The organism is Streptomyces sp. OZ13 (genome assembly GCF_052068155.1).
Taxonomy (GTDB): Bacteria; Actinomycetota; Actinomycetes; order Streptomycetales; family Streptomycetaceae; genus Streptomyces.
In genome coordinates this window covers 683,299-739,268 of sequence record NZ_JBQHCZ010000001.1, presented here as the reverse complement: position 1 = coordinate 739,268, position 55,970 = coordinate 683,299, and the positions used below count along the sequence as shown (strand labels likewise).

Sequence of the window (55,970 nt, the reverse complement as noted above, 5' to 3'; positions counted from 1 at the left end):
TTCGGCGTCCCGCCGCCGGCCGTGTCGGTCTCCACCTCGACGGTGGCGATCAGTTCGGCGGTACCGGTCCGGTCGTCCAGCGTGGTCAGGGCCGCGTCGGTGATCCGGGCACGCGCGGTCCGGCCCTCCTTGGTCTTCGCCTCTCGCAGTTCCTCGCGCAACGGTCCGGTGGAGGCGTCCAGCCACCGGCGGAGCCCCGCTTCGGGCTTCCGGCCGTCGAAGCCGGTGAGGGTCTCGACGTGCCGCTTCCCTTCGGCGAGGACCGCGTCGCGGGAGGCGGCGAAGGCCAGCGACTCGTCGCCGTCGGCCCGTGCGTAGCTCCAGCCGCCGAACGCGCAGAACAGCAGGGACAGTACGACGGCTGCCCGGGCGGCGAGCCCCGCTCCGACTTTCCTCATGGCGCGACCTCCAGTCCCAGCAGCCCGCTCATGCCGGAGGCAGAGCCGGTCACCGGCGGCAGGCCGAGCGCCCCGGGCTGCGTCGCCCGTCTGTCGCCGTCGCCGGTGCCCGTACCGGACGCCGAGGACGCGGTGCCGGGCCGTGCGGGGTCGGGCACCGGGCCGCCGGAGGGCGCGTTCGCGCTGCCGCGGACGTTCTTGCCGCTGCTCGGCGGAGAGGTGCACCGTGCGGCGGTGTTGGTGGTGGCGGCCGGGGAGGTGTCGAGGCCGTTGCGGTAGACGGTGGAGCCGTATCCGTCGGTGCACGGCAGCGGTTCGAAGAAGGTGACCGACATGCCGAACCGTGCTCCCTTGCCGGTGACGGCGGTGGCTCCCGCGGCGGCGACCGCCGGCAGTTTCACCAGGAGTTCCTCGATTCCGTTCTGCCGGGTGACGGCGACCTCGGAGGTGGTGAGGAGGTTGGCCACGACGACGCCGAAGGCCGGGTCGAGGTCGCGGAGCAGCCCGCTGATCTGTCCCGCGGCGCCGGGTGCGGCGGCGATGAGCTCGCGCAGGTCGGTGTCCGAGTCCTTCAGTTGGGCCGCGAGTTCCCTGGCGCCGCCCGCGAAGTCCTTGAGTGCCCTGCCGTGTTCGATCTGGGTACGCAGTACGGTCTCCCCTTCGATCATCAGCCGGGTGTTGACGGGCAGTGCCTCGTCGGCGGCGAGGACGAACTCGTTGCCGTTGTCGAGCAGCACCTGGAGGTCGTCGCCGCGGCCGTTCAGTGCCGTCCCGAACTCGTCGACGACGGTGCGCAGGGATTCCAGGTCGACGGACGAGGCGAGGTCGTCGACGCCGGTGAGGACGTCGGTGACGGGTGCGGGCAGGCGGGTGGAGGCGCGGGCGATGACCGAGCCGTCCTCCAGGTAGGGGGCGTCGTCGCCGGCCGGCCGCAGGTCGATGTACTGCTCGCCCACGGCGGAGAGGTTGGCGACCACCGCTTCGAGGTCGGCGGGGATGCGCGGGGCGTCGTCCTTGATCCGCAGCTCGGCCTCCACGCCGTCCCGCGTGAGCTCGATGTCGCCGACCCGTCCGACGGACACTCCCCGGTAGGTCACGTTGGAGTGTGTGAACAGGCCGCCGGTCTGGGCCAGTTCGACCTTGACGGTGTAGTGGTCGCGCATGCCGGCGAGGTGGCCGAGGTCGGCGTAGCGGACGCCGACGAAGCCCAGGACCAGGACGGCGATGACCAGGAACGCGAGGTTCTTGAGGCGGATCGCGGTCGTGAGCATCAGCGGTTCCCTCCGTCCCGGCCGGTGGTGCCGGTGACGGCGGGGAGCGGCAGGGGCGTGGTGCCCCTGGCCCGCGCGGCGGCCGGCTCCTCGTCGTCGGGGACGAACTCGGGGATGATCGTCGTGCCGGGGGCGGCCGTCACATCGAGGTAGACGTTGAGGTAGTCGCCCTTCACCCCGCGCAGCACCTCGTCGGTGAACGGGTAGGTGAGCAGCACCTGGAGGGAGTCCGGCAGGTCCTGGCCGGAGTCGGCGAGCGCCTTGAGGGTCGGCGCGAGGGCCTTCAGGCTCGCGATGGTGTCGGCCTTGGACTTGTCGATCGTGTCGACGGCGACGGTGGACAGGGTGCCCAGCGCCCGCAGCATCGTGAGCAGCGAACCGCGTTGTTCCTCCAGCACCTTCAGTCCCGGACTCAGCCCGGTGAGGACGGTGCCGACCTGCTGCTTGCGGGTGGCGAGGGTGGCGGCGAGCCGGTTGACCCCGTCGAGGGCGGCGGTGATGTTCTCCTTGTTGTCGTCGAGGCTGGTGACGAGCGTGTCCAGTCGCTTCAGCAGGGAGCGGACCTTCGGTTCACGACCGCCGATCGCCTTGTTGAGCTCGGTGGCGATGGTCTTGATCTGGTTGACGCCGCCGCCGTTGAGCAGCAGCGACAGCGCGCCGAAGACCTCTTCCACCTCGGGGTTGCGGTTGGTGCGGCTCATCGGGATGGCAGCGCCGTCGGCGAGGGTGCCCTGTGCGGCCGCGGCCTTGGGGGGCGGGGTGAGCTGGATGTACTTCTCGCCGAGGAGGCTGGACTGTTCCAGGTGGGCGTAGGCGTTGGCGGGCAGCTTCACGTCTCCGGCGACCCGCATGGTGACCTTCGCGGACCAGTCGTCCCGGTTGAGCGTGATCCCGGTGACGCGGCCGACGGCGACGTCGTTCACCTTCACCGACGACTGGGGGACGAGGCTGAGCACATCGGCGAACTCGGCGGTGATCTCGTACGGGTCGCTGCCGAGGTCGGCCCCGCCTGGCAGGGGCAGTTGCTCGATGCCGGAGAACTCGGGCACCGAGCAGCCGGCTGCCGACAGGGTGAGTCCGAGTGTCAGCGCGAGGGCGGCGGCGCCGCGCCGGCGGGTCCGTGCGGCGGCGGGGCGGGCGGCCGTGCCGGCCGGGACGGTTCGGGGGCGGTTCAACGGGACTCCCCCTTCCTGTTCTCGGGGGTGCCGTAGACCGTGCCGACCGGCGGCAGCGGCAGGGCCGGGAGCGCCTTTCGCCGTGAACCGTCCACCGGCACGAGTCCGGCCGTGGACACGGTGTCGGGCGGGACGGTGATCTCGGGGCCGTAGCTGAGTTCGTTGATGTCGGCGCGGCCGTTGAGGGTGCGGTTCACCGGGTCGTACGCGTTCAGCGCGTTGCCGGCGGCGAGCGGGGCGGTGTCCATGGCCTCGGCGAGGGACGCCCGCTGGTCGACCAGGGTCCGGGTCAGCGGTACGAGCGCGTCGACGTTCTTCTTGAGGCTGCCGCGGTTGTCCTGGATGAAGCCCTTGACCTGGCCGAGCGCCGTGCCGAGTTCCTTGAGCGCGGCGCCCAGATTCTCCTTGTCTTCGGCCAGGAACCCGGTGACGGAGGCCAGTTGTTTCTCGGCCTTGCCGACGTTGCCGTCGTTCTTCTTCAGCATGGCGGTGAAGGACTGGAGGTAGGACAGGGTGGCGAACAGGTCGCCGCTGCTGCCGTCGAGGGTCTTGGCGGCCTTGCCGAACTGCTCGATGGAGTCACCGATGGCCTTGCCGTTGCCGTCGAGGTTGGCCGCGCCGGTGTCGAGGAGGCCGGCGAGCGCGCCGTCGGCGTTGGCACCCTCGGGACCGAGGGCCGTGCTGAGTTCGGTGATCGACGCGTACAACTGGTCCACCTCGAGGGGCATCGCGTTCCTCTCGGCGGGCAGCACCGCGCCGTCCTTCATCCGTTCGCCGCCGGTGTAAGCGGGGGCGAGCTGGATGTAGCGGTCGGCGACGACGCTCGGTGCCACCACGACGGCGTGCGCGTCCTTCGGGACGTGGACGTCCTCGTCGAGCAGCAGGGTGACTTTCACCTTGTCGCCCTCGGGCCGCACGGTGTCCACGGTGCCGACCTTCACTCCGAGGACGCGCAGGTCGGATCCTTCGTAGACGCCGGTGGCCCGGTCGAAGTAGGCGGTGATCCGGGTGGTTCCGGACTCCTTGAGGGCCATCGCCCCGGACGTCCCGGCGACGGCGACGACCGCCAGGCCCGCGCCGATGCCCACGATGCGCTTGAGGTTCATGATCCTCCGCCCTTCGCGGTCGGCTTCGGGGGCATGCAGCCGGTGGCCGGCGGTGTGCCGGCGGGCAGGTAGTTCTTGGGGACGAGGCCGCAGACGTAGGTGTCGAACCAGCGGCCGTTGCCGAGGGTGTTGCCGACGAGCCGGTAGTACGGCCCGGCGAGGGCGAGGGTCCGGTCGAGCTTCTCCCGGTTCTTCAGCAGGACGGCGGTGACCTTGCCGAGCGCGTCGAGGGTCGGTTTGAGCTGCCGCTTGTTGTCCTGGACGACTCCGCCGAGCTGGATGCCGAGGCTCTTGGTGCCGGTGAGCAGCGCGTGGATGGCGTCGCGTCTCGACCTGATCTCGCCGAGGAGGTCGTTGCCGTCCTCGAGCAGCAGTTCGAAGCTGCTCTTCTTCCCGTCGAGGGTCTTGGTGAGCTGTTTGCTGCCCTTGAGCAGTTCGGCGAGCTGCGCGTCGCGTTCGGACACGGATCTCGACAGTGCGGCGAGGCCGATCGCCGCGTTGCGGACGTTCGGCGGGGAGTCCTTGAACGTGTCGGTGATCGTCCTGAAGCTCTCGGCGAGTTTCGCCGTGTCGATCTTCCCGAAGGTCTCGCCGAGCCCGTTGAAGGCCTGGGTGACGTCGAAGGGCGAGGTGGTGCGGCTGCTGGGGATGGGTTCGGCGGGGTCCTGGGTGCGGGTACCGAGCGGGTCGACGGCGAGGTACTTGTCGCCGAGGAGGGTCTTGATGGCGATGGCCACGGTGCTGGAGTTGCCGATCCAGGCGTCCTTCACCGAGAAGTCGACCCTGACCCTGGCACCGGCGAGGGCCACGGCGGTGACCTCGCCGACCTTGACGCCGGCGATGCGCACCTCGTCGCCCTCGTCGAGGCCCGCGGCCTCCGTGAAGTCGGCTCTGTAGGTGGTGCCGCCGCCGACGAAGGGCAGGGCGTCCGCCTTGTACGCGGTGATGCCGAGCAGTGCGAGGACGACCAGGCCGACGAGGGCGACGGCGACGGGATTGCGTTCTCTCACGGACCGCCGGCGGAAGCGGAAGGTTTTCATCCGCGACACCTCGACTCGGTGATCCCGATTCCGGTGGGCGGCGGGCTGCCGTCCCACGTGGCGACGTCCGTGACCCTCGCCTCGCAGAGGTAGAGGTTCAGCCACGATCCGTAGGAGGCGAGGCGGGTGATGGCCTGCATCTTGGCGGGTGTCCGCTCGAGGAACTCCTCGATGCGGGGTGATCCCTTGTCCAGCTGCCGGGAGAGGCGGCCCAGCTCCGCGATGTCCTTCTTGAGGGGTTGCCGGCCGTCCTTCAGGAGGTCGGCGGTGACGGTGGTGAGGTCTGCCATGGCCGCGACGGCCTCCCCGAGAGGTTTGCGGTCGCCGGAGAATCCGCTGACCAGTTTCTGGAGGGTGACCACGAGTTCGTCGAAGCCCGCCTCGCGGTCGTTGACGGTCTTGAGGACGGTGTTGAGGTTCTTGACGACCTCACCGATGACCTTGTCCTTAGCGGCGACGGTGCCGGTCAGCGAACCGACGTGTCGCAGGATGCTGTCGACGGTGCCGCCCTCGCCCTGCAGCACCTGGACGATGGATCCGGCGAGGTCGTTGATCTCACCGGGCGACAGACCTTCGAACAGCGGCTGGAAGCCGTTGAACAGCTGGGTCAGGTCGAGAGCGGGGGTGGTGCGCTCCAACGGGATGGTGCCGCCCGCGGCGAAGGCGCGGCCGACCGGCCCCGTCCCCTGGTCGAGATCGATGTAGCGCTGCCCGACCATGTTGAGGTATTTGATCGACGCGGTGACCGAGGCGGGCAGAGTGCGGCCCTTCTGGACGTTGAAGGCGACCTCCGCGACCCGGCGCTCGACGACCTTGACCGACTCGACCTGTCCGACCTTGACTCCCGCGATGCGCACGCTGTCGCCGGGGACGAGTCCGGTCGCGTCGGTGAAGCGCGCCCTGTAGGGGGACGTCTCGCCGACCGAGGTGTTGGCGATGCCGAATGCGAGAGCGGTGGTGGCGAGGACCGTCACCACGATGAACGCGAGGGACTTGACCAGCGGTCCCGCGAGAGAGCGGCGTTTCACTTGAGCGTCACCTCCGCACCGCGGTAGACGGGACCGGTCAGCACGCTGCTCCAGTCGGGCAGCGCGTCCGGGGTCTTCTTCAGCTCCAGCGCCATCAGTTCGTTGACGAGCCGGTTCTCCTGCGGCGAGTTGGGCAGGCCGAGGCTCTCGGCGGCCGCCCGCGCGGCGGCGGGGGCGGGCCTGCCGGTGTAGGGGACGGCGTAACAGTGCGGTCCGCCGCCGCTGTCGTAGGCCGGGGTGTCCTTGCCGGGCACGTACTTGCCCAGCGAGGGCACGGAGGTCACGTCCACATGGAGCCCCGGCTCGTCGGTGCCCTTGCCGAGGGCCTTGTCCATGGCGGGTACGAACCCGGCGAGGGTGCGCAGGGTGCACGGGAAGGAGGACGAGTACTCGGCGAGCAGTTCGAGGGTGGGCCGGCCGGCGGCGGCCAGCCGGATCAGGTTGTTCCGGTTCTTTCGGAGGAAGGAGGTGAGGTCCTGCGCCGATGTGGTGGCCGCGCCGTACAGTCCGGCGAGCTGTGCCTGCTGGTCGGCGATGGTGCCGCTGGTGGTGGTGAAGTCGGTGAGTGCCTGGAGCACGTCGGGGGCGGCGTCCGCGTAGAGATGGCTCACCTCCACGAGGTGGGCGATGTCCCGGTTGAGCACCGGCAGTTGGGGGTTGAGCTTCTTCAGGTGTCCCTCGAGGGTGACGAGCGTCTCGCCGAGCTGGTCGCCGCGGCCCTGGAGTGCCTGGGAGACGGCGGTGAGGGTGGCGGACAGCTTCTCCGGCTTGACGGCGGTCAGCAGCGGGAGCACGTTGTCGAGGACCTGCTCCAGTTCGACGGCGTTGCTCGAGCGGTCCTGGGTGATGGTGTCCCCCGCGCCGAGCGTGCGCGCGGAGGTGGTGCGGGCGGGCGGCACGAGGGCGACGAAGCGCTCTCCGAAGAGGGTCGTCGGCAGCATCTGCGCGGTGACGTCGGCGGGCACCCGCCGGAGCTCGTCCCGGTCGACGGCGAGGGTCAGCCGGGCTCCGGTGCCGTCCGCGCGGATGTCGCGGACCTCACCGATGACGACGCCGCGCAGTTTGACCTCGGCGCCCCGGTGCATCTCGTTGCCGGCCGCACCGGTGAGGACGGTGACGGTGGCGTCGTCGGTGAACTTCTTGTCGTAGACGGCCACCGAGAGCCAGATGAGCAGCACGGGCACGAGCAGGAAGGCCACGCCCGCAAGCCGTCTTCTTGCCGTGTGCGCGGTCATCCGGCCACCTTCACCGTCGTGGTCGCGCCCCAGATGGCGAGCGAGAGGAAGAAGTCGGTGACGCTGATCAGCACGATGGCGTTGCGTACGGAGCGGCCGACGGCCACGCCCACACCGGCCGGGCCGCCGGAGGCGCGGAAGCCGTAGTAGCAGTGCGCGAGGATCACCATCACGCTGAAGATCAGCACCTTGAGGATCGACAGAAGGACGTCGTCCGGGGAGAGGAAGAGATCGAAGTAGTGGTCGTAGGTGCCCGCGGACTGGCCGTTGAACAGCACGGTGACCCAGCGCGAGGCGAGGTAGGAGCTCAGCAGTCCGATCGCGTACAGCGGGATGATGGCCACGACGCCGGCGATGATGCGGGTGGTGACCAGGTAGGGCATGGACCGTATGCCCATGGCCTCGAGCGCGTCGACCTCCTCGTTGATGCGCATCGCGCCGAGCTGGGCCGTGAAACCGGCGCCCACCGTGGCGGAGAGGGCGAGGCCGGCGACGAGCGGCGCGATCTCCCGGGTGTTGAAGTAGGCGGAGACGAAGCCGGTGAAGGCCGAGGTGCCGATCTGGTTGAGGGCCGCGTACCCCTGGAGTCCGACGACGGTGCCGGTGAACAGGGTCATGGCGATCATCACGCCGATCGTGCCGCCGATGACGCCGAGGCCGCCGCTGCCGAACGCCACCTCGGCGAGGAGGCGCTGGACCTCGCGCAGATAGCGGCGCAGGGTCCTCGGGATCCACAGGAGGGCCCGTACGTAGAAGATGAGCTGGTCACCGCCGCGGTCCAGCCGGCCGAGCACGGACATCGCTCAGCCCCCCTTCGGGGGGACGATCTGGAGATAGATCGCCGTGAGGACCATGTTCACGAAGAACAGCAGCATGAAGGTGATGACGACGGACTGGTTGACCGCGTCGCCGACGCCCTTGGGGCCGCCGCGGGGGTTGAGGCCGCGGTAGGCGGCGACGATGCCCGCGATGAAGCCGAAGATCAGGGCCTTGAGCTCGCTGATGTAGAGGTCGGGCAGTTGCGCGAGGGCGGAGAAGCTGGCGAGGTACGCGCCGGGGGTGCCGCCCTGCATGATCACGTTGAAGAAGTAGCCGCCGAGGGTGCCGACGACGGAGACCATGCCGTTGAGGAGTACGGCGACCAGCATGGTGGCCAGCACCCGCGGTACGACCAGGCGCTGGACGGGCGAGACGCCCATGACCTCCATGGCGTCGAGCTCCTCGCGGATCTTGCGGGAGCCGAGGTCGGCGCAGATCGCCGAGCCGCCGGCGCCGGCGATCAGCAGGGCGACGATCAACGGGCTCGCCTGCTGGATGACGGCGAGGACGCTGGCGCCGCCGGTGAACGACTGGGCGCCGAGTTGCTGGGTGAGCGAGCCGACCTGGAGGGCGATGACCGCTCCGAACGGGATGGACACGAGGGCGGCTGGGAGGATGGTCACACTGGCCACGAACCAGAACTGCTCGACGAACTCGCGTAGTTGGAAGGGCCGGCGGAAGATCGCCCGGGTCACCTCTGCGGCGAGCGCGAACAGCTTGCCGGTCTCGCGCAGCGGGGCGAGCAGCTTCGAGGGCGGTCTCACGGCCGGCACGCCGGCCCGCCTGTCGTCGGAGGGTGCGGGGGGACGCACCGGCGGCGGGGCGGTCATCCGGTGACTCCGCCGCCGGCCGGGCTGTAGCTCCGCGTGATCGCGGTGCGGGCAGCCTCCGGCAGTTGGGCCATCATGCCGAGCACCCGTTCCCTGCGGCGCAGCGCACCTTGGCGGACGGGCATACCGGGTGAGGGTTCGAGCTGGGGGACGACGGTCCGCGGCTGCCTCGCGCGGTCGCCGCCGGACTGCTGCTCCCTCGCGAGGGTGGCGGCGTCCTTCTCCTCCGACATCCCGATGGGGCCTTCGCGCCGCCCGCCGAGGAACTGGGCGACCACCGGTTCCTCGCTCGTCAGCAGCACCTCACGGGGCCCGAAGGTGACGAGGTTGCGGCGGAAGAGCATGCCCATGTTGTCGGGAACGGTGGCCGCGATGTCGAGATTGTGGGTGACGATCAGCATCGTGGCGTCGATCTGCGCGTTGAGATCGATCAGCAGTTGCGACAGATAGGCCGTGCGCACCGGGTCCAGACCGGAGTCGGGCTCGTCGCAGAGGATGATCTGCGGGTCGAGGACCAGGGCGCGGGCGAGCCCGGCGCGTTTGCGCATACCGCCGGATATCTCGCCGGGGAGCTTGCCCTCGGCGCCGAGGAGTCCGACGACCTCGATGCGCTCCATCACGATGCGCCGGATCTCGGACTCCTTCTTGCGGGTGTGTTCCCGCAAGGGGAAGGCGATGTTGTCGAAGAGCGTCATCGACCCGAACAGCGCGCCGTCCTGGAACATCAGGCCGAACAGCTTGCGCGTCTCGTAGATGTCGCGTTCGGGGCTGCCCACCATGTCGACGCCGTCGATGAGGACCCGGCCGCGTTCCGGTTTGAGCAGTCCGATGATGGATTTCAGGAACACGGTCTTCCCGGTTCCCGAGGGTCCGAGCATGACGCTGACTTCTCCGGCCGGGAGGGTGAGCGTGACGTCCTGCCAGATGTTCTGTTCGCCGAAGGACTTGGTGAGTCCTTCGACGACTACCTCGATTCCCATTTCACCTCCCGTTCGGTGGTCCGTGGGCAGCGGGCTGCACACAGGTGTCGAAAGTGGCGGAAGTGCACCGGGCGCCCGCACGTTACGTTCGGGTAAGCGGCCGGGGCAATGGCTGTGACCAGCGCATTCAGGCCGAACTCGGTGGTTTGTCACGCCATGACAAAGCGGCGGGGAAACCTTGTCCCCGGGTGCGTACGAGCGGTGACGCCGGCCCGGTCGCGGCCGGGTGATGCGGGAACGCGCTCATCGGGCGGACGGCTCCTCAGCTCCCCTGGCCGGGGAGCGGCGGAATCGTGGGCGGGCACTCGTTGTTCGGGCTGTTCGGGATGCACATGGGGCCCTGCCTCATGGCGATGACGTTGTCCGGCCCGGACAGTGACGCGCTGAACAGCTGGTCGAGGTCCTCACCGGCCGTACCGCAGCCGGAGAACTCGGGGATCGTCACGGTGCCTCGCATCGGTCCGCCCTTGAAGACGTTCTCGTAGTCGGGGAACTTGCCGTGCAGGACCACCCGGTAGGGACGTGCCGTACGGCAGGCGGGGCCGACGTCCAGCGGTGTGCCGTTGACCTCGACGTCGTAGACGCGCAGTGACTGGTAGAAGCCCGCCTGGGCGAAGTTGATCCTGTTGGGCGGTGAGCCGATGGTGCCGGTGGAGATGGTGACGGGACCGTTGGTGAACTCGACCTTCGCGGTGACGGGCTGGAACCCGAAGGTGAGGAAGGTCGATGTGGCATCGGGCAGCGGCAGCTCGCCGTACGAGTCGGCGCGGAAGTAGCTGCCGCCGGGCCGGGTGCCCGGCCGGGACACCGACCGGGTGACGGCCAGCACGTTGATGAGCCGCGGAGCGTCGGACGGGTCGTTGACGATCATCGCGCCGCCGAGCTTCTCGACGTTGGCGAAACCGACGGCGTACGCGCAGCCGAGCCGGCCGGGCAGGATGGTGACACGGGGCGGTTCGCCGCCGGGCGGGGGCTGGGGCACGAAGCTCTCGTCGATCCCGCCGGCCGGCATCTCCGTAGGGCAGGGGCTTGCCGGCTCGGACGGCGAGGGTTCCACGGCGATGTCCTGCGGCCGCACGGGTTGCTCGGCGGTGGGGGACGCGGCGGGGTCCGACTCCTGCGACGGGCCGGGGCGGTTGCCGCCGGGCACGGGCACGGGCACGGTCGCCAGCAGGGCGTCCTGTCCTTCGGCCGGCCGGCAGTCGATGGGGGCAAGCGCCGCCGGCTGCGTCTCCTCACCCGTCTGCGGCCGCAGTTCCAGCCTCATGGCGGCCGCGGTGAAGGTGATGTCGCCGGGGGCGGTGACGGTCACGGAGGGAACGGCACCGCTGTGTTCGAGCACCAGGTCTCCCGAGCCGTCCGGCACGGGGGCGGCCGGCGCGGCCAGAGCTTCCCAACCGGCCTCGGCAGAACGCCCTTTCTGCGCGACCAGCACGGTGAGATCGGCAAGACCGGCGACGGTGGTCGTGCCCTCCGGCAGCACGCCTTCGAGCGCGGCCGGCCCGATCGTCAGCCGCACGGCCGGTTCACCGGGCCGGACGGGCCGGTTCACCACACCCGCGTCGGGATAGGAGCCGGAGATCTCGGCGGTCACGGTATGCGTTCCCGACGGGAAGCCGCAGTCGTACGCCACACTCACATCGGTGTCCTGCGCCCGGGCGGCAGAACCGGGACCTGCCAGAATTCCCGCGACCAATCCGGCGGCGCCGAGAAAGGCGACACGGGAAATACGAGGAGGACGTTTTACAACGCCCGTCATGGTGCCCCCCATTGACTGGTTTTCGGCTTTGTTGCCGGGGAAATCGATCCGCTCCCGAGATCGCCGCGGGAACCCCGTCCCCCGGTGGACCGGGGCACGGGGCGGGCCGCGCGGCTGCGGACGGGGGTCAGTCCGGGGAGATCGTGTGGCCGCCGGAGACCGCGTAGACGGCCTCGTACAGCGCTTCGTCGCCGTCGTTGATCAGGCCGAGGCAGTCGGCGTTGGAGGCGATCAGGCTGCCGCCGTTGATCACCAGTTGCTTGGTGTCGTTCTTGTAGTGGCCGGTGACGGTGCCGGCGAAGTCGGCGGTGCAGCCGGAGCCGCTGATGCTCGCGTCCACGCCGCTGATGGAGCCGTCGACCGCGTTCGGCACCGCGCTGACGCCGGTGGCGTTCAGGCTCCACGGGAAGTTCTTGCTGGTGACGTCGAACGGGATGCCGATGACCGAGCAGTCCTCGAACGTCAGGCTTGCGATGGAGCCGATGCCGTCGCCGGCGTTGCCGGAGCCGGAGACGAGCGAGCCCGAGGCGCTGGAGGAGGCGCAGTCCAGCGTGGCGGCGGGCACCGTGAGGGTGGGGTTGGTCGCGACGGCGGTGAACGCTCCGCCGGGGGTGACCGTCCAGGTGACCAGTGACGTGGCCGAGGCCTGCGTCACCGTCATGCCGAGAGCGGCGGTCAGCGCCGCCGAGGCGATCAGGGCGTTTCTGGCAATTCTTCGCACGGGTAGTTCCCTTCAGGGGGATGGGCTTGCCTGATGGACCTTTTTCGGCCCTGGCGGACGGGCCGAAAAGCGTTGCGGCTCAGTTCTGGAACGCGGGTCGAATTCTCATGGCCACCCGGTCGTGCATCTTTCCGAAGTGACGCTACGAGCGGGTAACCGGCCGCGCAATACTGGTTCGGTAGATTCCCGCAACGCCGCTACCAGCCGGTATTTTCTTGTCGCCGGCGCCACAGGCCGCCCCGGATTCTTGTCGGGAAGTGAGCACTCCTCTCCCGGCGCCCCACGGCGCGCCGCCCGCTCCCCGGCCGCTTCGCGCCCATGCCGCCCCGCGCCGACCGCTGTGCAGGCGCTCCGCGCTGGACTATGTTCAGCACCCACGAAGTCGTCACGCCTGTCGGTCCGTGGGAGCGCTTCCCCCACAGCCCCCACCCCCACCGGACACCCGGAGATCGAGGGGACAACCATGCCGAGAACGACCACCCAGCCGTCGGACGCCGGAGAGCCGCTCGGGCCGCTGCCACAGGAGTTCGCCGCCATCATCCGGCCGGAACTGCCCAGCCTGATCCAGGAGATCGGCATCGAGGTGACCCGTGCCTATCCCGAGTACGGGCGATTACTCAAGGGCCCGTACGGGCAGGCCATCCAGATCGGCGTCGAACAGAACATCTCCGTCTTCGTCGACCAGGTGGCGTCCCCTTCGGCGCCGTCACCGCTGCGCGACGAGATGCTGCGCCGCTTCGGCCGGTTCGAGGCGTACGAAGGCCGCAGCCTCGACTCCCTCCACGGCGCCTACCGGCTCGGCGCCCGCGTGGCCCTGCGCCGCGCCAAGCGGATCGGCCGGCGCTACAACCTCTCCCCCACCCTGATGCTGAGCTTCGCCGACGCCCTCTTCGCCTATGTGGACGAGCTCGAGGCGCTCACCAGGGAGGGCTATCTGGAGGTGCAGGCGAGGACGGTCGAGCAGGAGGCGACCGTCCGACGCAGGCTGCTGCACCTGATCATGGCGGGACCGCCGGTGCCGCGCTCCGCGATCACGGAGCTGTCCGAGCAGGCGGGGTGGCCGCTGCCCGAGAAGGTCACCCTCGTCGCCCTGCGCACGTCGCCGGAATTGGCCGGAACGGAACTCGACAACGATGTCCTCGGGGAACTCGGCGGACCGCACCCGCACTTACTCGTCCCGGGACCGGTCGACGACCAGCGAAGACACACGCTGGAGAACGCGCTGACCGGCCACCGGGCCGCCGTGGGACTGACCGTGCCGACCGCCGAGGCCGCGGACTCGATCCGATGGGCCCGCCGGCTCCTCGACCTCATCGACTCGGGTGTCGTGGACGACGCCCCCCTCACCTTCTGCTCCGACCACATGCTCACCCTGTGGCTGCTGTCGGACCCCGCCCTGCTGAACCAGCTGGCGGAGCGCGAACTCGCCCCCCTCGCCGGGCTGACGCCCACCCGCCGCAACCGGCTGATCGAGACCCTGCGGATCTGGCTGGACACCCGTGGCACCGCCGCCAGGATGGGCGAGCTGCTCGATGTGCACCCGCAGACCGTCCGCTACCGGCTGCGCAATCTCGAATCCATCTTCGGTGATCAGCTCACCGACCCCGAGAGCCGGTTCGCGACCGAGGGGGTGCTGCGCGCGTTGCACTTACGGGAGCGCCGCGACCGCGGCACGCGCTGAACCCTTTGCCCCGCTCCGTGAACGGCGTGCCCGTGACTGTTCCGGACCGCAAACCCGACCGCCGGTCCACGCGGGCCGCGGGCGGCGCAATGTGATCGATGAAGGCGACCGGAAGGCTTCGTCCGCAGCGGGTGATCACCGGGCACCCGTCACCGGCGGCGGGCCGCGGGAGGGCTCGTCGGGGCCGGATGATCTCCCCGTCGGGGATGTCCGGGCCGAGTGTGGCCAGTGTCACCCTCGGGCCCGCGGCCGAGGGACCCGGCGCGGGCCGCAGGCCCGTACTCCGGCCGGCGCCGCGGGCGGGCATGACGCTGTGCGCGGAGTCTACAATGGCCTGACCTGCGCTTTCGCACTGCTGATCGCGGGGATTCCGGGCCGCGCAGGAGGCCGCGCAGATCCACGGAGGGCGGCCGCCGGCCGCCCGGACCGCCGGAGCGGGCACGTTCCGGCCGTGGCCGGAACGTGGCGGCGGAGTGACGCGAGGGGCCCGTTGCGGCACCTCAGTGATCAACCAGCTCGCCGTTCCACCCACTTGAGCTGCGCATTCGGCCGCCGAAGCCCCGATTCCGGCCGCCGGCGTCCTTTTTGCGCCGCAAGGCCGTCGATTCGGGTGCTTCGGCGGCGTTCGCGTAAGGTATGTCGGCGGTGCCGCCGGGGGCGGACGGCCGGGCGAAGGGTGCGGTGCGTGCCTCTCGTACGGCGTCCTTCGTCCCCCTGAGCAGCGCCGCCGGGACGCGGTCGACTCACTCCCGCGTAACGAGAGATCACGGGGCGACCCGTACGGTAAAGAAGGACTTCACGTGACCGCCTCCCCCCTCGTCCCGGTGCCGATCCCCGACCGCGTCGCGGCGCTGATCGGGTCCTGCATGCCGGTCCACATCCTCCAGGCGGAGATCGACGCCGAGTGCGCGGCGCGCGAGGTGAGCCTGTTCCGCGGGCCGCTGTGCGCGGAGGACCGGGCGGACCGGGAGCACGCGCTCGCCACACTCGCGCGGGCGAACAAGGTGCTGGCCGCGTACGACCCGCGGCTCACGGTCATGCCGCGCCGGCGGCGCTGACCGCCCGCGTCCTCAGTCGATGAAGGTGCCGTCGACGTACACCCAAGCGCCGTTCTCACGCTCGAAGTTGCTGTGCTCGTGCAGCTCGCCCCGGTTGCCGTGGTGGCGGTAGCGGGCGCGGAAGGTCACGGTGCCTCTCGAGTGGAAGGCGCTGCCGTCCGTGGTGGCGACGATCTCGAGTGAGGTCCACTGCATGCCCGGGTCCAGCTCGAGGTGCCGGGGCCTGGTCGACGAGTGCCAGGTGCGCAGCAGGTACGCCGCGTCACGGGCGACGAAGGCGCTGTAGCGCGAGCGCATCAGCAGCTCTGCCGTGGGCGCGGACTCCTCCCCGCTGTGGAACCGGCCGCAGCACTCCCCGTACGGGGCGGGCAGCCCGCAGGGGCAGGGCGACTCGGCGGTGAGGGTGGGAGGCGTGGTGCTTCTGGTGTGTTTGGTTCGTCGGGCCATGGCTTCATTTTCCAGCCATTGAGCAATGGCGGCGCACGCGTGGCTTCCGAGTCGTGGGGGACCTCCGTATGCTCCAGCGCCGGACGCGAAAGTTACCGTCGGTAAGGGGCTTCGGATGGATCGTTCCGGCACGTCACGGCGTACCGCTCGGCCTACCTCACGACGCACGTTCATGGCGGGCGCCGCAGCCGTGGGCGGCACCGCGGCACTGGCGACCGCCACGGCCTCCGGGACCGCGGCCGCCGCCGCGCCGGCCCTCTCCGTCGCCGTCCTCGGCGGCGGCGTCGCCGGGCTGACAGCGGCTCATGAACTCGCCGAGCGCGGGTTACGTGTCACCGTCTACGAGCGCCGGGCGCTCGGCGGCAAGGCCCGCAGCATGGACGTGCCCGACAGCGCCAGGGGCGGCCGCAGGCCCCTGCCCGCGGAGCACGGCTTCCGCTTCATCCCCGGGATCTATCACAACCTGCCCGATACCATGCGCCGCATCCCCTTCCCTGGAAAGCCGGGCGGCGTCCGGGACAACCTGGTCGCACCGGCCGAGATGTCGTTCAGCCGCACCGGCCGCGAGGACCTGCGCATCCCGCTCCCCTGGCCCGGCCACCGGCCGCCCGGCCTCACCCTCGACGACATCCGCCGCGCCCTGACCGCGATGCTGGACACGGCCCTCGGCATCCCCTTCCACGAGACCGCGTACTTCGTGAACCGCATGCTCGTCTTCCTCACCAGCTGCGACGAGCGCCGCGATCGGACCTGGGAGGCCACACCCTGGTGGGAGTTCATCAGGGCGGAGGAGATGAGTTACGACTACCGGCGCATCCTCGCCGTCGGGCTCACCCGCAACATCGTCGCGACCAAGGCCGAGGAGGCCAGCACCCGTACCGTCGCCACCCTGCTCGAGGCGTTCGTCCTCAACGCGCTGGGCCGCGGGGCCGACGGCCCGCTGGACCGCATCCTCGACGCCCCCACCAACGAGGCCTGGATCGACCCGTGGGTGACCCATCTACGGTCCTTGGGCGTGGAGTTCAAGGTCGGCTGGACCGTACGCGAGGTGACGTACGCCGCCGGACGGGTCACCGCGGCCGTGATCGAGAACCCGCGGGGCGGGCGCGAGTCGGTGACCGCCGACCACTACATCTCCGCGATGCCGGTGGAACACGCCCGGCGCACCTGGGGACCCGCGCTGCGCGCCGCCGACCCGCAGCTCGCGCGCTGCGACAAGCTGCGGACCGACTGGATGACCGGCATCCAGTTCTATCTGACCGAGCGCGCCCCGCTGCTCCACGGCCACCTCAACTGCATCGACTCGCCCTGGGCGCTGACCGCGATCCAGCAGGCCGCGCACTGGCCCGGCCGCGACTTCCCGGCCGACTACGGCGACGGCGTGGCCGTGGACTGCCTGTCGGTGGACGTCTCCGAATGGGACCGGCCCGGCATCCTGTACGGCAGGACCGCGAAGCAGTGCACCCGCACGGAGGTCGCCAAAGAGGTGTGGGCGCAGCTGAAGGCGGCGCTGAACGACACCGGCAAGGTGGTCCTCAAGGACAGCGCCCTGCACTCCTGGTTCCTCGATCCCGGCGTCGACGGCCTGGGCACCCCGCACCCCACCAACGACGACGAACTCCTCATCCACCCGGTGGGGACCTTCCACAACCGCCCGCAGGCCGCGACCCGCATCCCGAACTTCTTCCTCGCCGGGGACTACGTCTCGGTCGACATCGACCTCGCGACCATGGAGGGCGCGAACGCCTCCGCCCGCGCCGCCGTCAACGCCCTGCTGGACAACGCCGGCTCCACCGCGCCGCGCTGCACGATCACACCGCTGTTCCGTGCCCCGGAGATGGAGCCCTTCAAACGGCACGACCGCACGCGCCACCGGCTCGGCCTGCCCAACGCGTTCGACCTCGGCTGACGCCTCCGCCCTCGGTGTGGAGGCGTCCGGTCTCCGACGCAGCCACCCGTAGGACCGGCCCGCCGGCGGCCGCCGAGTAGCGTACGGGCATGAAGCTCACCATTCTCGGCGGCGGCGGATTCCGGGTCCCTCTGGTGTACGGGGCACTGCTCGGCGATCAAGGAGAGGGGCGGGTCACCCGCGTCACCCTGCACGACGTGGACGGCGGCCGGCTGGACGCGGTGTCCCGGGTGCTCGCCGAGCAGGCGGACGGGCACCCGGACGCGCCCGAGGTCGTCGTGACCCTGGACCTCGACGAGGCCGTGCGCGGCGCCGACTTCGTCTTCTCCGCCATCCGGGTCGGCGGACTGGAGGGCCGGGCGGAGGACGAGCGGGTCGCCCTCCGCGAAGGCGTGCTCGGCCAGGAGACCGTCGGCGCGGGCGGCATCGCCTACGGGCTGCGCACCGTGCCCGTGGCCGTGGGCATCGCCCGCCGGATCGCCGCGCTCGCCCCCGACGCGTGGGTCATCAACTTCACCAACCCGGCCGGCCTGGTCACCGAGGCGATGAGCCATGTCCTCGGCGACCGGGTCATCGGGATCTGCGACTCGCCGGTGGGGCTCGGCAGGCGGGTGGCCAAGGTGCTGGGCGCCGACCCCGCGAGCGCCTGGATCGACTATGTGGGCCTCAACCACCTCGGCTGGCTGCGCGGCCTGCGCGTCGGCGGACGCGACCGACTGCCGCAGCTCCTCGCCGACGACGACGCGCTGTCCTCCTTCGAGGAGGGCAGGCTCTTCGGGCCGGAGTGGCTGCGGTCGCTGGGGGCCGTGCCCAACGAATACCTGCACTACTACTACTTCAACCGCGAGACGGTGCGCGCCTACACGGAGGCCGAGCAGACTCGGGGTGCGTTCCTCGGCCGCCAACAGAGCCGCTTCTATGCGGAGATGCAGCGCCCCGACACACCGGCCCTGACGGCCTGGCACCGTACGCTCGCCGAGCGGGAGGCCACATACATGGCCGCCAACCGGGACGCGGCGGGCGTCGGCGAACGCGACGAGGACGACCTGGAGTCCGGTGGCTACGAGAAGGTCGCGCTCGCCCTGATGCGGGCCGTCGCCCGCGACGAGCACACCACGCTGATCCTCAACGTCCGTAACCGCGGCACCCTTTCCGTGCTGGACGCCGACGCCGTCATCGAGGTCCCCTGCCTGGTCGACGCCGGCGGCGCCCATCCGGTGAGCGTCGACCCTCTGCCGTACCACGCGGTCGGGCTCGTCACCGCGGTCAAGGCGGTCGAACGCGAGGTGCTCGCCACGGCGGAGAGCGGCTCGCGGGCGGGCGCGGTGAAGGCCTTCGCGCTGCATCCGCTGGTCGACTCGGTGAGCGTGGCCCGCCGCCTCCTCGACGGCTACCGGGCCGCGCACCCGGGGCTGGCTTACCTGACTGCCCCGTAAGGCGGAGCGGGGCACCCGACCGGAGCAGCGCACTCCTTACGTACCTGTGACGGCACGGCGCGGACCTGCGATCCGCGGGTCCGCCCGCCGTAGCGTCGCAGCATGCGTGTACTAGTCACAGGCGGCGCGGGCTTCATCGGCTCGCACATCGTCACGGCGCTCACCGCGCGGGGCCATGACCCGGTGGTCCTCGACGCCCTGCTCCCCGTCTCCCGTTCCGCGGCACGTCCCCGGCCGCCCCTGCCGCCCGGCGGCGCGTGGATCCACGCGGACGTGCGGGACCCGGTGGCGGTGGCCGACGCACTGCGCGGCGTGGACGCCGTCTGCCACCAGGCGGCGATGGTCGGCCTCGGCACCGACTTCTCCGACGCGCCCGACTACGTCAGCTGCAACGACCACGGCACGGCCGTGCTGCTCGCGGCGATGGCTGAAGCAGGGGTCGCCGACCTGGTGCTCGCCGGGTCGATGGTCGTCTACGGCGAGGGCCGCTACGACTGCGCCCGGCACGGCCGGGTCCGGCCCGGTCCGCGCGCCGCGGCCGACCTCGCGGCCGGCCGGTTCGAGCCGCTGTGCCCCGCCTGCGGCGACGCGCTCGTCCCCGGTCTCGTCGACGAGGACGCGCCCGTCGACCCGCGGAACGTGTACGCCACGACGAAGCTGACGCAGGAACACCTGGCGGCGGCCTGGGCCAGATCGACGGGCGGACGCGCCGTCGCCCTGCGCTACCACAACGTGTACGGCCCCGGAATGCCGCGCGACACCCCCTACGCGGGCGTCGCCGCCTTCTTCCGGTCGGCACTCGAACGCGGCGAGCCGCCCCGCGTTTTCGAGGACGGCGGACAGCGCAGGGACTTCGTCCATGTACGGGACGTGGCCGAGGCGAACGCCGTCGCCCTGGAGGCGGTCCACGGGCGGCAGCCGGGAGTTCTCACCGCGTACAACACCGGCAGCGGCACCCCGCGCACCGTCGGCGAGACGGCGGCCGCGCTGGCCGCCGCGCACGGCGGGCCGGAGCCGGTCGTCACCGGCGAGTTCCGACTCGGCGACGTACGGCACATCACCGCCGACTCGGCACGGCTGCGCACCGAACTGGGCTGGAAACCCCGCGTCGGCTTCGACGAAGGCATGGCCGAATTCGCCGCGGACGGACCGGGGGCGGCATGCTGACCGCCGACGTCGTCCTGCCCTGTCTCGACGAGGGGGAGGCACTCCCCTGGGTGCTGTCCCGCATCCCGGCCGGCTGGCGGGCGATCGTCGTCGACAACGGCTCGACGGACGGCTCCGCCGAGATCGCCCGCGCGCTCGGCGCCCTCGTCGTCCACGAGCCCCGGCGCGGCTTCGGTTCCGCCTGCCATGCGGGGCTGCGGGCGGCGGAGGCCGAGTACGTGTGCTTCTGCGACTGCGACGCGTCGCTCGACCCGGGACTGCTGACCGGGTTCGTCCGGCGGATCGCGGACGGCGACTCGGACCTGGTGCTGGGGCGGCGGCGACCGCGGAAGCGGGGGGTGTGGCCGGCGCACGCCCGGGCCGGCAACGCCGCTCTGTCCCGCATGCTGCGCCGGCGCACCGGCTTGCGGCTGCGCGACCTCGGCCCCCTGCGGGCCGGGCGCCGCGCCGACCTGCTGGCCCTCGATCTGACCGACCGCCGCAGCGGCTACCCCCTCCAGATGGTGGTCCGCGCATGCGACACGGGCCTGCGGGTGACGGAGGTCGACGTCCCCTACCTGCCGAGGACGGGGAAGTCGAAGGTGACGGGCACCTGGCGGGGCACCTGGCACGCCGTACGGGACATGAGCGCGGTCCTGGCGGAACCGCCGCGTTCCCCGGTGAACGGCGGCACCCTGTGAACGGCACGCTGCTGGTGATCGCGAAAGCGCCGGTGCCCGGCCGGGTCAAGACGCGGCTCAGTCCCGCCTACACCCCGAAGGAGGCCGCCGCGCTCGCCGAGGCCGCGCTGCGGGACACCCTCGACGCGGTCCTCGCCACCCCCGCCCGCCGACGGATCCTGGTGCTCGACGGAGAACCGGGGGCTTGGCTGCCGCCTGGCGTCGAGGTCGCGCCGCAGTGCGGCGGCGGCCTCGACGCGCGGCTCGCGGCCGGCTTCGCGCTGTGCGGAACGGAGGGGCCGGCCCTGCTGATCGGGATGGACACCCCGCAGGTGTCCCCCCGGCTCCTCACCGCCGGGCTGGAACCGGGCCCCGGCGAGGCCGCGTTCGGCCCTGCGGAGGACGGCGGGTTCTGGGCGCTCGGCCTCGGCTCGCCCGCCCTGCACGGCCGGCTCGTGCTCGGCGTACCCATGTCGTCGCCCGACACGGGCGCCGCACAGCGGGAGCGGCTCGTCGGAGCCGGACTGACGGTGCGTGAACTGCCGACGCTACGGGACGTCGACACGCCCGACGATGCCCGTGCGGTGGCCACCACCGCGCCGCACACGCGGTTCGCCGCGGCGCTGGCCACGACGGTCGGAGCCGGCTCAGGAGCGGGAGCGGGGGCGCGGTGACCGCGCCGCCGTGGCAGGCCGACCCGTACACGGACGCCCTGCGCACCGGCCGCGGCCCGCTGTTCCTGCGCCGCCCGGACGGCCGGCTGCTGCCCCTGGAGGTCGAACGCTGGTGCGCGGAACCCGACGCCGCCGACCGCACGGTCCTCTCCCACAGCCACGGCGCCGTCCTGGACATCGGCTGCGGTCCCGGTCGCCTGGTCGCCGCGCTCGCCGCGCGCGGGCGGACCGCGCTCGGCATCGACCTCAGCCCGGAGGCCGTGGCCCGCACGATACGCATCGGCGGCAGCGCGCTGCGCCGCTCCGTGTTCGACCCCCTGCCGCGGGAGGGCCACTGGGACACGGCTCTGCTGATCGACGGCAACACCGGCATCGGCGGCGACCCGGGCGCGCTCCTGTCCCGGGTGGCCGAACTCGTCAGGCCCGACGGTCTGCTGATCGCGGAGGCGGCCCCGCTGGACGTGGACGAACGCACCGTCGTCCAGGTCTTCGACGGCACGACGGCGGAGGGCTCGGCGTTCCCGTGGGCCCGGGTGGGCACGGAGGCGCTGCTGCGGTACGGGCGGGCGGCGGGGTGGGGGCCGGAGGACGTGTGGAGGGCCGGGGGGCGACGGTTCGTGGCGATGCGGCGGGGGGCGGTGGCGTAGCGCCTGCGGCGGGCGTTTCCCCTACCCTCCCCTGCGGCCTGGCGGCCGTGGGGGTACCCCCACGTCCCGAACCGGGCTCCGCCCTGTCCCGGTACCGCGCTTCGCGGGTGCTCTCCCTCGCCGGAGGAGCTGATTTCGCGGACCCTCTCTGCCTGACCCGTCGGCAGGAGGGAACATCGGCCATGCACATCGCCGTTCGTGCGTGGCCGCCTCCGGGCGCGGCCCGCAGGAGACCACGCGAGTCACGGCGCCCAAGGCCGAGCTGCTTCCGGGGCGCGTCGCCCCAGCGGACGTCAGTTGGTGGCGGGTCCGCTCGTCACAGTCGCCCAGGAGCCGTCGTTCACCGCGTACACCGTCAGCCGGCGGTTGACCGTGTCGCCGTTCCCGTCGAAGGCGACGCGGCCCGTGACACCGTCGAAGGCCAGCCGCGCCACGGCCTGCGGCAATTTCGCCCGGGCGTCGCTGGGGAGGGTGCCGCCGTTGGCCGTCACGACGGCCTTCACCGCCTCGATGAGGGTCCAGGTCGCGTCGTACGCATAGTGGCCGTACCAGCCGGCCGCCTCCCGGTACCCCGCCTTCCCGTACCGGGAAAGGAAGTCCTGCCCTGCCGCCGACTCCTCGGCGGGCACGCCGATGTTGGTCGCCAGGTCGCCCTCGGCCTTCGGGTTCGCCGTGAGGTACTGCTGGTCGAAGATGCCGTCGCCGCCCATCAGGGGGACGTTCACCCCCGCCTGCTTGAGCTGCCGGGAGAGCGGCGCCGCGGTGTCGTAGTAGCCACCGAAGTAGACGGCGTCCGCGCCCGAGGACCGGACCCTCTCGGCGAGGCCCGCGAAGGCGCGTTCCGCGGGGTCGACCTGCTCGGTGCCGACGACGGTCCCGCCGAGCTTCGTGAACTCCGCCGTGAAGCCGGAAGTGAGGGCGGCGCCGTGGGCGCTGGCGTCGTCGACCACGTAGAGCTTGGTCTTCTTCGCCTCGCCATGCAGGTACCGGGCTGCGAACGGCCCCTGGTCGACGTCCGTGGCGACGGTACGGAAGTAGGTGGAGTGCGGACGGGTCTTGGTGCCCGCGGCCCAGTCGGGGCCCATCGTCAACACGGGGTCGGTGTTGCCCGGTGACACGTTGACCATGTCCGCCCGCGCGAGCGGTGGCACCAGGGCTTTGGCGACGCTGGAGTTGAGCGGTCCGACGACTCCCAGCACCTTCTCGTCGGACACGAATTGGGCGGCGTTGGACCCGCCCTTGGCGGGGACGGCCTCGTCGTCCAGGGCCTTGATCTCGAAGTTCACCCCGGGGACGTGCCGGGTTTCGTTGGCGGTCCTGGCCGCCAGGTCGGCCGAGTTCCTGATACCGACGCCCATCGAGGACAGCCCGCCGCTGAGCGGTGCGTCCACCCCGATCACCACCGTGACCGAGGAGGCTCCCGAGCCGCTGCCGGCCGCCCCGCCGCCGGGTGTGTCATCGTCCCGGGCGAGGGTCCAGGTCAGGACGGAGCCCGTGGCGAGCGTGGCCAGCGCCGTGCCCAGGACCACGGAGCGCCGGGTGAGGGCCCGCCGCCGGGCGGACACCCGCTCGCCGTGCTTCATCTCGGGCGTCGCCCCGAGCGTGACCGGGCCCTCGGCCGGGGACTCGGGCACGGGCGGGCCGGTCGGCCGGTCCGGCACGGGGCGCCGCGGGCTGCCGGCCGCGGACCCGGAGTCCAGGACGGTGGGGGTCCGCGGGGACGGCGTCGTCGATGCTGCCTGCTCCGGCGCGGTCGAAGCGGAACCGTGCTCCGCCGCGTCCGGTGCCGGTACGGGGGTCGCCCCCGTACCGGGCGTGGGTGTGGGAGCGGGCTCGGGTTCGGGCGCGGCGGACGAGTCGGCCCGGGGCGGGGAGGACCGCAGCACCGACGCCAGCATCTCGGCCGCTTCGGCGGCGCCCACGCGCTGCGCCGGGTCCTTGGTGAGGAGCGCGTCCAGTACGGGCGCCAGCGGGCCGGCGTGGACCGGGGGCCGATGGGGGCGGGTGAACACGGCCACGGCGAGGGCGTGGAGCCCCTCCGCATCGAACGGCGGGTGCCCCTCGACGGCGTGGTAGAGGGTGGCGCCCAGCGCCCACAGGTCGTTGGCGGGGGTCGGGCGCTTGCCCTCCAGCTGCTCCGGCGGCATGTACTGCGGCGTGCCGATGACGATCCCGGTGTGGCTCAGCTTGGTCGTGGCGTCCGCGAGGTGGGCGATACCGAAGTCGGTGAGGACGACACGGTCCTTGGTCAGGAGCACGTTGTCCGGCTTGATGTCACGGTGGATGATCCGCGCTCCGTGCGCCTCGGCCAGCGCGTCGAGCATGGCGGCGCCGATCTCGGCCACCCGCTGCACGGGCAGCCGGCCCCGGCCACGGATGGCGGCGGCCAGGGACTGCCCGCGGATCAACTCCATGACGATGACGGGGGCACCGTGGTGCTCCACTACGTCATGGATGGTGATGATCCCGGGGTGGCTGAGAGTGACCGCTGCGCGGGCCTCGCCGGTGAACCGCCGGAGCAGCGCGGCACGGTCGGCGTCGTCCATACCCGGCGGGAAGAGGATCTCCTTGACGGCGACCTCGCGTCCGAAGAGCTGCTGGTCGAGGCCGCGCCAGACCCGACCCATACCGCCCTGGCCGATGCGTTCGACCAGTTGGTACCGGCCCGCGATGAGTTCGGGATTCTGCTCGGTCACGCGCACACTCTAGGTCCTGCTGAGCCGATCAGGTGACGGAAGGACACCTTGATCACGCCCACTGTGCGCGGTGCGCTGGGGACCACATGTCCAGCGCCCTGCGAGGCGAGTGCGGGAGCCCGGCTTTGCCCCTTGGCCTGGCCGACCGTCTCCCTCGCGGCGGGCACCGCATCGCCGCGGAGGTAGTGCTCACCCCTCCCAGGGCGGTCCGCGGCGCTGACCGGCCGAGGCGCCGGCAGGCGAGCGCCGGCGGGAGCACGGCGCGGGCTGGTTCGCCCCGCGCAGCGGGCCGGATCAGCCGCCCGGGACCGCCCGCAGCGCCCCCGGCCGGCGCCCCGTCAGCGCGTCCAGCGCCGCCGCGGACGCCGCGTCCGCGGGCACGTGGACCAGCAGGCGCTGGTCGTCGTCCGCGGGCAGTTCCAGCGTCTCGTAGGCGAGCCGCAGCTCCCCCGCCTCCGGGTGCACCACACGCGTGACGCCGTTCGCCCGCGGGAGCCCCGGCAGTCTTTCCACCCGGCCGGTGAAGACCGTGCCGACCGTCACGGTCAGCTCGTCCGCCAGCGCCGCGATGTGCATGTCCGCGCGGAACGGCCCGTGTTTCAGCGACGCGACCTGTTCGTCGGCGACGAGTTCCCAGTCGGGGTAGGCGGCGCGGGCCCGGTCGTCGGTGAGGACGAAGCGGGCCGCGTTGGGCGGGGTGCCGTCGAGCATGCCGAGCGGGCCGAACAGCCGCTCGTACCCTTCGGTCCAGGCCAGCAGTTCGCTCAGCCGGTTGACGAGTACCGCGGGCGCGGGCTCGAGCCGTTCGAGCAGGGCCCGCACGGTGGGGCGGACGTCACGAGCCGGCCTCGCGCCGCCCATGCAGTTGAAGCCGGCGTCGGCGGACTTGGTGAGCCGGTGGAGGTGGATACGTTCGCCGGCCGAGAGCCGCAGCGCGTCGGCGAGCGCGGAGAGCACGGGCGGGGAGGGCCGCCGGTCCCGGCCCTGTTCGAGGCGGGTCACGTACTCGACGCTCACGCCGGCGAGCGTCGCCAGTTCCGATCGGCGCAGGCCGGGTGTACGGCGGCGGGGCCCGGCGGGCAGGCCCACGTCGGCGGGGGTGACCGCCTCGCGGCGCGTGCGCAGGAAGAGGCCCAACTCGTTGTCGCTCACCGTTCGAACGTAACAGCCCGGACCGTCGGGATGGTGGCCCTGTCACTACCAGTCTCGGCCCGGCCTTCCTCGGTACCGTCCCGGACGGCAGGTTGGGACGCGTCGGCCCCGAGGGGGGCCGGCCCCGTCCCTTGAGGAGTACATCCGTGTCCGAGAACAACGTCGAGAAGAATTCCGCGAAGAAGCTCGAGCTGGTGGTGGTCATCGGCAGCGTCCGCCAGGGCCGCTTCGGTCCCGTGGTCGCCGAGTGGTTCGCCGAGCAGGCCCGGCAGCACGGCCGGTTCGGTGTCGAGGTGGTGGATCTGGCTGACACACCGCTGCCGCTGGACCTGCCGCCCCTGCCGCCGGCGCTCCAGCCCGACATGGAGCGGCCGGCGGACATGGCCCCGCTGACGCGGCGGCTCGCGGCGGCCGACGCGATCGTGGTGGTGACGCCGGACTACAACCGCAGTTTCCCGGCGTCCCTGAAGGCCGCGATCGACTGGCACTACACCGAGTGGCAGGCGAAGCCGATCGGCTTCGTCGGCTACAGCGGCGGCAGCGGCGGTCTGCTGGCGATCGAGCAGCTGCGCCAGGTGTTCGGTGAGCTGCACGCGCACACGGTCCGCGACATGGTCTCGTTCCCCCGCTACTACGAGCTGTTCGCTCCCGACGGCACGCTCATCGACCCCGACGGCCCCACCGCCGCGGCCAAGACGATGCTCGACCAGCTCGACTGGTGGGGCTCCGTGCTCCACGACGCGCGCCGTGACCGTCCGTTCGGAGCCGCCTGACGGCGGCCGTGCCGCGCAGCCGCCGCAGGAGTACCACCGCCGCGGTGGCGAGGGCCACCGCGGCAAGGGACAGCAGCCAGTTGCGCGGATAGTCCAGTGGAAGGACCGAGGGGTTGTGCGGCGTTCCGGGGGCGAGGAGGACCGGCAGGGCGATCAGTGTCAGGCAGCCGGCGGTGACGAGCGCCCCGCGCAGCGGTCCCCGGCCGGGGAGCCGTGCGAGCAGCAGCCCGGCGGCGAGCACCAGCGGGGCGAGAAGGAGGTCGTGGAGGACGACCGCTCCCGCCAGCCAGAGGGCGACGTCCCTGGCCTGCCCGCCGCTGAGGAGGAGGAAGACGCCGACGCCCATGAGGGCGACACCGGCCGCCCCTGTCGCGATACGCATCACAGCACCTCGATCCTGCCGACCCACTTGGTCTGCCATACGCCGGGACGGTTGGGGGCGATGATCCGGGCGGGGAAGCCGTGGTCGAGGGAGAGGACCTCGCCGCCCAGGCGCAGCGCGAGGAGCGTGAGCGGGTCGTCGGTGTATCCGCCGCCCATCTCCATCACCCGGTAGGCGCCGCGCCGCTCCAGCGATACGACCCTCAGCGCGGTGCCGGGCGGTGCGCCGGCCCGCTCCACCAGGTCCTGGACACGTACGCCGGTCCAGCGCGCGGACTGGCTCCAGCCTTCCACGCAGGCGATGGGCAGGGTCACGGTGTGCTGGGGCAGTGCGGCCAGCTCGTCGAGGGTGAGCGTGTACGGGCGGGGGCCGGTGACGGTGAGCCGCCAGCCGGTGAGGTCCGGGACGCTCACGCGGGCCGCGACGGCGGTGCGGTTGACGGGCAGGCCCTGCGGTCCGTGGTCGGGGTGACGGGGCGCGAGGAGATCCAGGCGCCGCAGTGGGGTGAGGGACTGGCCGACGGTGGTGAGGGTGACCGCCCCCACGGCCGCGGCGAGGCCGGTGAGGAGGGAGCGCCGGTCCGGCCCGTCCGCGGCGGGCAGTTCGAGCGTTCCGGGCGAGCGCCGGCTCCAATGGTCTCTGATCTGCGGGTATTTGACGCGATGTGCAGGACGAGGGCGCCTGCCAGCAGCCAGGCCACCGCGAAGTGGACGGGCACGAAGGAGAACGGCCACGGGTACCACTGGGCGGTGTTCAGCAGTCCCGTGGTGAGCTGGAAGAGGGCCGCGGCGACCAGCACGCCCACCGACAGCCGTTCGAGGGCGTGCCGCAGGGACCGCAGCGCGGGCCGCACGAACAGCCTCGGATAGACCGTCCACAACTTGACGATCAGGAGCGGGACGGCCGCGATGCCGCTCGCGACATGGAGGCCCTGGTTGAGGCGGTAACCCCAGTACGGCCGGCTGGGTAGCGAGCCGGCGAGCCAGTCCGGCGGACGTTGCAGGTAATGGCTGATCACCCCGGTCACGAAGCACACGGCGATCGCCACGCCGAGCAGGCGGCCGACGGCGGTGGCCGTGCGGGCGTCGTGCAGCCTGCCGGTGAAGCTCGGCGGCCGGAGGGTGATCGGTGGTCGGATCCTCATGTCTTCCATGAGACCTCCGCCGGGGGCCGGTCCGAGGGATCCGACACCTTACGGAATGCGGACGTCAGGATGCGTCTCCCCCGTTCGGGCCGCTGACGCTGGAAGGCTGGTGACCGTGATCAACACGCGCTCGCTCACCGCTTGTCTCCTCGTCGCCTGCCTGACGGCCGTGCTGGCGGCGGCGGTCCTCGAGGACGGCTATGTCACCGATCCCGGCGGCCTCGCGTGGTGGTACGCCGCCTGCTGGCTGCTGTTCGCGGCGGCCGTCCTCGCCTTGCGCAGGATGCCCGTGCGGCACGCCGTGGCGCTGGTCGTCGCGGGTGGCGTCGCGGTCGCGGCGACGGGCCTGCTCGCCCCGCCGCGTACGAGCACCGACTCCTACCGCTACGCCTGGGACGGCAGGGTGCAGGCGGCCGGGATCTCGCCGTACGACCATCCGCCCGCCGATCCTGCGCTCGCCGGGCTGCGCGACGACTGGCTGTTCCCGCGCGGAGCGGACTGTGCGCTGCCGGAGCGGTCGCGCATCGACGGGCCCGCGGGCGAGCGGCACTGCACCCGGATCAACAGACCGCGGGAGCACACGATCTATCCGCCGGTGGCGCAGGGCTACTTCCTGGTCGTCCACGCGCTGTCGCCCGAGGACGCCCGGCACAAGGCTCTCCAGACGGGCGGCGCGCTCCTGGCGGTCGGCACGACCGTCGCGCTCGTGCTGGTGCTGCGCCGTCGCGGTGATCCGCGGCAGGCCGCGCTCTGGGCGTGGTGTCCGGCGGTCCCGGTGGAGGCGGTGAACAACGCGCACGCCGACGTGCTGGGGGTGCTGCTCGCGGTGGTGGGACTGTGGGTGGTGGTGCGCGGGCGCTTCGAGGGCGGTGTGCTGCTCGGCGCGGCGGTGGCGACGAAGCTGCTGCCCGCGGTGGTGCTGCCGGGCGCGCTGTCCGGCGTCCGGCGGTGGCGGGACGCGGCGGCCGTGCTGGTGCCGGTCGCGGCCGTGGTGGCGGTGACGTACCTGCCGCACGTGCTGCTGTCGGAGAGCTCCGTTCTCGGCTACCTGGGCGGCTACACCGAGGAGGAGGGCTACGACGACCCGTCGGCCCGCAACCGCTACGCACTGCTGCGGCTGGTGCTGCCGGACGCGTGGGCGCTGCCCGCGGCGCTGCTGGTGACGGCGGTGGTGATCGTGCACGTCGTGCGCCGCGGCGACCCGGAACGGCCCTGGAGCGGCGCCCTGGCGGTGACGGGCACGGTGTTCCTGCTGATGACGCCGGGATACTCCTGGTACGCGCTGCTCCTGGTGGCGCTGGTCGCGCTGGACGGCCGGTGGGAGTGGCTGGGCGTCGCGGCAGCGGGAGCGGCCAAGTACGTGTCGGTGCACCTCGACGGGGACAGCTCGGTGGTGGGCACGACGGCGTACGCCCTCGCGGCCGCCGCGGTGGCGGCCGGGATGCTGGTCCGGCGGCGGGCCGCGCCTGCGGGTGCTGTCGGCCTAGCGGGGGCCGCAGGACGGGAGTCCGGGCGCGTCGCGGTGGGCAGAAATGGGGAATGACCACCTCCGCCGAACGGTCCGAAGCCTCGCCCGTCCGCTCCCGCCGTGCGCTGCTGGCCGGTTCGGTCGGCAATTTCGTCGAGTGGTACGAATTCGGTGTCTACGGCTACTTCGCCACGATCATCGCCGCGAACTTCTTCACGCCCGAGGGCGGCAGCGACGTCGAGGCACTGGTGAAGACCTACGCGTCGTTCGCGCTCGCGTTCTTCTTCCGGCCGGTCGGGGCCGCGCTGTTCGGCCGGATCGGGGACCGGATCGGGCGCCGCCCGACGCTGATCCTGGTCATCGGCCTGATGACGCTCGCCACCACCCTGATCGGTCTGCTGCCGACGTACGCCACCGTGGGCGCCCTGGCGCCGTGGCTGCTCACCCTGCTGCGCATCGTCCAGGGACTGTCCGCGGGCGGCGAGTTCGGCGGGGCCGTGTCGTTGATGACGGAGTTCGCGCCGCCCGGCAGGCGCGGCCTGTACGGGTCGTGGCAGTCGTTCACGGTGGCGCTCGGCCTGCTCGGCGGCGCGGGAGCGGCGGCGCTGCTGGCGACCGTGCTGTCGGAGGCGGCGCTGAAGGACTGGGGCTGGCGGCTGCCGTTCCTGCTGACGCTCCCCCTCGGCGCGGTCGCCCTGTGGCTGCGGCTGCGTCTCGAGGAGACGCCGCGTTTCCGGGAGGCGGAGGCGGCGCCGGTCGCGCCACCGCCGACCCGGGAGGTCGTGCGGGCGATCGTGCTCGGCGCGGGCCGGATCATGGGCTGGGCGGCGGCCGGTTACACCTTCCTGGTGGTGCTGCCGTCGTATCTGCAGTCCAGCCTGAACGCGTCGTTCCGGGAGGCGCTGATCGCCACAGTCCTGGCGAATCTGGGCTTCGCGGCGTCGATCATCCCGGCGGGGCTGGTCAGCGACCGGGTCGGCCGGCGGCCGGTGATGCTGACGGGTGCGGTCCTGGTGGTGCTGCTGGCCCTGCCGCTGATGAACCTCCTTCAGGACGAGGGGGCTTCGGCCGCCGTCAAGGGCGCCGCGGTCTTCGCAGCAGGCGCCGTGGTGGGCCTGCTCGCGGGACCCGGGCCCGCGATGCTGGCCGAGATGTTCCCGACGTCGGTGCGCTGTACGGGACTCGGCCTGGCGTACGCGCTGTCCAACGCGGTCTTCTCGGGGTGCGCGGGCCTCGTCATCACCGAACTCATCAAACGGACGGGCAGTGTCGACATCCCCGCCTACTACGCGGCCGCCACCTGCGCGGTGAGCGTGTTCGCGCTCCTCACGCTGCGCGGCGACGATCACCGCAGGGCGCTGCGGTGAGGGTCGTCGGGCTGATGTCGGGGACGTCGTACGACGCGATCGACGCCGCGGCCGCCGACATCGTCCTGGAGGACGGCACGCTGAAGCTGTCCCCGCTCGGCCTGGTCCGGGAGCGGTACGACGACGAGCTGCGGGAGGCGCTGGCGGGAGCGCTGCCGCCCGCCTCGACCTCGCTGGAGCGGGTGTGCCTGCTGGACACCCGCATCGGGCAGGCGTTCGCCGTGGCGGCGGTCCGCGCGGACCGTGAACTGTGCGCGGGGCGAGCGGAGTTGGTGGCCTCGCACGGGCAGACCGTGTACCACTGGGCGGAGGCCGGGCAGGTCCACGGCACGCTTCAGCTGGGGCAGCCGGCGTGGATCGCGGAGGCGACGGGCTGCACGGTGGTGTCCGACTTCCGTCCGAGGGACGTGGCGGCGGGCGGTCAGGGCGCCCCGCTGGTCAGCCTGGTGGATCTGCTGTGGCTGCGCGGCCGGCCGGGCGTGCCGGCGGCCCTCAATCTGGGAGGGATCGCGAACGTCACCGTGGCGGCGGGCGGTGCGGGCGACCCGGTCGCGTTCGACACGGGGCCGGCGAACGCCCTGGTGGACGCGGCGGTGGTGGAGCTGACGGGTGGACGGCTCCGCTACGACGTGGACGGCGCGCTGGCCGCCGCGGGACGGGTCCATCAGCCGCTCCTGGACCGGCTGCTGGCGGATCCCTACTACCGGCTGCCTCCGCCGAAGACGACCGGCAAGGAGCTGTTCCACGCGGGCCACGTGCGTGAAGCGCTGGGCGGCGTGGGCCCGTTGCCGCCCGAGGACGTGATCGCCACGCTCACCCGGCTGACCGCGCGGACCGTGGCGGACGCGCTGCGGCCGCTGGGCGCGACCGAGGTCGTCGCGTCGGGAGGCGGCACGCACAACCCGGCGCTGATGGCTGCGCTGCGGGCCGAGCTGGCCGGAACACCGCTGCGCACCTCCGACGAGCTGGGGGTGCCGACCGCCGCGAAGGAGGCGTACGCCTTCGCCGTGCTCGGTTTTCTGACCGTGCACGGCGTGGCCGGCACCGTACCCGCGTGCACGGGTGCCCGAGGGGCGCGCGTCCTCGGGTCGATCACCCCGGGCGGCCGTGTTCCGGTGCTCGCGGTCCCGGCCGAGCGCCGGGTCGACTCCCTGGTCGTCATGGACCGTTGACGATGATGGTGCGGTGGGCCGTGGTGGTGCGGTGGGTCCGCACCACCACGGCCTCGGCGAGCGTGTTCCGGGCCGCCGGAACGCCGCTCCCGTTCCCGTACACCTGCTCCTGATGCCGTGCCGGCCTGCTGCCCCCGCGGCAGCAGGTCAGCCGACCAGGAAATCCGCCTTGCCCGCCTTCGCTCCCTGGATGAACGCCTCGATCTCCCCGGAGGTGTAGATCAGGGCCGGTCCGTCGGGGTCCGCGGACTGGCGCACCGCGACCCTGCCGTCGGCCAGCTTCATGGTCTCGACGCAGTTGCCGCCGTTGCCCCCGCTCCAGGGCTTGTGCCAGCCCTCCTCACCCAGCTCGGCAGCCGGCATTCCGTTGTATATGCGTTTCATTCACAGCTCCTTGCGGAGATCGTCGAGGATCTCCTTCGTGCGTTGTACTGTCGCGGCCTGGGCCGCCATGCGGTCCATGACCTCGAGGTGCGTGGCGACCTCGGGGCGCGCGTCGAGATAGACGGCACCGGTCAGGTACTCGCTGTAGACCATGTCCGGGAGTTCGGCCACCGCGAACCGGAAGAGGACGAAGGGTCCGTACGTGCCGGGGTGGTGGCCGGCCGCGAACTCGGCGATCTGCAAGGTGACGTTCGGCAGCCGTGCGCCCGCGAGCAGCTTCTCGATCTGGGCCTTCATCACGCCCGGTCCGCCGACGGGTCTGCGCAGCACCGTCTCGTCCATGATCACCCAGAGCTTCGGGGCGTCCGGGCGGGTCAGCAGGGACTGGCGCTCCATGCGCAGCGCCACATGGCGTTCGACGTCGTCCGGCTCCGTGTGGCCGATGGCTCCGCCGAGCATGATGGCCCTGGCGTAGTCCTCGGTCTGGAGCAGACCGGGCACGAAGTGCGGTTCATACGCACGGATGAGGCTTGCGGCACCCTCCAGGCTGACGTACATGCTGAACCAGTTGGGCAGGACGTCGTGGAAACGTTGCCACCAGCCGGGCTTGTTGGCCTCTTCGGCCAGCTCGACGAAACCGCGAGCCTCCTCGTCGCCGACCCCATAGGCGCCGAGGAGCAGTTGGACGTACGGGATCTTCAGCGCGACCTCGGCGGTCTCCATCCTGCGGATGGTGCCGGGGGCCACGCGGAGGACCTTGGCCGCTTCCTCACGTTTGAGGCCGGCGCGTTCCCGCAGATCCTGCAGGCGCTTGCCGAGAACGACCTGCCCCACGGTGGGGGCGGACCGCGGTTCACTCACTTCGAGACCTCCCCACGTGCTTGTTTGCGAGCAGTGTGCCATGGCACCCATTCAATGAATATGCCCACTCTGAATTTTTCATAGTGGGGGTTGCCAATGTGATGGTTGCAGCGGGAGAGTGGTCGTGTGAACCGTGACGCGCTCGCCACCGAGCTCCTGGACTCCCTTGCGGGGACCGATCTCACCCGGTATGCCTTCGAGTTGCCGGCGCGCGCCGAACAGGTCTCACGGGCAAGAAAGTTGGTCTCCGCGCGATTGGGAAGCTGGGGCGTCGAGGGAGACGCCCACGACACCGCCCTGCTCGTGCTCTCCGAGCTGTTCACCAACGCCATCGTCCACACCGGCGGCCATCTGGTCGGCTGCGAACTCCTCGTCGGCGCCGGCCGGTTGCGCGTGACGGTGCAGGACCAGGGCGCCACCACCACCGGCCCGCGCGTGTGCCACGGCGCGCAGGGCGAGCGCGGGCGGGGGCTGCTGCTCGTGGAGGCGGTGAGCCGCGCCTGGGGCACGTACGACGCCGCGCCGGGAGTCGGCCGCGTCGTCTGGGCCGAACTGCCCTTCATACCCGATGCCGCGTCCAGGGAAGGGGCGTCGGCGTCGGAGTGGCAGTGCTGAGGAACCTGGCGCCGCTCCTGTCCCGGGGCGTGCGCCACGACGACGCCGACCTCCTGAGCAGGCTCGAGGTCCCCGCCGCGCTCCCCACCACGCTGGGGTGCGACGCGGTCGGCGTCCCCGCGCACTACGGAATCCGACTGCTCGCCCGGATGCGGAGCACCGGCTGCGTGTTCGCCGACGGGGCCTGGTGGTGGTGGATCGTCCCCGCCGGCTCCGACCTCGACCTGACCTGGCCGCTGCCGTCCCACTACGCCCGCGGGGCGCGGGTGCCCGCCAGCGGCGCCCGGCTGATCCGCCGGCCGGACGGCCCGAGCCCGTACACGCCGCCCATCCCGCTGTACTTGATGGCCTGTCAACTCACCGGCACCGCGCCGCGTTGGCCGGCCGGCCTGACCGGTTCGGCACGGGGCTGAGCCGGACCGCCCGCGAGGTCCGCCGGGCCGCCGGGCGATCCGCCGGGATAGGCTTCTGCGCATGTCAGAAGCGAATACGGGCCCCGAACGGCAGGGCCTCACACCGCGCCAGGCCCGCCGTGTCCGGATAGCCCTGTCGGCCGCCATCATGATCGCGGTGGGTGCCACGCTGGCGCTGCGGCTCGGCAGCACCCACTCGGTGCTCACCGTGGGCTTCTACGGCATCGCCCTCATCCTCTCCGGCAGCGCGCTGGTCCTCAGCCGCGCCGGACGCACCCGGTGGGCCACCCTGGTCCTGGGCATCGGCGTGGCGGTGGCGCTCGTCGCGGAGTGGGCGATCGCCTCGATGCGCTGAACGACCGGCGACCTCCTGCCGAGGCCGGCCGCCTCGCCGAGGGCCGGGTTCGCGGCACGAACTCTCCGCCGACGCCCTGAGCGTTCCCCGGCATCGGCACCGTGCTCGGCGCCGGTTCCTCGCCACGGCCGGCGGCAGCCTGGACGAATTCCCCTCCCGGACGCCTTCACCGGCGTCGCCACCCGACTCCGGCCGATCGGCCGTACCGACCCGGCGGGCGATCAGCGACCTCGACCGTGCCGGTCTCGTCCGGCGGCCCGTGGAACCCTGCGCAGCCGACGACGGCCCGTCCGGCTCGGACACGGCGGCCCGTGTGGTCCAGGGGGCGGCACACGGGTCCTTGGCAATCTGTTCGGCGCGGTAGCCGAAGATCCAGCGGGCCCGGGCGCTGACGAAGCATGCGCCAAGGGCGATTCCGGCCTCGGCGCTCCCGCCGGCGAGGTCACCGTCGGCGAGCGCACGCCGTGCCTCTGCGCCGAACTCGACGAAGCGAACGCGTCCGGTGAAGGAGAGAGGTCGGTCGGTCGTCGCGGAGATGCTCGCCCAGTGCCCAGGGGGCTGTCCACGGCTTACGGCGTTCGGGCAGGCGTTACCCCCCCCCGTCATGTCAGAACGCGCGGAAGTCCTGGAAAGGAGGCTCGAACGAAGGGTCGGGCAAGCGGTACGCCTTGCACCGGGCCCCGTGTTCGCCCTGAGGTCCGACGCCGATCGCCTCGCCGGGAAAGGCCTCGGGGATCACCGTCCATCCCAGGTTCCGCTCGTAGTACTGCACCGCCGTGTGCACAGACGGCCACCAGTCGTCGTCGATGACAATCAGGCCACCGGGTCGGACGATCTTGCGCAGGAAGTAGAGATCGACGAAGACTTCGTGGAACCGGTGGCTGCCGTCCACGAAGGCCGCGTCGGCGACGAAGCCTTCGGTGAGGAGCTGGGGGAGCGCGATCGACGAAGGCGTGAGCATGAGCGCGGCGATCGGGTCCAGCCCTGCCGCGCGCAGCAGATCCCAGCCGGCGTTGGCGTACTCGCGTTCCTGGAACGGGTCGATGATGACGTGCCGGGGATGCGGACGGTCGACGGTCGTCAGCGCCTCGCCGATGGCGAGCGCCGAGCCGGCGTAGGCGAGACCGACCTCGACGACCTTCTCGGCCCCCTCGGAGACCAACAGATCACGCAGTTGGTCGCAGTGCTGCTCGGGCACCGAGACGGTCTCGAAGTCTCCCTCTCGGCCTCGTGTCCGCGGCGGCCCCTCCTGCCCGAGTCGGCGGCGCACCTCGCGGACCCGCGTCGCGCGTTCGTCCGTGTCGGTCATGCTGACCACTCCTCCGCGGTGGGACTGCACGTGACTCTCACCGTAGGAGGGGAGGCGAAACCTGTAGGGGATTTCGCTTCCGGGGAGCCGCGGCGACGGCCGGGGCCGTGGCCCGCCGGCGAGGCACCCGCCGACCGGGCGCGGAGGCCCGGCACCGGACCGGCGAGGCTCCGGCCTCCGGTCAGCCGCCGGAGACGGCCCGCAGGTGGGTCTTGCCCCGGCGTACGCCGGGCACCGCGCTCGACCGGTTCTCCCTCAGGACGAGCGTCATCCGGGTGTACTCCTTGTCCCGCAGGGTCGTCGGCGTCTCGTCGATGATCCTGCACTGGGTGCGGCCCCAGCGCGGGTCCGGATGGTTCACCGGCCGCACGGCTCCGTCGTGGTGGATCGCGAGCGCGCCCACGGCGCTCATCCAGTGCGGCAGCCCGCACCGGTAGGCGGCGTCCATGATCGGGTCGTCGGCGATGTCGTCACGAATGGCTTGAAGCGCATCGTCGTCGCCGTGCTTGTCGAGGGCCGCGGCCAGCTGCGCCATCAACGGCAGGCACCAGCTCGTCTCGTGCTCGCCGAGCACCGTGCGCGCGTCGGGGTGGAAGAGCACGAACCGCAGGAAGTTGCGGTCCGGCATGGCGGTCGGGTGGGGTCCGATGTCACGGAAGAGGGCATCGAAGGCGGGGTTGGTGTGGGCGACGTCCCAGTGCCGGTCGAAGAGCACGGAAGGCAGCGGCACCGCGTCCATCATCGTGGCGTAGTCCCGCAGATAGGCCTGCGTCTCGGGGTCCGAGGGCTCCTCCGGCCGCGACGGCGGCCTGGGCTCGGGCGGACGTACGGGCACCGGCGGCGGTACCGGCGCGGCGGGTCCGGACGGCGCCGGGCGGCGCGCGGGACGTGAGGGCGGCACGGGACCTGACGGCCTGACGGGTGTCTCCCCGCCGAAGGAGTCGTACGGCACCGGCACGTCACGGTCGACGGCGAGGCGCAGCAGCCGCCCGCCCTGCTGGTCGTTGAGTTCCAGGGCGTCGATCAGGGCGCAGAGCGTGTCCTCGGGCCACTGCCGGCCCGGGGTGCGTTCCCAGGTGGCGTAGGTGTAGGCGGTGATGCCGAGGCGGGCCGCGACCTCCTCGAGGCTCAGGCCCAGTTCCTCACGGCGTCGCTTGAGGGCGTCCCCGAGCCTCTTCGTGCGGGCCGTGGCCCGCGCGGCGCCGACGGGGCTGAGGCGTCCTTGGACACCCCGGCGTTCGACGCCCGCCTCATGTGTCATCGAGAACGCCACCCTTCTCGGAGCCGGCCGCAAGTCCCGCTGCGACAGCACCCTTTGGATCTTCACACCGCGTGGCGATCCTGCTACCGCGAACAAGGGGATGTCAACTATCGTGGCATTCCACGCCGCTGAGCGCTCAATTCGCGCCACAGCTGTGGCAAGACCTTGGCTGCCGTGACCTGAATAGGGTTAACTTCCGGCAGCCCCATAGGATGCGGGGCTATCTCGCGTGATCTAGGAGACCTACTGGTGACAGACGGCTTCTCGGTTCCGGGTCCGACGGCCACAGGCCCTCTGGCGGCATCGGTTGCCCGGGTCGCCGAACTTGCGGACAAGCTCGGAATGAGCCACAGCGAGGTCTTCGACGTCCAGAAGCTGTCCGAGGCGTCGGGGGTTCCCGCCGACGTCGTGCGGGCCCTCCTCGACGGACGGACGGCCGGCGAACCGGACCTCCAGGCACGTTTCCTGCAACGCTTCGACCTGCTGCGACGTACCCGGCTCAAGGCCAACGGCCGCCGGTACACCCAGCAGGAGATCGCCGACGGCGCGGGCATGTCGCGCCAGCAGGCGGGTGCGCTCATCAACGGCGACCGCCGGCCGACGATGGAGCACTGTGACGCGATCCAGCGCTTCTTCAAGGTGCACGCCGGGTTCCTGACCGCCGACGACGCCGACGCGCTCGACAGCGCCCTCCAGCGCACGGAGCAGAGTCTGCTGCACGACTACGCGGGCGACGGCGACCCGCTGGAGCGGCTGCTCCAGGACCACGGCGTACGCGGCATCGCCTGGCGCGCGGCGCAACTCCCCACCGACAAGCACCGGGACAAGGTGACCGAATGGCTCGACATGCTTCTGGAGAGCGTGAAACCGGCGCCTGACACGCCCACGGAGCCCTGATTTCCGGACAGGCTTGGATTTGTACGTGTCTCAACAGGTTCTGACGGGGAGGGGAGAGCGGTGAGCATAGGCAAAGAGATGCGCCGGCTGTGCGGCGAGCTGGTCGGCGGAATCGATCTGCCCGCACCGGCAGAACCCGCGGACCTCTACTCCGCCCTGTGCCAGGGCATGAGCAAACGCCGTGGCAGGCCCGTGCGTTACCGCATGGCGTCCTTCCCTCCGGGCACCGCCAGCGGGCTGTGGCTCGACATGGCCGAGCAGGACCTCGTGGTGATCGAGGAGCGCACCGCTCCCGACCACCAGCTGGTGATTCTCGGCCACGAGCTGTGGCACATGAAGGCCGGGCACTGCAGCCACCACGTCGAGGGCGCCGCCGTCGCCGCACGGCTGCTGTCCGACGAGGCCGACCTCCAGGCGACCGTCCTGAAGGTCGCCGCCCGCACCCGCTTCGACCAGGCCGAGGAGAACGAGGCCGAGAGCTTCGGCCTGCTGCTCGGCAGCAAGTGCCGTGCCTGGCTGGCCGGTTCGAACGGAAGGGGCCCGGTCCGGCGCGAGGGGCTGGCCGGCCGCATCGAGGCGTCGCTGGGATACCGCGGGCCACAGGGCTGAGGCGTGAACGGACCGGACTACTACATCCCCGCAGCCGCCCTCGGAATCGCACTCGCGTTCAAAATCCCGGGAATGCGGCGCGACTGGCGCGACCCGCTCCTCCGGTCCGTCTGCGCCCTGCTCGTCCTCGGCGCGTCCACCTTCTTCTTCGCCGCACCGCCGACCATCGCCGAGGTCAACCGCATCACCGGCGTCCCCAACATCTCGGCCCCGCTGGTCTACTGCATCCTCTCCGCGTTCAGCGCCTCCTGCCTGGTCCTCCTCGTCAACTGGCGCGGCGGGCCGCCCGAGGAGACCCGCCGGATCTCCCTGCGCTGGATGGGCGCGTACAGCATCGTCGTCGTGGCGCTCATCGTGCTCTTCGCCCTGGGCGACGCCCCGGTGGAACGCCTGCGGGACCTGGACACCTACTACGCCAGGACGCCGTACATGCGCGAGATGATCGCGCTCTACCTGGCCGCCCACAGCGTCGCCGCCGTGGGCATGACCGTGCTGTGCTGGCGCTGGTCGCTGAAGGTCCGCGGCTGGCTGCGCGGCGGGCTGGTGACCATCGTCGTCGGATCGCTGTTCAACCTCGCCTACGGAGTCACCAAGTCGTCCGCCGTCGGCGCCCGCTGGGCCGGCCACGACTGGGACCACCTGTCCACGCTCGCCGCGCCGCCGCTCGCCTCGGTCGGCGCGCTGCTGAGCGCCGTCGGCTTCGTGCTGCCGCTCGCGGGCCAGCGGCTGTCCGACAGCTGGCACGCCTGGGCCGCCTACCGGCGGCTCGGAACGCTGTGGCGCGAGCTGCGTTCCGCCGCCCCGGACCACAGCCCCTCGGTGCGGATCTCATGGCTCTCTCCGGTCGAGCTGCGGGTGACGCAGCGGGAGTCCGACATCCACGACGGCATGCTTCAGCTCGACCCGTACTTCGACCGCGTCCTGCGGGCGAACGCCTACGACCAGGCGGTCGCCGAAGGGGCCGACCGCAGGCAGGCGGACGCGATCGCGGACGCGGCGATGGTCGCCGCGGCACTGCGGGCCCGCGCCGCCGACCCCGAGGGGCGGATCGTCAGGTCGGCAGAGGCCTACACCTCCGTCGCAGCCGCGGGACCGCGTGATCTGGTGCGCATGTCCCTCGCCCTGCGTCATTCACCCGTCGTCGCGGCAGCACGCCTGCGTACGGCCAGGTCAGAGAGCAGCACCCTATGAGCAGCGATCCCGTGAGAACCAGCAGGAACAAACCGCGCAGAGCCGTGGTCATCGGCGGCGGCCTGGCCGGCATGCTGACGGCCGGCGTCCTTCGCGAATACGCCGAGGAGGTCACGGTCGTCGAGCGCGACGTCCTGCCGGAGGGGCCGCTGCCGCGCAGGAGCCTCCCCCAGGCGCACCACGCGCACCTGCTGTGGTCGGGCGGGGCACGGGCGATCGAGTCGCTGCTGCCGGGCACCACGGACCGCTGGCTCGCCGCGGGCGCCCGCCGGATCCCGCTGCCGACCGGGCTGGTGTCGATGTCGGCACAGGGCTGGTTCCGCCGCTTCCCGGAGATGCAGTTCCTCATCGCCTGCAGCCGGGACCTGCTCGACTGGGTCGTACGGGACCAGGTGCTCACGAGCCCCCGGGTCACCGTCCTGCGGCGGACCGAACTGCTGGGCCTGGAAGGCGCCGCCGGCCGGGTCACCGGCGTACGGGTGCGCGGCGAGGAGACAGGCGAGCGGGTGCTCCCCGCCGACCTGGTCGTCGACGCGAGCGGCCGGGGGTCGCGGGCCCCCGAGTGGCTGAAGGCGCTGGGCGTCGGCGAGGTCCGGGAGGAGAAGGTCGACTCCGGGCTCGCCTACGCCAGCAGGATCTTCCGCGCCCCCGCGGGGTCGGAGGAGTACCCGGTCGTCAATGTGCAGGCCGACGCCCGTGAGCCCAGGCCGGGCTGCACGGCCACGATCGTACCCGTCGAGGGCGGCCGGTGGCTGGTGACGCTGTCCGGCACGCGTGGCGGACAGCCCACGAACGCCGCCGACGAGTTCGAGGACTTCGCCCGCTCCGTCCGCCATCCCGTCGTCGCCGAGCTCATCGCCCACGCCGAACCCCTGACGGACGTCGTCGTCTCCCGGAGCACCGTCAACCGCCGCCGCTACTACGAGAAGCTGCGCGACTGGCCGGAGGGCTTCGTCGCCGTCGGCGACTCCGTCGCCACCTACAACCCCGTCTACGGGCACGGCATGTCGGTCGCCGCCCAGGGCGTCCTCGCGCTGCGGCGGGCGCTGGCCCTGCACGGCATGGGCTCACCAGGGCTCGCCCGCCGCGTGCAGCGTTCGCTCGCCGGGCCGGTCGGCACGGCGTGGGACCTGGCCACCGGACAGGACATCCTCTATCCCGGGGCGATCGGCAAGGACCCGGGCGCCGCGGCGAAGGTGCTCCGGCACTACGTCGACCGGCTGATGCTCACCGCGACGGGACGGCCACTCGTCGCCAAGGCCCTGTTCGACGTGATGACCCTGTCCGCGCCGACCGGTTCCCTGCTGAAGCCGGAGATCGCGCTCGCGGTGCTCCGCGGCCCGGCGCTGAAGCCGCTGACCGGGCCGCCGCTGAGCGACGACGAGCTGCGCATCGCGAGGGAACCGCGCGGTGAGCGGGAGGCGGACCCGGCCGACGCCTGACGTGGCGGGGATCGGCGACCGGCACGTCACGGGCATCGCCTAGGCTCAGCGGCAATATGAACGGCAATCACTCAGGCAGCACCCGCGCCGGGACGGGCGGCCGGACTCCGATGGAGCCGAAGGCCGACCGCGAGACCGTGCGCCGGCACAACCTCAGCCTGGTCCTGCGGACGGTCCGCGACCAGGTCGAGGCCACCCGCGCCGGTGTCGCGGCACGCGTGGGCCTGACCCGTGCCGCCGTCTCCTCGCTGGTCGAGCAGCTGATCGAGAACGGATTCCTGTCCGAGTCGGGCAAGACGTTCAGCGGCCAGGCGGGCCGTCCGGGCACGGTGCTCAAGGTCGCGCGCACCGGCCTCGCGGGCATCGGCGTGGAGATCAACGTCGACTACGTCGCGGTGTGCGTCGTCGACCTCGCCGGCACCGACCGGGTGCGGCTCGTGGAGCATCTGGACAACCGTGGCGCCGCGCCGGCGGAGGTGTTCGGCCGCGCCGCCCGGATCGCGGCCCGCGCGCTGGCGTCGGCGACGGAGCAGGAACTGCGGCCGGTCGGCGCGGAGCTGGCCCTGCCGGGCCTGATCTCCGGCGGCTCGGTGCTCCAGGCGCCCAACCTCGGCTGGGCCTCCGTCCCGGCGGAGACCCCGTTCGCCGAGGCCCTCGCCGCGCTGCGGCCGGGCCTGCCCGCCCTGCCGGTGCGCTCCGAGAACGAGGCGAACCTCGCCGCGCTCGCCGAGCTGTGGTTCGGCGGCCTCGGCGACGTGCGCAGCTTCCTGTACCTCACAGGTGAGATCGGGGTCGGCGGCGCGCTGGTGCTGGACGGCGAACTGCTCCGCGGGGCGAACGGGTTCGCCGGCGAGATCGGTCATGTCTCCGTCTCGGACGACGGCCCGCTGTGCCGGTGCGGATCCCGCGGCTGCCTGGAGCAGTACGCCGGGCAGGCCGCGCTGCTGCGCGCGGCGGGCCTCGACGAACGCGCCGGCGCGGCGGGCATGGCGGAACTGGAACACCGTGCACGGGCGGGCGACGACGCGGCGCTCGCCGCGCTGTCCGGGGCGGGCAGGGCGCTAGGCCGCGCGCTGTCCGGCGCGGTGAACCTCTTCGACCCGGACGCGGTCGTGCTCGGCGGGGTCTACCGGCCCCTGATGCCGTGGCTGGGCCCGCCGACGGGCGCGGAGCTCGGGGCGCGCGTGGTCTCCGGCCTGTGGTCCCCGACGAGCGCCCGCCTGCGGGCGTCCTCCCCCGCGGCGGACGCCGCCCGGGGGGCGGCGGCCCTCGTCGTCCAGGACGTCCTGGCCGACCCGGTGGCGTACGCGCCGCGCCGGCCGGAGTGACGGAGCGCCTGTCCCCGTGCGGCGGCACCGTCAGGGCAGGGACCGCAGGGGCGGGTGCTGCGTCGTGATGCCGGAGGGCTGGAGCAGCGGCGGCGGTTCCGGGCCGGGATCCTCGGTGACGACCACGCCGGCGGCCGCGTGGTCGAAGCCGGCGGGCCAGCGAGTGCGCTCGCTCGCCACCGCGCCGGTCAGACGTGCCTGAAGAAGGTCGGCCGTGCTCAGATCGGTGCCGCGCAGGTCGGCCAGGCGCAGGTCGGCGCTGCGGAACACGGCGCCGCCCGCGTCGGCCTTGCGGAGGTTCGCCTCACGCAGGTCCGCCTCGGTGAAGTCCGCGTCACGCAGGTCGGTCTCGACCAGCCGCGCGCCCCGCAGGTCGGCCAGGACGCAGCGGGCCCTGCGCAGGATCGCCGTCTTGAGGTCGGCGTGCCGCAGGTCGACCGAGACGAGGGACGCCTGCGTCAGGTTGGCGTGGTACAGCCCGGCCGCCTCCATGCAGGACCGGTCGAGGTTGACCTCGTGCAGCCACAGCCCGTCGCAGTCGGCCCGGCGCAGGTCCGTGACCCCGAGGTTGACCCAGGACTGTTCCCGCGGATGGATCAACAGCACGCCGAGTCCGGTGAGCGCCACCTGCGCGTCGGGGGCGCGGACCTCCAGCGGTACGACGTCGTTGATGGGCACGTCCGCCGCCGGCGCCCGCGGTCCGGTGGGCGGCCAGGGCAGATGGGTACGCAGGTAGGCGGCCTGGATGGAGATGACGGCCTCGCGGTCGCGGGCGGAGTGCTCCGCGATCCGCCACAGCGCGTGGAGCCCGCCGATGCGTGTTTCCAGCTTGTCGCTGCCGAGCTGGTCGACGGCCGTGCTGAACCGGTCGGTGAGGTAGCCCTCCTGCGTCGCGCGCAAGCCGTCCTGGCTGACGCGCAGTTGCCGCCAGGTGGCGTACGCGCCGAACAGCAGGACCATTCCGCCGACGGCCTGCAACAGCGTCGTACGGACGTCGTTGACCGCTTTGAGCCGGTCCTGCGCGGCGACGCTCGCCCCGGCGAGGTCATGGTCGACGATCATGCCCGGCAGGACGATCAGCACCGCGCCCAGAACGGCGGGAACCGCTGTCCCGGCGAGCAGGGCGACGATCGCCCGCCGTATGACGGGCCGTTCCCGCGACGCCCCGCGGCCACGGCCGGACCCCCCTGTCTCCATGGGCATGGAAGCCTAGGGCACCGACGGGCAGCCGTGGCCTGCGGGGCGGAGCGGGTCGGCGCTCGAACAGCCGTTGGTCCGACGCCTCCGGGCGACCCCGCCGTCGAGCTCCCCGAGCGCGTTCTGTGCACCACGGGTCGCCCGGGGTGAGCCCGGTGACTCCGGCGTCGAGTCCCCCAGCAGGTCCGCCGCGCCCCGGATCGCCCGGGTGGCACACCGGCCGGGTCGTAGCACGTCGGCGTCACACCGCCGTATGCGGCGGCGCCGCGCCCGCCTCCGTCAAGGACAGGCCGAGCTGGGCCCGTTCGGTGACCCACCGCGTCGGCCGGTAGCGCGGATCGCCCGTCGTCCCGTACAGGGCGCGGTGCAGCGCCAGCATCCGTGCCACGCCGGTCCGGTCGCCCCAGGCGAGCGGACCGTGCGGGTAGCCGAGGCCGGCGGTGACGGCGAGATCGATGTCGGCGGGCGCGGCGATCGCGCGCTCGGCGATCGACGCCGCGACCGAGACGATGGAGGCGAGCAGGCGCTGGGCGACCGATCCGGCGGTGTCGCGCACGACGGACACGGACACCGGCGCGGCTGCGTCGTCGGACCGGGCCAGCACGGCCCGTGCGTCGCGTACCGCGTCGGGGTCCGAGGCGGGCGTCATGGCGAGCACCCGCCGGGGCGTGTCCAGGGAGAGCGGATCGACACCGAGCGTGCGGCCGGCGGGCAGGCCGAGCTCTGCCACGGCCGCCGCGACGGTGGTGCCCCACACGGGCACGAGCACCACGGCACGGTCGCCCGGCCGTGGCCCCTCGTCGAGGACGGCGCCGGCGGCACGCAGGACGCGGCGTACTTCTTGCGCGTCGTGCGCCGCGTCGGGCACATGCACCGGCCGGGCGGCGTCGCCGGTGACCGGCGGCTCCGCGGGGGCACCCGGCGCGTCGGGACCGTAGTCGTAGAAGCCGCGGCCGGTCTTGCGGCCGTGCAGGCCGGCGGCCACCCGGTTCGGTGTGAGGTACGACGGGCGGAGGCGCTCCGAGTGGCGGAATCCCCGCCAGACGGTGTCGATGACGGAGGCGGTGACGTCGAGCCCGGTGAGATCGGTGAGCTCGAAGGGGCCCATGCGCAGTCCGAGTACGTCACGGGCGATCCGGTCGATGCCGGCCACGTCCGCGACGTCCTCCTCCAGCAGGGCCAGCGCCTCGGTGATCAGGCCCCGCCCCGCGTGGTTGACGAGGAAGCCGGGGGTGTCGGCAACGACGACCGCGCGGTGTCCGCTCCTCTCCACGAGATCGACGAGGAACGGCACCACGGCGGGGCGGGTGGCGGCGCCGGGAATCACCTCGGCGATCCTCATCAGCGGTACGGGGTTGAAGAAGTGCAGACCGGCCAGCCGCGTCGGGTCGGCCAGCCCGGCGGCGATGCGGGTGACGGACAGCGATGAGGTGTTGGTCGCGAAGACCGCCGACGCCGGCAGGACCTTCTCCAGGCCCGTGAGAAGCTCGGTCTTGACCGACAGGTCCTCCAGCACCGCCTCGACGACGAGGTCGACGCCGTCGCCGGGAGCCAGCGGGGACCGCAGCGGCACCAGCCGCTCCGTCGCGGCGGCGGCTTCCTCGGCGGAGGTGCGCCCCTTCTCGACGGCGCGGCCGAGCATCCCGGTGATGAACCCGACGGCCTCGTCCACGGACTCCGGCCGGGCGTCGGCCAGTTCGACGGTGTGTCCGGCGGTGACGGCCCACTGGGCGATCCCGCGGCCCATGACCCCGGCCCCGACGACTCTGATACGCATACGGTTTCCCTCGTCCCTGGGTTGCTCGTGTCCGGTGCGCGCGTTCGCACCACGCCTGCTGCGCTGCGTCGTGCGTACGGCGCGAGGTGCGTGCGTACAGCCGCGCGTCACGTCGTCCGCGCGACCGTGCTGTGTGCCCGGCCGTGTCTCAGCGCAGATAGACGCGCCCGGGGTCGACGTCCTCCCGGAGCAGCCGCAGTTCGGCCGCGGTGGGCGGTTCGACGGTGTCGACCTCGTCGGCGACCTGGAGGTCCCAGCCGGTGGCGGCGCGGACCTGGTCGACGGTGACGCCCGGATGCACGGCGACCAGCCGCAGCTCCTCCCCCGCGCCCGCCCGGGCGAGGATGCCCAGATCGGTGATGACGCGGGTGACTCCCGCGCCGCGCGGCGTGATGCCGTCGGCGAGCGCCCGGTCGGGGCCCGGCGAGGTGCAGAAGTCGAGTGCGGCCACGAACGAGCGGGGGTCGTGACGGCGCATCACCACGAACACCTCGCCCGAGTTGGCCATGACCTCCATGGCACCGCCGGAGCCGGGGAGGCGGACCTTCGGCCTGTCCCAGTCGCCGATGACGGAGGAGTTGAGATTGCCGTGGCGGTCGATCTGGGCGGCCCCGAGGAAGCCGACGTCGATGTGCCCGCCCTGGAGGACGGAGCCGAAGAGGGTCGCCATCGACAGGACGGCCTCCGCGCCGGTGATGAGGACCGCGTCGGCGATCGTCTCGGGCAGTTGGGAGGGGTGTGCGCCGCAGACGCCCGACTCGTAGACGATCTCGAGGCGAGGCGCGACTGTGAGGTGGGCGAGGGAGGCGGCCAGCGTGGGCAGGCCGATCCCGGCGAACACGGTCCGTCGCCCGGCGAGTTCACGGGACGCGACGACGGAGAGGAGCTCCGAGGAGGTCGCGGTGCCGGCGGCTGTCATCTTCTTCTCTCCGTCGTTCGGTCGTCGTTCGGCCCGTCGGTCCGGCTGTGCGTCCGCCGGTGGCGCGGTCACAGCCGTCGTCCGTAGTTCACGGGCAGGCTCATCGCCTCGCCCACGGCCAGCCCCGCCCAGAACTCCTCGCCCTGCTTGGCGACGTACTCGGCGTGGTCGCGGGTGCCGTAGACCCACTCGGCCATCCAGTCCCGCAGCCGGGCGGGGTCCTTGCTGATGTGCGACCAGGACCGGTAGAAGGCGTTGTCCCGGTCGTAGTAGCCCTGGGCGAAGGACGGGTGGGCGCCGCGCGGGCAGGCGACGACGGCATGGACCGCGTGCGAGGGGATGACGGTCCGGTTGGGGTCCGAGCGCACCACCTCGTCCTCGACGATCTCCTCCACCACCACGACGGCCTTCTTCGCGGCGTAGACCGCCTCCGCCTGGACGCCGGTGAGGCCCCACACCTGGGTGTTGCCGGAGCGGTCCGCGCGCTGCGCGTGGACGATGGTCACGTCCGGATTGACCGGCGGGACCACGTAGATCTCCTCCGTGGCGCCGTCCGGGCCGGGATAGGGCGAAGTGACCTTGCGGATCCCGGGGTTGACCGAGGGGAGGTCGCTTCCGGCGTAGGAGCGCAGCGGGTGGAAGGGCAGCCGCTGGGCGCCGGCGAGATAGCGGCAGATCATCCCGTAGTGGCTGTACTCCTCGAACTCCAGCGGTTCGGGGTCGGCGGACTCGATGCGCCGCCGGAGCTCTCCGAGCGAGCCGGCCGAGGAGTTGCCGACGAAGGAGGAGACCAGCTTGGTGACGCAGCCGCCCGCGAGCAGCTGGTCCACCACGATGTCCGCCGTCATCCGCACCACCGTGAGGTTCCTGCGGCGCTGGCGGATGATCTCGTGGCCGGCGGCCGTCGGGATGAGATGGGTGAAGCCTTCGAGGGACACCGTGTCGCCGTCGTGCACGAACGAGGCGATCGCGTCCTTCATCGTCATGGTCTTGTCCACGGCCCACACGCTGCCAGCACCATTGATTACTGTCCAATACCAAATTAAGGTCGCATTGAGACGTCAGGAGAAATAGCCACCGGGCGTCCAGTGGATCCGGACGGAACGGAACGGGACGACCGTGGAACTGCGCTATCTGACCTCCTTTCTCGCGGTCGCCGAGGAACTGCACTTCGGCCGCGCCGCCAGACGGCTCCAGATGGCTCAGCCGCCGCTGAGCCAGCAGATCCGCCAGCTGGAGCGCGAGCTCGGCGTGCAGCTCTTCGAGCGCAACACCCGCTCGGTGCGGCTCACCAGCGCGGGGCAGTCCTTCCTCAAGCCGGTGCGCACCGTCCTGGACGATCTGGACATCGCCGTACGGGTGGCGAAGGCGGCGGGCCAGGGAGAGTACGGGCGCGTCACGGTCGGCTTCGCCGGCGCCTCCTCGCACGACTCCCTGCCGCTGCTCACCCGGGCGGTCCGGGCTGCCCATCCCGGCCTGGAGCTGGTCATGCAGGGCCAGACGTACGCGGATGTCGCCCTGGCCAAGGTCGCGGACGGCTCGCTCGACCTGGGCTTCGTACGGCTGCCGGCCGGCCGGCCCGGTGTCGAGACGCGGGTGATCGGCGAGGAGGAGCTGCTGTGCGCGCTGCCGCAGGACCATCCGCTCGCGAGCCGTGAGCGGATCGCGGTGGCCGACCTGGCCGCGGAGCCGTTCGTCAGCTTCCCCGCGAACGCCGGCTCCACGCTGCGCGATGCCACGTTCCGGGCCTGCGAGGACGCCGGGTTCCATCCGCGGGTGGTGCAGGAGGCCCCCGACTCGTACACGATCCTGGCGCTGGTGGCGGCGGGCGTGGGCGTGACGCTCACCCTCTCCTCCTGTCTGCACATCCAGCAGACGGGCCTGGTGCACCGGCCGCTGGCCGGCCCGCCGACCCGTCTCCAGGCCGCGCTCGCCTGGCGCACCGACAATCCGTCGGCGGCCCTGCGCAGTGTGCTCGCGGTGGCCGCCGAGGCGCTGCCGACACCCGCCGGACCGGCCGGCGTGCCGCGCGGCTGACCCCTCACCGCCGGCACGACCGACGCTCACCGCCCTGCGCGGACCGACCCCCTCACTGCCCGCCCGATTGATTCGTCCGCCGTCTCAATCGGCACCCGATCGGATATTGGACCGGACGCGGCGGCCGGTGGAAGGGTCGGCAGAGCATCACCCGCCCGTACCCAGGAAGGCCACCGCATGTCCGGTCAGTCCGATGTCGTCGTCTGCGAACCGCTCCGCACCCCGATCGGCAGGTTCGGCGGTGCCCTCTCGAGCCTGCGCCCTGCGGCTCTCGCGGCGCACGTGATCGCGGAGGTGGTCCGCCGCACCGGCATCGCCCCCGACCGGGTCGACGAGGTGATCCTCGGTCACGCCTATCCGACGTCCGACGCCCCGGCGATCGGCCGGGTGGCCGCCCTGGACGCCGGGCTGCCGGTGTCCGTGACCGGGGTGCAGGTCGACCGGCGCTGCGGCTCGGGCCTGCAGGCGGTGCTGGACGCGGCCATGCAGATCCGGGCTGGCTTCAGCGACGTGGTGATCGCCGGCGGCGTCGAGGTGATGAGCGCGGCCCCGTACTACACCCATGACGGCCGCTGGGGCATCAAGGGCCCCGGCCTTCAGCTGCACGACTCGCTCGCACGCGGCAGGGTGACCGCGGGCGGCGTCAACCACCCGGTGCCCGGCGGCATGATCGAGACCGCGGAGAACCTCCGCCGCGAGTACGGGATCAGCCGGGAGGACCAGGACGCCCTCGCGCTGCGCTCCCAGCAGCGGGCCGGCCGGGCCATGGGGACCGGGCTGTTCGACGACGAGATCGTGCCCGTCCCCGTACGCGGCCGCAAGGGGGAGACGCTGGTCTCGGCGGACGAGCACCCGCGCCCGGACACCACGGCGGAGAAGCTCGCCTCCCTGCGGCCCCTCACCATCGGCTCCGACCCGGAGGCGACGGTCACGGCGGGCAACGCCAGCGGGCAGAACGACGCGGCGGCGGCCTGCCTGGTGACGAGCGCCGGCACCGCGGAGCGGCTGGGCCTGACCCCGATGGTGCGCCTGGTGTCCTTCGCCCGGGCCGGGGTGCCCGCCGGGACGATGGGCATCGGCCCCGTACCGGCGACCCGGGCGGCGCTGGACCGGGCCGGGCTGAAGCTCGCCGACCTGGACCTGATCGAGCTGAACGAGGCCTTCGCCGCGCAGGTCCTGGCGTGCACCCGGGAGCTCGGCCTGTCGGAGGCCGACCACGAGCGGATCAACGTCAACGGATCCGGCATCTCGCTGGGCCACCCGGTGGGCGCCACGGGAGGCCGCATCCTGGCGACCCTGGCACACGAGATGCGCCGCCGGGAGGCCCGCTACGGGCTGGAGACCATGTGCATCGGCGGCGGGCAGGGCCTGGCGGCCGTCTTCGAGCGCGTGACGGCCTGACGCGCGGAACGGCACCACAGCGCCCACACGCATCGGCGAGGCCCGGGTGGCACGGTCACCCGGGCCTCGCGGGCGCTGGCGTGGAACGATGCGTTCCGGTCGACCGATCCAGACGCGGAGCCTCTCACTGCGGCAGCTATTCGGTATTGGACCCGTCTGGGTTCCGACTGGCAGCGTTACGCCCGTCACGACGGGAGGCCCCACACGCCGGGACGGCGCCCCCTCCCGCTCCCCCTGATCACTGTCCCCTGGGAGCCGCAGCATGAGTGCGTCCACCGCACGCGAGCAGAAGAGAACCGCCAACCGCGCGGGGCTGGGAGCCTTCATAGGCTCCACGATCGAATGGTTCGACTTCTACATCTACGGAACGGCCGCGGCCCTCGTCTTCGACGAGGTCTTCTTCCCCGAGCTCGAAGGCCCGTTGGGCACGCTGGTCGCGTTCGCGACGTTCTGGGTGGGCTTCCTCGCCCGTCCGCTCGGCGGCATCATCTTCGGGCACTTCGGCGACCGGCTCGGCCGTAAGAAGACCCTCGTCATCACCCTGCTGATGATGGGCATCGCCACGACCCTCATCGGTCTGCTGCCCGGCTACTCGTCGATCGGCGTCGCGGCCCCGATCCTGCTGGTGTGCATCCGCATGGTGCAGGGCATCGGACTCGGCGGCGAGTGGGGCGGCTCCGTGCTGATCGCCTCCGAGCACGCCCCCAAGGGCAAGTCCATCCTCTACGGCGCCTTCGCCCAGCAGGGCTCCCCCGTCGGCAACACCCTGAGCACCGTCAGCTTCCTGGCGATCAGTCAGCTCCCGAACGACGACTTCGTCTCCTGGGGATGGCGCATCCCCTTCCTCGCCTCCGCGGTCCTCGTCTTCGTCGGCCTTTTCGTACGGATGCGGGTCGCCGAGTCGCCGGCGATGGCCAAGGCCATCAAGAGCAAGAACGTCTCCAAGCTGCCGCTCACCGAAGTGCTGCGCACCCAGCCGACGCTGATCCTGCTCGGCATCGGCGCCTGCACGATCGGGCTCTCCGCCACCTACTTCAAGTCGACGTTCGCCCTCTCCTGGGCCACCAGCAGCCTGGACTTCGACCGCAGCTCGTTCCTCACGATCATCCTGGTCGCCAACGTGGTCCAGGTTCTGGTGCAGCCCTTCGGCGCCGTGCTGGCCACGCGGATGAAGAGCATGACCCGCGCGGTCTGCGTGATGCTGCTCCCAGAGATCGTCCTCCTGCCGCTGATGTTCGTCCTCATCAGCACCGAGAACTACACCCTCGCGATGATCGGCGTCTCCGTCGCCACGATCCCGCACTGCCTCTACTACGCGGCCCTCGCCGGAATGCTCGCGAGCCGTTTCCCCGCGAACGTCCGCTACACCGGCATCTCCCTCTGCTACCAGCTCTGCGGCACGATCCTCGGCGGCACCACCCCGATCGTCGGCCAGTCCCTGCTGAACTGGACCGGCTCGATCACGGCGGTCATCTTCTACGCGGTCTTCCAGGTGCTGCTCACCCTCGGCTGCATGGTGCTGATCCTGCGCCGCCCCAACCACGACGAACTCGCGGACGAACCGGCGGCACAGCCCGCGCCGGGCACGACCGCCGCCGTCACCACGACGGTCTGAGCGGGGAGGCGGTGGACACCATGGCCCCACTCATCGTCGACGGCATCCCCGGGATCAGCGAACTGACCGGCCGGGACCTCGGCCACTCCCGGTGGCGGGAGGTCACCCAGGACCTGATCGACATGTTCGCCGCCGTCTCCGGCGACCACCAGTGGATCCACACGGACACCGGGCGCGCGGCGCGCGGCCCCTACGGCGGGACCATCGCCCACGGGTACATGGTCCTCAGCTGGGGCATCCCGATGTTCGCCGAACTGCTCCAGGTCACGGGAGTGGGCATGGCGCTCAACTACGGCGTCAACAAAGTCCGCTTCCCCTCCCCCGTCCCGGCCGGCAGCCGGGTCCGCCTCCACGCGACGGTCACCTCGGTGGTCCCGGTCAAACGCGGCGGGGTCGGCATGACGCGGGCGTTCACATTCGAACGTGAGGGCTCGCCGAAGCCGGTGTGCGTGGCGGAGTCGCTGACGCACTTCTATCCCTGACGGGGGATGGCGGTGCGGGTGGTGCCGCTGCGCAGGGCCGTTCCCCCCTCCCCTACGGCCTGGCGGCCGTGGGGACCCGCCACTTCCTGAACCGGGGCGAGCCCGGGACCCGGCCGTACGGGGAGCCCGCACTTCCCGGACCCGGCCGTGCGGGGACCCGGCACTTCCCGGACCGGCCAGCCCCGGAACCCGGTTCGCGAGGCTCCGCCCGGTACCGCGCGCCTCAAACTCCCCTACGCCCGGGCGACGTGGGGAGGGACCCTCATCGGGACCGGCCCTGCCCGGCAGGGCCGGAGTGTCTCCGCCGGACGGGCTGGATCTGCCTGGCAGATCCAGCCCGTCCGGCGTTCGAGGACACCGCGCGGAGCGCGGTACGGGTCCGGGCGGAGCCCGGTTTCGGGAAGGGACGGGGTGGGGAACATGCCCCGCGCAGCGGCGCCGCCCCCTGAGGCAACGCCCCCGTCAGCCCGCCGCCGCCCTCTCCACCGCCGACGACACCCGCTCCCACGTCTCCATGTCCCGCTCCACCGCCTCCAGTTCCGTCCCCGAGCCCGCTCCCCAGTCCGCCGCCAGTGCCACCGGGTCCGCTCCGGTCGCCGCGGCCGCGGCCAGCGCGGAGGCGCCGAGGGCGACGAGTTCGCCGTTGGCGGGGATCAGCAGGGGCCGGCCCGACAGGCGGCGCACGGTCTCCACCCAGTGGCGGCCGTTCGCCCCGCCGCCGACCAGCCGGAGCGGGCGCGCGGCGGTAGCCGGGTCCGCCGGGTCCTGGCCACATGCGCGCATGACCTCGTCGAGGGCGCGCAGCACGGTCACGGCCGCCCCTTCGTAGGCCGCGCCGAGGATCTGCTGGCGGGTGGTCGTGTGGCGCAGGCCGGTCAGCATGCCGGACGCGCCCGGCAGGTCGGGCGTCCGTTCGCCGTCGAGGTACGGCAGCAGGACGACCTCGCCGCCGGCTTCCGCCGCTTCCCGGTCCAGGCCCAGCAGGGACGCGACCTTGTCGACGGCGAGAGTGCAGTTCAGGGTGCACGCGAGCGGCAGGTACGTTCCGTCCGCCGCCGCGAACCCGGCGAGCGCCGGTGACGCGGGGCGGGTGCGGCTCGCGGCGAACACGGTGCCCGACGTGCCGAGGCTGAGGGCCGGGTGGTCGAGCAGTCCCGCTCCGCCGAGTCCGAGGCCGACCGCTGCGGCCATGTTGTCGCCGGTTCCGGCGGCGACCGCGATCCCGGCGGGCAGGCCGAGCCGCTCCGCGGCGGTGGGCGTGAGCGGGCCGACGCGGGTGGCGCCGGTCGTCGCGACGGTCGGCAGGAGCGCCGGGTCGAGGCCTACGAGGTCCAGCAGGGCCGGGTCGTAGGCGCCGGTCGCGGTCGAGTACCAGCAGGTGCCGGAGGCGTCGCCGGGGTCGGTGGCGGCGACACCGGAGAGGCGCTCGGTGAGGAAGTCGTGCGGGAGGCGCACCGCCGCCGCGGCGTCCGCCGCGGCGGGCTCGTTCTCGCGCAGCCACTGCCATTTGGCGGCCGTCATGGAGGCGACGGGGACGGAGCCCGTGCGGGCGGTCCATGCGTCGGGGCCGCCGAGCGCCTCGGTGAGGGCGGCGGCCTGCGGCGCGGAGCGGGTGTCGTTCCACAGGAGGGCGGGCCGCAGGGGGGCACCGGCGCGGTCGAGGACGACGAGTCCGTGCTGTTGTCCGGCGACCGCGATGCCGGTGACGGCGGCCGGTTCGATGCCGAGACCGGCCAGTTCCTTGAGGCCGGCGGCGACGGCGTCCGCGAGGGCCTGCCACCACACCTCGGGGTCGGTCTCCCGTGCCCCGTTCTCGCCGGTGACGTGGTGGGACGCCCTGCCGACGGCGAGGAGCCGACCGGTGGTGACGTCGGTGAACGCCGCTTTCGTGGACTGTGTGGAGCTGTCCACCCCGATGACGACCGCGTTCGCCGGCATTGCCGCACCTCTCCCATGGGCCCGTGCGCGGCCATTTGGCCGAGCTGGAAACAAATTACTTCACACGCACGCGCGACAACAGTGCACCGGGGGGCTTCTGTGATCGGGCATCGGCGTGCATTATTAGTAAGGTCAGAAAACAAACCAGTGATCCAAGGCGGACATGGCATGACGGAACGCTTCACCCCCACCCCCGAGGACAAGTTCAGCTTCGGCCTCTGGACGGTCGGCTGGCAGGGCCGGGACCCGTTCGGGGACGCGACCCGGCCGCCCCTGGACCCTGCGGAGTCGGTCCGGCGGCTCGCCGATCTCGGCGCGTACGGTGTGACCTTCCACGACGACGACCTGATCCCCTTCGGGTCGAACGACAGCGAGCGCGAGGCGCACATCAAGCGCTTCCGTGAGGCGCTGGACGCCACCGGCCTCATCGTGCCGATGGCGACGACCAACCTCTTCACCCACCCGGTCTTCAAGGACGGCGGCTTCACCGCCAACGACCGCGATGTGCGCCGGTACGCGCTGCGCAAGACCATCCGCAACATCGACCTGGCCGTGGAGCTGGGCGCGCAGACATATGTCGCCTGGGGCGGCCGTGAGGGCGCGGAGTCCGGTGGCGCCAAGGACGTGCGCGTCGCACTCGACCGGATGAAGGAAGCCTTCGACCTGCTCGGCGAATACGTCACCGAGCAGAGCTACGACCTGCGCTTCGCCATCGAGCCCAAGCCGAACGAGCCCCGCGGCGACATCCTGCTCCCGACGGTCGGCCACGCACTGGCGTTCATCGAGCGCCTGGAGCGCCCGGAGCTGTACGGCGTCAACCCGGAGGTCGGCCACGAGCAGATGGCGGGGCTCAACTTCCCGCACTCCATCGCGCAGGCGCTGTGGGCGGACAAGCTCTACCACATCGACCTGAACGGCCAGAGCGGCATCAAGTACGACCAGGACCTGCGCTTCGGCGCCGGTGACCTGCGGTCCGCGTTCTGGCTGGTCGACCTGCTGGAGACGGCCGGTTACGCGGGCCCGCGGCACTTCGACTTCAAGCCGCCGCGGACCGAGGACTTCGACGGCGTGTGGGAGTCGGCGGCGGGCTGCATGCGCAACTACCTGATCCTCAAGGAGCGTGCCGCGGCCTTCCGCGCCGACCCCGAGGTCCGTGAGGCACTGCGTGCCTCGCGCCTCGACGAGCTGGCGCGACCGACGGCGGACGACGGGCTGGCGGCGCTGCTGGCGGACCGGACCGCGTTCGAGGACTACGACGTGGACGCCGCCGCCGAGCGCGGGATGGCGTTCGAGCGCCTCGACCAGCTGGCGATGGACCACCTGCTCGGCGCGCGCTGAGCCGCACACGCACACGGGGCCGTTCCGGATGATCCGGAGCGGCCCCGGGCCGTCTCACAGATGTGCGTCGAAGGCCTGGAACGGGTCGCGCACGAAGGGCGGCCTGGTGTGGAGCGCGATCTCCGCGAGCACCACACTGCCCAGCTCCATCCGGTGCGTCATGATCCGTGTCGCGTAGGCGTCGACCAGGCGCAGACCGCGCCCGCAGGGGACGTCGGCGTCGAGCGGTTCCTGCCGGCGGGTCACCCGGTGCTTCCAGCGGCCACCGTCCATGACCTCGACCGTCAGCGCGTCGCCCCGGACGCTGATCACCGTGGACACCCATGGGCTGCCGCTGTGCAGCACCACGTTGGTGACCAGTTCGGTGACGATGACGGACAGCGCCTCGTCGAAGTGCTCGGCCAGTC

At 72.1% G+C, this 55,970-nt stretch carries 51 protein-coding genes and 1 pseudogene (2 of these 52 only partly in view); 25 read left to right on the top strand and 27 right to left on the bottom strand.

Annotated elements, in window-relative coordinates; all coding sequences use genetic code 11:
* The 12 genes from ACTMTU_RS03290 to ACTMTU_RS03235 form a co-directional block, all read right to left on the bottom strand.
* Positions 1-398 carry the 5' portion of a hypothetical protein gene (locus ACTMTU_RS03290; RefSeq protein ID WP_441261877.1) on the bottom strand. Its footprint begins 94 nt before the window's first position, so only the first 398 of its 492 coding nucleotides appear in the window; the start codon lies at positions 396-398; the stop codon falls past the left edge of the window.
* Entirely contained in the window at positions 395-1,669 is a 1,275-nt protein-coding gene (locus ACTMTU_RS03285; protein WP_441261876.1) for an MCE family protein, read from the bottom strand. Before ACTMTU_RS03285 ends, ACTMTU_RS03290 begins: the two co-directional genes overlap by 4 nt.
* Positions 1,669-2,844 (bottom strand): MCE family protein, encoded by a 1,176-nt coding sequence (locus ACTMTU_RS03280; RefSeq protein ID WP_441261875.1) that lies wholly within the window; start codon positions 2,842-2,844, stop codon positions 1,669-1,671. The genes ACTMTU_RS03285 and ACTMTU_RS03280 overlap by 1 nt, the downstream gene beginning before the upstream one ends.
* On the bottom strand, positions 2,841-3,950 hold the full coding sequence (locus ACTMTU_RS03275) for an MCE family protein (RefSeq protein WP_441261874.1): 1,110 nt from the start codon (positions 3,948-3,950) through the stop codon (positions 2,841-2,843). The genes ACTMTU_RS03280 and ACTMTU_RS03275 overlap by 4 nt, the downstream gene beginning before the upstream one ends.
* Entirely contained in the window at positions 3,947-4,990 is a 1,044-nt protein-coding gene (locus ACTMTU_RS03270) for an MCE family protein (protein WP_441261873.1), read from the bottom strand. Before ACTMTU_RS03270 ends, ACTMTU_RS03275 begins: the two co-directional genes overlap by 4 nt.
* Positions 4,987-6,018 (bottom strand): MCE family protein, encoded by a 1,032-nt coding sequence (locus ACTMTU_RS03265; protein WP_441261872.1) that lies wholly within the window; start codon positions 6,016-6,018, stop codon positions 4,987-4,989. The genes ACTMTU_RS03270 and ACTMTU_RS03265 overlap by 4 nt, the downstream gene beginning before the upstream one ends.
* A complete protein-coding gene (locus tag ACTMTU_RS03260) occupies positions 6,015-7,253 on the bottom strand; it encodes an MCE family protein (protein ID WP_441261871.1) in 1,239 nt (412 codons plus the stop codon). The genes ACTMTU_RS03265 and ACTMTU_RS03260 overlap by 4 nt, the downstream gene beginning before the upstream one ends.
* Positions 7,250-8,053, bottom strand: a complete 804-nt coding sequence (locus ACTMTU_RS03255; protein ID WP_441261870.1) for an MlaE family ABC transporter permease — start codon at positions 8,051-8,053, stop codon at positions 7,250-7,252. Before ACTMTU_RS03255 ends, ACTMTU_RS03260 begins: the two co-directional genes overlap by 4 nt.
* Before the next feature lie 3 nt (positions 8,054-8,056).
* Positions 8,057-8,902, bottom strand: coding sequence for an MlaE family ABC transporter permease (locus ACTMTU_RS03250; RefSeq protein WP_441261869.1), 846 nt, complete (start codon positions 8,900-8,902; stop codon positions 8,057-8,059).
* Positions 8,899-9,882: an ABC transporter ATP-binding protein gene (locus tag ACTMTU_RS03245; RefSeq protein WP_441261868.1), complete on the bottom strand. Its 984-nt coding sequence runs from the start codon at positions 9,880-9,882 to the stop codon at positions 8,899-8,901. The genes ACTMTU_RS03250 and ACTMTU_RS03245 overlap by 4 nt, the downstream gene beginning before the upstream one ends.
* 262 nt (positions 9,883-10,144) lie before the next feature.
* Entirely contained in the window at positions 10,145-11,641 is a 1,497-nt protein-coding gene (locus ACTMTU_RS03240; protein ID WP_441261867.1) for a DUF6801 domain-containing protein, read from the bottom strand.
* A 127-nt stretch (positions 11,642-11,768) separates the two neighbouring features.
* Complete coding sequence (locus ACTMTU_RS03235; protein ID WP_441261866.1) at positions 11,769-12,362, bottom strand: hypothetical protein; 594 nt, start codon at positions 12,360-12,362, stop codon at positions 11,769-11,771.
* A gap of 463 nt (positions 12,363-12,825) precedes the next feature.
* Here ACTMTU_RS03235 and ACTMTU_RS03230 point away from each other — a divergent pair, with 463 nt between their 5' ends.
* Together ACTMTU_RS03230 and ACTMTU_RS03225 are read left to right on the top strand one after the other, a co-directional pair.
* A complete protein-coding gene (locus ACTMTU_RS03230; RefSeq protein ID WP_441261865.1) occupies positions 12,826-14,043 on the top strand; it encodes a helix-turn-helix domain-containing protein in 1,218 nt (405 codons plus the stop codon).
* Positions 14,044-14,843: 800 nt separating this feature from the next.
* A complete protein-coding gene (locus tag ACTMTU_RS03225) occupies positions 14,844-15,101 on the top strand; it encodes a hypothetical protein (protein ID WP_441261864.1) in 258 nt (85 codons plus the stop codon).
* A 12-nt stretch (positions 15,102-15,113) separates the two neighbouring features.
* Here ACTMTU_RS03225 and ACTMTU_RS03220 read toward each other — a convergent pair whose 3' ends face one another.
* Complete coding sequence (locus ACTMTU_RS03220) at positions 15,114-15,548, bottom strand: YchJ family protein (protein WP_441261863.1); 435 nt, start codon at positions 15,546-15,548, stop codon at positions 15,114-15,116.
* 172 nt (positions 15,549-15,720) lie between these two features.
* Here ACTMTU_RS03220 and ACTMTU_RS03215 point away from each other — a divergent pair, with 172 nt between their 5' ends.
* The 6 genes from ACTMTU_RS03215 (at position 15,721) to ACTMTU_RS03190 (ending at position 22,040) form a co-directional block, all read left to right on the top strand.
* Positions 15,721-17,457, top strand: a complete 1,737-nt coding sequence (locus ACTMTU_RS03215; RefSeq protein ID WP_441261862.1) for a hydroxysqualene dehydroxylase — start codon at positions 15,721-15,723, stop codon at positions 17,455-17,457.
* An 89-nt stretch (positions 17,458-17,546) separates the two neighbouring features.
* The gene (locus ACTMTU_RS03210; protein WP_441261861.1) at positions 17,547-18,893 is read left to right on the top strand and encodes a 6-phospho-beta-glucosidase; all 1,347 of its coding nucleotides are present in this window, start codon (positions 17,547-17,549) and stop codon (positions 18,891-18,893) included.
* A gap of 102 nt (positions 18,894-18,995) precedes the next feature.
* Positions 18,996-20,060, top strand: a complete 1,065-nt coding sequence (locus ACTMTU_RS03205; protein ID WP_441261860.1) for an NAD-dependent epimerase/dehydratase family protein — start codon at positions 18,996-18,998, stop codon at positions 20,058-20,060.
* Positions 20,054-20,740 carry a glycosyltransferase family 2 protein gene (locus ACTMTU_RS03200; RefSeq protein ID WP_441261859.1) on the top strand — a complete coding sequence of 229 codons (687 nt, stop codon included), beginning with the start codon at positions 20,054-20,056 and terminating at the stop codon, positions 20,738-20,740. The genes ACTMTU_RS03205 and ACTMTU_RS03200 overlap by 7 nt, the downstream gene beginning before the upstream one ends.
* The gene (locus ACTMTU_RS03195) at positions 20,737-21,393 is read left to right on the top strand and encodes a TIGR04282 family arsenosugar biosynthesis glycosyltransferase (RefSeq protein WP_441261858.1); all 657 of its coding nucleotides are present in this window, start codon (positions 20,737-20,739) and stop codon (positions 21,391-21,393) included. Before ACTMTU_RS03200 ends, ACTMTU_RS03195 begins: the two co-directional genes overlap by 4 nt.
* Positions 21,390-22,040 carry a class I SAM-dependent methyltransferase gene (locus ACTMTU_RS03190; RefSeq protein ID WP_441261857.1) on the top strand — a complete coding sequence of 217 codons (651 nt, stop codon included), beginning with the start codon at positions 21,390-21,392 and terminating at the stop codon, positions 22,038-22,040. The genes ACTMTU_RS03195 and ACTMTU_RS03190 overlap by 4 nt, the downstream gene beginning before the upstream one ends.
* A 293-nt stretch (positions 22,041-22,333) precedes the next feature.
* Here the strand turns inward: ACTMTU_RS03190 and ACTMTU_RS03185 are convergent, their stop codons facing one another.
* Both ACTMTU_RS03185 and ACTMTU_RS03180 read right to left on the bottom strand, forming a co-directional pair.
* Positions 22,334-24,736, bottom strand: coding sequence for an ABC transporter substrate-binding protein (locus ACTMTU_RS03185; RefSeq protein WP_441261856.1), 2,403 nt, complete (start codon positions 24,734-24,736; stop codon positions 22,334-22,336).
* 294 nt (positions 24,737-25,030) lie between these two features.
* Positions 25,031-25,888, bottom strand: coding sequence for a helix-turn-helix domain-containing protein (locus tag ACTMTU_RS03180; RefSeq protein ID WP_441261855.1), 858 nt, complete (start codon positions 25,886-25,888; stop codon positions 25,031-25,033).
* Positions 25,889-26,034: 146 nt separating this feature from the next.
* Here ACTMTU_RS03180 and ACTMTU_RS03175 point away from each other — a divergent pair, with 146 nt between their 5' ends.
* A complete protein-coding gene (locus ACTMTU_RS03175; RefSeq protein WP_441261854.1) occupies positions 26,035-26,661 on the top strand; it encodes an NADPH-dependent FMN reductase in 627 nt (208 codons plus the stop codon).
* Here ACTMTU_RS03175 and ACTMTU_RS03170 read toward each other — a convergent pair.
* Both ACTMTU_RS03170 and ACTMTU_RS03165 read right to left on the bottom strand, forming a co-directional pair.
* On the bottom strand, positions 26,549-27,043 hold the full coding sequence (locus tag ACTMTU_RS03170; RefSeq protein WP_441261853.1) for a hypothetical protein: 495 nt from the start codon (positions 27,041-27,043) through the stop codon (positions 26,549-26,551). The genes ACTMTU_RS03175 and ACTMTU_RS03170 overlap by 113 nt on opposite strands.
* Positions 27,043-28,196: pseudogene (locus ACTMTU_RS03165) on the bottom strand (molybdopterin-dependent oxidoreductase). Before ACTMTU_RS03165 ends, ACTMTU_RS03170 begins: the two are co-directional and overlap by 1 nt.
* A gap of 46 nt (positions 28,197-28,242) precedes the next feature.
* Between ACTMTU_RS03165 and ACTMTU_RS03160 the strand changes: the two are divergent.
* The 3 genes from ACTMTU_RS03160 to ACTMTU_RS03150 are packed head-to-tail and all read left to right on the top strand — an operon-like array spanning position 28,243 to position 32,194.
* Positions 28,243-29,730: a glycosyltransferase 87 family protein gene (locus ACTMTU_RS03160; protein ID WP_441261852.1), complete on the top strand. Its 1,488-nt coding sequence runs from the start codon at positions 28,243-28,245 to the stop codon at positions 29,728-29,730.
* Complete coding sequence (locus ACTMTU_RS03155; protein WP_441261851.1) at positions 29,727-31,022, top strand: MFS transporter; 1,296 nt, start codon at positions 29,727-29,729, stop codon at positions 31,020-31,022. Before ACTMTU_RS03160 ends, ACTMTU_RS03155 begins: the two co-directional genes overlap by 4 nt.
* Entirely contained in the window at positions 31,019-32,194 is a 1,176-nt protein-coding gene (locus ACTMTU_RS03150) for an anhydro-N-acetylmuramic acid kinase (RefSeq protein WP_441261850.1), read from the top strand. Before ACTMTU_RS03155 ends, ACTMTU_RS03150 begins: the two co-directional genes overlap by 4 nt.
* A gap of 147 nt (positions 32,195-32,341) precedes the next feature.
* On the opposite strand, the gene ACTMTU_RS03145 is transcribed toward ACTMTU_RS03150, so the two are convergent.
* Together ACTMTU_RS03145 and ACTMTU_RS03140 are read right to left on the bottom strand one after the other, a co-directional pair.
* On the bottom strand, positions 32,342-32,578 hold the full coding sequence (locus ACTMTU_RS03145) for a DUF397 domain-containing protein (RefSeq protein ID WP_441261849.1): 237 nt from the start codon (positions 32,576-32,578) through the stop codon (positions 32,342-32,344).
* Entirely contained in the window at positions 32,579-33,439 is an 861-nt protein-coding gene (locus ACTMTU_RS03140) for a helix-turn-helix domain-containing protein (protein WP_441261848.1), read from the bottom strand. It abuts the gene before it with no gap.
* 126 nt (positions 33,440-33,565) lie between these two features.
* Between ACTMTU_RS03140 and ACTMTU_RS03135 the strand changes: the two genes are divergently transcribed.
* From ACTMTU_RS03135 to ACTMTU_RS03125, 3 genes are all read left to right on the top strand, one after another.
* A complete protein-coding gene (locus ACTMTU_RS03135) occupies positions 33,566-34,054 on the top strand; it encodes an ATP-binding protein (RefSeq protein WP_441261847.1) in 489 nt (162 codons plus the stop codon).
* Between the two features lie 5 nt (positions 34,055-34,059).
* The gene (locus ACTMTU_RS03130; protein ID WP_441261979.1) at positions 34,060-34,467 is read left to right on the top strand and encodes a hypothetical protein; all 408 of its coding nucleotides are present in this window, start codon (positions 34,060-34,062) and stop codon (positions 34,465-34,467) included.
* A gap of 61 nt (positions 34,468-34,528) precedes the next feature.
* Positions 34,529-34,822: a hypothetical protein gene (locus tag ACTMTU_RS03125; protein WP_441261846.1), complete on the top strand. Its 294-nt coding sequence runs from the start codon at positions 34,529-34,531 to the stop codon at positions 34,820-34,822.
* 607 nt (positions 34,823-35,429) lie between these two features.
* On the opposite strand, the gene ACTMTU_RS03120 is transcribed toward ACTMTU_RS03125, so the two are convergent.
* Together ACTMTU_RS03120 and ACTMTU_RS03115 are read right to left on the bottom strand one after the other, a co-directional pair.
* Positions 35,430-36,131, bottom strand: coding sequence for a class I SAM-dependent methyltransferase (locus tag ACTMTU_RS03120; RefSeq protein ID WP_441261845.1), 702 nt, complete (start codon positions 36,129-36,131; stop codon positions 35,430-35,432).
* 181 nt (positions 36,132-36,312) lie between these two features.
* The gene (locus tag ACTMTU_RS03115; protein ID WP_441261844.1) at positions 36,313-37,392 is read right to left on the bottom strand and encodes an MmyB family transcriptional regulator; all 1,080 of its coding nucleotides are present in this window, start codon (positions 37,390-37,392) and stop codon (positions 36,313-36,315) included.
* 249 nt (positions 37,393-37,641) lie between these two features.
* On the opposite strand from ACTMTU_RS03115, the gene ACTMTU_RS03110 reads away from it, so the two are divergent.
* The 5 genes from ACTMTU_RS03110 to ACTMTU_RS03090 all read left to right on the top strand — a co-directional run bounded on the left by ACTMTU_RS03110 (position 37,642) and on the right by ACTMTU_RS03090 (position 42,859).
* Positions 37,642-38,289 (top strand): helix-turn-helix domain-containing protein, encoded by a 648-nt coding sequence (locus ACTMTU_RS03110; protein WP_441261843.1) that lies wholly within the window; start codon positions 37,642-37,644, stop codon positions 38,287-38,289.
* Positions 38,290-38,367: 78 nt separating this feature from the next.
* The gene (locus tag ACTMTU_RS03105; RefSeq protein WP_441261978.1) at positions 38,368-38,898 is read left to right on the top strand and encodes a toxin-antitoxin system, toxin component; all 531 of its coding nucleotides are present in this window, start codon (positions 38,368-38,370) and stop codon (positions 38,896-38,898) included.
* 3 nt (positions 38,899-38,901) lie between these two features.
* Positions 38,902-40,089 (top strand): MAB_1171c family putative transporter, encoded by a 1,188-nt coding sequence (locus tag ACTMTU_RS03100; protein ID WP_441261842.1) that lies wholly within the window; start codon positions 38,902-38,904, stop codon positions 40,087-40,089.
* The gene (locus tag ACTMTU_RS03095) at positions 40,086-41,531 is read left to right on the top strand and encodes an FAD-dependent oxidoreductase (RefSeq protein WP_441261841.1); all 1,446 of its coding nucleotides are present in this window, start codon (positions 40,086-40,088) and stop codon (positions 41,529-41,531) included. The genes ACTMTU_RS03100 and ACTMTU_RS03095 overlap by 4 nt, the downstream gene beginning before the upstream one ends.
* Positions 41,532-41,587: 56 nt before the next feature.
* A complete protein-coding gene (locus tag ACTMTU_RS03090) occupies positions 41,588-42,859 on the top strand; it encodes an ROK family protein (protein ID WP_441261840.1) in 1,272 nt (423 codons plus the stop codon).
* 30 nt (positions 42,860-42,889) lie between these two features.
* On the opposite strand, the gene ACTMTU_RS03085 is transcribed toward ACTMTU_RS03090, so the two are convergent.
* From ACTMTU_RS03085 to ACTMTU_RS03070, 4 genes are all read right to left on the bottom strand, one after another.
* Positions 42,890-43,921, bottom strand: a complete 1,032-nt coding sequence (locus ACTMTU_RS03085; protein ID WP_441261977.1) for a pentapeptide repeat-containing protein — start codon at positions 43,919-43,921, stop codon at positions 42,890-42,892.
* A 376-nt stretch (positions 43,922-44,297) separates the two neighbouring features.
* Positions 44,298-45,833 (bottom strand): 3-hydroxyacyl-CoA dehydrogenase, encoded by a 1,536-nt coding sequence (locus ACTMTU_RS03080; RefSeq protein WP_441261839.1) that lies wholly within the window; start codon positions 45,831-45,833, stop codon positions 44,298-44,300.
* Between the two features lie 148 nt (positions 45,834-45,981).
* Positions 45,982-46,752 (bottom strand): CoA-transferase subunit beta, encoded by a 771-nt coding sequence (locus ACTMTU_RS03075; RefSeq protein ID WP_441261838.1) that lies wholly within the window; start codon positions 46,750-46,752, stop codon positions 45,982-45,984.
* 68 nt (positions 46,753-46,820) lie between these two features.
* Complete coding sequence (locus ACTMTU_RS03070; protein WP_441261976.1) at positions 46,821-47,738, bottom strand: CoA transferase subunit A; 918 nt, start codon at positions 47,736-47,738, stop codon at positions 46,821-46,823.
* A 133-nt stretch (positions 47,739-47,871) separates the two neighbouring features.
* On the opposite strand from ACTMTU_RS03070, the gene ACTMTU_RS03065 reads away from it, so the two are divergent.
* The 4 genes from ACTMTU_RS03065 (at position 47,872) to ACTMTU_RS03050 (ending at position 52,287) form a co-directional block, all read left to right on the top strand.
* Entirely contained in the window at positions 47,872-48,789 is a 918-nt protein-coding gene (locus tag ACTMTU_RS03065) for a LysR family transcriptional regulator (protein ID WP_441261837.1), read from the top strand.
* Positions 48,790-48,966: 177 nt separating this feature from the next.
* On the top strand, positions 48,967-50,190 hold the full coding sequence (locus tag ACTMTU_RS03060; RefSeq protein WP_441261836.1) for an acetyl-CoA C-acetyltransferase: 1,224 nt from the start codon (positions 48,967-48,969) through the stop codon (positions 50,188-50,190).
* A 262-nt stretch (positions 50,191-50,452) separates the two neighbouring features.
* Entirely contained in the window at positions 50,453-51,805 is a 1,353-nt protein-coding gene (locus ACTMTU_RS03055; protein ID WP_441261835.1) for an MFS transporter, read from the top strand.
* Between the two features lie 20 nt (positions 51,806-51,825).
* Positions 51,826-52,287, top strand: a complete 462-nt coding sequence (locus tag ACTMTU_RS03050; RefSeq protein ID WP_441261834.1) for a MaoC family dehydratase — start codon at positions 51,826-51,828, stop codon at positions 52,285-52,287.
* A gap of 462 nt (positions 52,288-52,749) precedes the next feature.
* On the opposite strand, the gene xylB is transcribed toward ACTMTU_RS03050, so the two are convergent.
* On the bottom strand, positions 52,750-54,225 hold the full coding sequence (xylB, locus tag ACTMTU_RS03045) for a xylulokinase (protein WP_441261833.1): 1,476 nt from the start codon (positions 54,223-54,225) through the stop codon (positions 52,750-52,752).
* Positions 54,226-54,393: 168 nt separating this feature from the next.
* On the opposite strand from xylB, the gene xylA reads away from it, so the two are divergent.
* Positions 54,394-55,563, top strand: coding sequence for a xylose isomerase (xylA, locus tag ACTMTU_RS03040; protein WP_441261832.1), 1,170 nt, complete (start codon positions 54,394-54,396; stop codon positions 55,561-55,563).
* 54 nt (positions 55,564-55,617) lie between these two features.
* Here xylA and ACTMTU_RS03035 read toward each other — a convergent pair whose 3' ends face one another.
* Positions 55,618-55,970: the 3' portion of an ATP-binding protein gene (locus ACTMTU_RS03035; RefSeq protein ID WP_441261831.1), read on the bottom strand. It continues 67 nt past the right edge of the window; 353 of the gene's 420 nt are visible here — the last part of the coding sequence; the start codon falls outside the window, past its right edge; its stop codon occupies positions 55,618-55,620.

What these genes read in the sequence shown, in the direction of transcription:
- ACTMTU_RS03155 (WP_441261851.1), top strand. Translation starts at nt 29,727, where the DNA reads ATGACCACCTCCGCCGAACGGTCCGAAGCCTCGCCCGTCCGCTCCCGC.
- ACTMTU_RS03105 (WP_441261978.1), top strand. Translation starts at nt 38,368, where the DNA reads ATGCGCCGGCTGTGCGGCGAGCTGGTCGGCGGAATCGATCTGCCCGCA.
- ACTMTU_RS03170 (WP_441261853.1), bottom strand. Translation starts at nt 27,043, where the DNA reads ATGCGTATCGCGACAGGGGCGGCCGGTGTCGCCCTCATGGGCGTCGGC.
- ACTMTU_RS03050 (WP_441261834.1), top strand. Translation starts at nt 51,826, where the DNA reads ATGGCCCCACTCATCGTCGACGGCATCCCCGGGATCAGCGAACTGACC.
- ACTMTU_RS03200 (WP_441261859.1), top strand. Translation starts at nt 20,054, where the DNA reads ATGCTGACCGCCGACGTCGTCCTGCCCTGTCTCGACGAGGGGGAGGCA.
- ACTMTU_RS03215 (WP_441261862.1), top strand. Translation starts at nt 15,721, where the DNA reads ATGGCGGGCGCCGCAGCCGTGGGCGGCACCGCGGCACTGGCGACCGCC.
- ACTMTU_RS03245 (WP_441261868.1), bottom strand. Translation starts at nt 9,882, where the DNA reads ATGGGAATCGAGGTAGTCGTCGAAGGACTCACCAAGTCCTTCGGCGAA.
- ACTMTU_RS03120 (WP_441261845.1), bottom strand. Translation starts at nt 36,131, where the DNA reads ATGACCGACACGGACGAACGCGCGACGCGGGTCCGCGAGGTGCGCCGC.
- ACTMTU_RS03095 (WP_441261841.1), top strand. Translation starts at nt 40,086, where the DNA reads ATGAGCAGCGATCCCGTGAGAACCAGCAGGAACAAACCGCGCAGAGCC.
- ACTMTU_RS03230 (WP_441261865.1), top strand. Translation starts at nt 12,826, where the DNA reads ATGCCGAGAACGACCACCCAGCCGTCGGACGCCGGAGAGCCGCTCGGG.
- ACTMTU_RS03090 (WP_441261840.1), top strand. Translation starts at nt 41,588, where the DNA reads ATGAACGGCAATCACTCAGGCAGCACCCGCGCCGGGACGGGCGGCCGG.
- ACTMTU_RS03145 (WP_441261849.1), bottom strand. Translation starts at nt 32,578, where the DNA reads ATGAAACGCATATACAACGGAATGCCGGCTGCCGAGCTGGGTGAGGAG.
- ACTMTU_RS03255 (WP_441261870.1), bottom strand. Translation starts at nt 8,053, where the DNA reads ATGTCCGTGCTCGGCCGGCTGGACCGCGGCGGTGACCAGCTCATCTTC.
- ACTMTU_RS03210 (WP_441261861.1), top strand. Translation starts at nt 17,547, where the DNA reads ATGAAGCTCACCATTCTCGGCGGCGGCGGATTCCGGGTCCCTCTGGTG.
- ACTMTU_RS03070 (WP_441261976.1), bottom strand. Translation starts at nt 47,738, where the DNA reads ATGACGATGAAGGACGCGATCGCCTCGTTCGTGCACGACGGCGACACG.
- ACTMTU_RS03055 (WP_441261835.1), top strand. Translation starts at nt 50,453, where the DNA reads ATGAGTGCGTCCACCGCACGCGAGCAGAAGAGAACCGCCAACCGCGCG.
- ACTMTU_RS03060 (WP_441261836.1), top strand. Translation starts at nt 48,967, where the DNA reads ATGTCCGGTCAGTCCGATGTCGTCGTCTGCGAACCGCTCCGCACCCCG.
- ACTMTU_RS03270 (WP_441261873.1), bottom strand. Translation starts at nt 4,990, where the DNA reads ATGAAAACCTTCCGCTTCCGCCGGCGGTCCGTGAGAGAACGCAATCCC.
- ACTMTU_RS03125 (WP_441261846.1), top strand. Translation starts at nt 34,529, where the DNA reads ATGTCAGAAGCGAATACGGGCCCCGAACGGCAGGGCCTCACACCGCGC.
- ACTMTU_RS03085 (WP_441261977.1), bottom strand. Translation starts at nt 43,921, where the DNA reads ATGATCGTCGACCATGACCTCGCCGGGGCGAGCGTCGCCGCGCAGGAC.
- ACTMTU_RS03220 (WP_441261863.1), bottom strand. Translation starts at nt 15,548, where the DNA reads ATGGCCCGACGAACCAAACACACCAGAAGCACCACGCCTCCCACCCTC.
- ACTMTU_RS03160 (WP_441261852.1), top strand. Translation starts at nt 28,243, where the DNA reads ATGCGGACGTCAGGATGCGTCTCCCCCGTTCGGGCCGCTGACGCTGGA.
- ACTMTU_RS03075 (WP_441261838.1), bottom strand. Translation starts at nt 46,752, where the DNA reads ATGACAGCCGCCGGCACCGCGACCTCCTCGGAGCTCCTCTCCGTCGTC.
- ACTMTU_RS03080 (WP_441261839.1), bottom strand. Translation starts at nt 45,833, where the DNA reads ATGCGTATCAGAGTCGTCGGGGCCGGGGTCATGGGCCGCGGGATCGCC.
- xylB (WP_441261833.1), bottom strand. Translation starts at nt 54,225, where the DNA reads ATGCCGGCGAACGCGGTCGTCATCGGGGTGGACAGCTCCACACAGTCC.
- ACTMTU_RS03240 (WP_441261867.1), bottom strand. Translation starts at nt 11,641, where the DNA reads ATGACGGGCGTTGTAAAACGTCCTCCTCGTATTTCCCGTGTCGCCTTT.
- ACTMTU_RS03275 (WP_441261874.1), bottom strand. Translation starts at nt 3,950, where the DNA reads ATGAACCTCAAGCGCATCGTGGGCATCGGCGCGGGCCTGGCGGTCGTC.
- ACTMTU_RS03285 (WP_441261876.1), bottom strand. Translation starts at nt 1,669, where the DNA reads ATGCTCACGACCGCGATCCGCCTCAAGAACCTCGCGTTCCTGGTCATC.
- ACTMTU_RS03205 (WP_441261860.1), top strand. Translation starts at nt 18,996, where the DNA reads ATGCGTGTACTAGTCACAGGCGGCGCGGGCTTCATCGGCTCGCACATC.
- ACTMTU_RS03250 (WP_441261869.1), bottom strand. Translation starts at nt 8,902, where the DNA reads ATGACCGCCCCGCCGCCGGTGCGTCCCCCCGCACCCTCCGACGACAGG.
- ACTMTU_RS03115 (WP_441261844.1), bottom strand. Translation starts at nt 37,392, where the DNA reads ATGACACATGAGGCGGGCGTCGAACGCCGGGGTGTCCAAGGACGCCTC.
- ACTMTU_RS03260 (WP_441261871.1), bottom strand. Translation starts at nt 7,253, where the DNA reads ATGACCGCGCACACGGCAAGAAGACGGCTTGCGGGCGTGGCCTTCCTG.
- xylA (WP_441261832.1), top strand. Translation starts at nt 54,394, where the DNA reads ATGACGGAACGCTTCACCCCCACCCCCGAGGACAAGTTCAGCTTCGGC.